Below are 56,153 nucleotides of genomic sequence, written 5' to 3'. Positions count from 1 at the left end.
GTCGTTCACGTGGAACATGCCGGTGTCGATCTGCTTGGCGAAGTTGACGCCGCGCTCGATGTTCCCGGTGTGCACGGCGCCGCTCAGCCCGTACGGGGTGTCGTTGACGAGGCGTACGGCCTCCTCCTCGCCGTCGAACGGGACGAGGAAGACGACCGGCCCGAAGACCTCCTGCCGCAGCAGCGCGGAGTCGGCGGGCAGGCCGGTGAGGACCGAGGGCTCGACGAGGTTGTCCGTGGTCGTGCCGCGCACCAGGGCGGTGGCGCCCTCGGCGAGGGCCTGCTCGACCACGCCCGCGAGCGCGTCCGCCTGCGAGGAGTTGATCACCGGGCCGATGACGGTGGACGGGTCGCCGGGGTCTCCGGCCTTGAGGGACTTCACCTTGGCGACGAACTTCTCGGTGAACTCCTCGGCGACCGACCGGTCGACCAGGACACGGTTGGCGGCCATGCAGACCTGGCCCTGGTGGACGAACCGGCTGAAGACGGCGGCGTCGACCGCGTAGTCGACGTCGGCGTCGTCGAGGACCACCAGCGCGCTGTTGCCGCCCAGTTCGAGGACCGAGCGCTTGAAGTGCGCGGCGCACACGGTGGCCACGTGGCGGCCGACCTTGTCGGAGCCGGTGAAGGAGATCACCTTGGGCACCGGGTGCTCCAGGAAGGCGTCGCCGATCTCCGCGATGTCGGTGACGACGACGTTGAGCAGGCCGCCCGGCAGTCCGGCGTCCTGAAGGATCTTCGCGACCAGGGTGCCGCCGACGATCGGCGTGTTCTGGTGCGGCTTGAGGACGACGCCGTTGCCCAGGGCGAGGGCGGGGGCGACCGACTTCAGGGAGAGCAGGAACGGGAAGTTGAAGGGGCTGATGACGCCGACGACACCGACCGGCACCCGGTAGACGCGGTTCTCCTTGCCGTCGACGGGCGAGGGGATGATCCGGCCCTCGGGGCGCAGCGCCAGGTGGACAGCCTCGCGCAGGAACTCCTTGGCGAGGTGCAGTTCGAAGGCGGCCTTCAGGCGGGTGCCGCCCAGCTCGGCGACGATCGCCTCGCTGATCTCCTCCTCGCGTTCCTCCACCAGGCTCAGCGCCTTCTCGAACACCGCGCGGCGCGCGTACGGGTTCGTCGCGGCCCACTGCTTCTGCGCACGTTCGGCGGCCCGGTAGGCGGCGTCGACCTCGTCGACCGTGGCTATGGTGATCGAGGCCAGCTTCTCGTTGTCGTACGGGTTGAAGTCGATGATGTCCCAGGAGCCGGTGCCCGGACGCCACTCGCCGTCGATGTACTGCCGGGCGAGGTCGGTGAAGTACGACGACATGTGTTCCCTCAATCCCTTAGCTGCCGCAGCCGCCGCGAGCGAGCCGCCTGATTGAGCGTCATCGTACTGATGTTTCAAGAGAGTTGAAGGAGCCCCCGCAGAAGGTCGCGGCTCTCGTCCGGGCCCGGGCTGTCCTGCTGGAGTTCCTTCAGCGCCGTCTCGTACTGGGTGACGTCCTCGTGCTTGTCCAGGTACAGCGCACTGGTGAGCTGTTCCAGGTAGACGACGTCCGAGAGGTCGGACTCGGGGAAGCTGAGGATCGTGAACGCGCCACTCTCACCGGAGTGCCCGCCGAAGCCGAACGGCATGATCTGAAGGCGCACATTGGGGCGTTCGGACATCTCGATCAGATGCTGGAGCTGACCGCGCATCACCTCGCGGTCGCCGTAGGGGCGGCGCAGCGCCGCTTCGTCGAGCACGATGTGGAACTCGGGGGCGCTCTCCGCGACGAGGTGCTTCTGCCGCTCCAGGCGCAGCGCCACCCGCCGCTCGACGTCCGCCTCGCCGGCGCCCTTCATGCCGCGCCGGACCACCGCGCGGGCGTACTCCTCGGTCTGCAGCAGGCCGTGCACGAACTGCACCTCGTAGACCCGGATCAGCGAGGCGGCGCCCTCCAGACCCACATAGGTGGGGAACCAGCTGGGCAGCACGTCGGAGTAACTGTGCCACCAGCCCGCGACGTTGGCCTCCTTGGCGAGGGAGAGCAGGGAGCTGCGCTCCTGCCCGTCCGTGATGCCGTACAGCGTCAGCAGGTCCTCTACGTCCCTCGTCTTGAAGCTCACCCGGCCCAGTTCCATCCGGCTGATCTTCGATTCGGAGGCGCGGATCGAGTAACCCGCCGCCTCCCGCGTGATCCCCCGCGTCTCACGCAGTCGCCTGAGTTGTGATCCGAGCAGCATGCGCCGCACCACCGATCCGGGCTCTCCCGCGCTCACGTTCGCCAGCCTCCCCAACCGTCTTCAGGGGCCGAAGTCTGCCACTAAAACACTCCGAGCAGTACTCGTCCGGTTACGGAAACGGAATCGAGCCAAAAGAAATGCGCAGGATCGCGCACGGACCGCTCCGGAACCGGCCATTGACGGAGGTGAAGCAGGGGCGAAGATGACGGAAAAATTGCCCAACAAGCGGTACGGGCAGGTCCATTTCGGTCACGTGCACGTGCATCTGCCCTTGCATCTGCGGTACTCATCCGAAACCATGGTCCCGCACCACCGCGCCGCATCGCTACGACCGCGAACTCCCGGGAGTGCCTCGCATGGGGACGAATGGATCGACCATGCTCCAGCCGTTACGGCAGGGCCTTCCGCCGCTCGACCCCGCAGCCGTGTCGAACGCCGCCTCCTGCGCCCTGCCGCCCCGCTACGAAGCGGTGCGCGAGGCCCGCAAGTTCACCCGCAGGACCCTCGACGGCTGGGACACGGGCGACCGCTTCGACGACGTCTGCCTGGTGGTCTCCGAACTCGTCACCAACGCCCTGCGGCACGCCCTGCCGGCGGACGCCCCTCGGCACGGGGAGCACAACGGTCCCGTCCGGCTTCATCTGATGCGCTGGACCGAACGGCTGGTGTGCGCGGTGCGCGACCCCAGTCACGACAGCCCGGTGACCCGTGACACGGACGACTGCTCGGCGGAGTCGGGCCGGGGGCTGTTCCTCGTCGACTCCTTCAGCGACAGCTGGGGCTGGCACCCGCTCGCGGGGACGCTCAACGGCAAGGTGGTCTGGGCGCTGTTCCGGCTCTGAGACCTGCGGCGGCGGCCTGCGGCCGATGGCCCGGCGGAGGTCAGCTCGCGATCAGGTGGTCGAACTCGCCGTCCTTGACGCCCAGCAGCATGGCCTCGATCTCGGCGCGCGTGTAGACGAGCGCGGGACCGTCCGGGAAGCGGGAGTTGCGTACCGCCACCGCGCCGTCGGGCAGCCGCGCGAACTCCACGCAGGAACCCTGCGAGTTGCTGTGCCGGCTCTTCTGCCAGGCCGCCTCGTGCAACTGCGTGGCGGCCATGCCGTTGTACACGTCGTGGTCCACAGGTCGCTCCCCGGTGGTGCACTGGCTGATGTGGCCATTGATGCAGTGGTCAACTGATCCGGATCATAACCCCGTTCACGTGCAGATGCATAAGCAAATGCACGTGCACGCGCGGTGTTCCTGCGGTTACAGCTCTGACGACCGCTTTGCCGAGCCCTGCTCTCTTTGACGCCGGGCCTCGGGAAGTCGTTCCCGCATGTGCCCCCGGATTCGAAGAATATGCAACAACATGCGACAACACGGGGCCCGCTCGTGACGAGCGGGCCCCGTGTTGTCGCCGGTGCGCGAGGTGCGGCGGCATGCGGTGTCATGCGGCCGCGTGCCGCGCGGGTCAGCGCGTCCCGTACGACGGGTCAGCGCGCCCCGTGGTAGCTCGCGGCTGTCCCTGGGTTGCCCTGGGCAGCCCGCCCGCGCTGGGCCTACCCGGGCAGGGACCGGGCCTGCTCGGGCCTGCTCGGGCCTGCTCGGGCCGGGCTCGGGCCTGCTCGGGCCGGGCTGCCGGGCTCGGGCTCGGTCGGGCTCGGGCTCGCCTGCTCGGGCTCGGTCGGGCCGGGGCCGGGATCTCGGCGCCGGCGCTCGGCCGTCCGGCTGCCGCAGCGCATCCGCATGGCACCCGCGTTCAATCCGGCGCCGGAACGACATCCGCGGTTTCGGCGCGGAGCCCCACCGGACCGTTCCGTCGCCGCCCTCGGCTTCGGCCGATCCGCCCCTGGGTGTCGGTGGCCGGTGCTAGCGTCCGGTTCACGCGGCTTCGGGCCGGGCCCGGTTCGTGAGGATGCGCGCCCGCAAGGCGCGGCGGTACGGGCGGACCTACGTGGGGGTCGGCAGCTCGGAGCCCACCAGCCGGGTGTGCTCCGCCTGCGGTCGCCGGGACGGGCCCCGAACCCTGCACGTGCGGAAGTGGACTGCACCGCCCCGGCTCGGGGAGCAAGGCGGAGCCTGGGGCTTCCGGAGAGAAGAGAGGCGGTGACGTCGGTGATCGCGGAAAGCACGGCGCGCACGGCGAACGCCACGCGCGCGGTGGTGCCTTCGCCGGGCGAGCCGGGGCCGGACGGGCCCAGTGGTGCGCGGGAACGGCGCGGGCGGGCGGTTCGCCGGTCCGTGCGGACCGCCGCCGTGACCGTCGGGCTGGTGGGTGCGCTGGCGCTCACCGCGTGCACCGACGGCGGTGACTCCGGCGACGGCGGCTCGGGCGCGGGCTCCGGCGGCGGTCCTGGCGGGGGCGACAAGTCCTCGGCCGCGCCCAGCGCGTCCGGGAGCGCGGACACGGGCGGTGGCGGATCACCGTCCGCGGCCGCGGACGAACTGGAGGGAAGCTGGCTGGCCACCACCGACGACCGGGCCGTCGCGCTGATGGTCACCGGTGGCGAGGCCGCCCTCTTCGCCACGGGCGGGACCGTGTGCAGTGGTACCGCCGGCGAGGGCTCCGGCACCCGGACGATCCGCCTGAAGTGCACCGACGGCAGTGACGACCGGGCGACGGGCACCGTCGAGTCGGTCGACGGGACATCGCTCAGGGTGGTGTGGCAGGGCGGCCTCGGCGAGGAGACCTACACCAGGTCGGAGGGCGGCTCGCTGCCACCCGGACTGCCGACGGCCGGCCTCGGCTCCTGAACGGGACGGGAGCACCCGCGCCGCGCCCGGGTGACGTCAGAGGATGCGGGAAGGGCGTCTAGGACAGCGGTCGTCGGCGGTCGACCCGGGCGTGGTCGGCCGCGCGGGTCCCCTCCGTCCAGCCCGCCGCGTCGCCCGCGCCGCGCAGCCGGGTCGTCGTCGTCTCCGGGAACATGCGCTCCAGCCGGTCCGTGACCGCGGCCTCCCGGGAGGCGAGGACCGGCAGGAGGTCCGCGCCCGTCGCCGTACCGGACTCGGCCGTGGCCGCTTCCGACGCCGCCCGGAGCCGCGTGCCCGCGCGGTGGGCGTAGGCGGCGAGGAACGACTGACGGAAGGTCTTGGTCCGCCTGCGCCCGCCGGCGCGCTGCGCGGCCTCCGCCTTGGTCATCGCGGCCTCGGCCTGCACCAGAAGCGAGGTGTGGAGGAGCTCGACCGCCTCCAGATCGGCCTCGAAGCCGACGACGGTGGAGAAACCGAGAGGTTCGTTCCACACGGCCCGGCAGTGGTTCGCGTCGGCCACCGCGTCCAGCAGCACCGCCTTGGCCTGCTCGTACGGCGGCTCCACCCCGATCCGGCGGATGCCCGGGGCGTCGGGCGAGGGAGCGTGGGCCGACAGCAGCGCCTCGTCGAGGCTGTGCCGGGCCATCAGCTCCTGCGCCTTGGCGCTGAGCGCCTCCGCCTCCTCCGGATACCCGGTCGCCTCCGCCTTGGCGAGCAGCGCGCGGATGCGGGCGAGGGTGCGCGACTCCGGCCGGTTCTCCCGGCCCCGGTACGGCGACTCCCCCGCCTCCAGGGGCTCCAGTGCGGGCAGGCGCAGCAGCAGGCGGTACAGCTCCAGTACTGCGGTGGCGTGCGAGAAGCGGTCGGTGCGGGGCGGCGCCTGTTCCGGTACGGCGTCGAGCTGCGCGGTCCAGCGGGGACCGCGCGCACGGTCGTGCGGCGCCTGGGCGCGGATCAGCGCGGCCACCAGCCGTCCGTGCACGTCGTCGTCCAGCTCGCGCCGCACGATCCGTACGAGGTCGGCGGGCTGCCAGCCGCGCCGCCAGGCCGTGGCCACGAAGTCCTCGCCCCGCCGGGCCAGTTCGGCGTCCGCGGCCGGGTCGGCGGCGAGCAGCGAGGCGGCGGTGTCGAGGGCGTCGTCGGCGGTGTCGTACAGGGCGGTCTCGAAGGCACGGTCGACGGTGCTGGGCGTACTCACCCGGCGATGGTGCCATGCCCGTCCGGTGCGTCTCACTCCGCGGAATTCCGCCGGGGCCGCGCCGCCCGGCGCCGAGCGTGGCGCGCATGGTGGACATGACTCTCTACGCGGCGTTCCTGGTCGCCGCCTTCGCGCTGTGCATCACTCCGGGGCCCGGCATGATGTTCATCGTGGCGATGGGCGGGCGGGGCGGCCCCGCGGCGGGTGTGACGGCCGCGTTCGGGGTGGCCTGCGCGATGCCGAGCGCAGCGCCCGGGCGAACCGCTGGCTGAACATCGTCTCCGGAACGGTGTTCGCCGGGCTGGCGGTGCGGTTGGTGGTGGCGTCGCCGAAGTAGCCGTGAAGACCGGAGCAGGACTGTCAACCGTTGAGTGACAGTCCCCGGAGCGCAACCTACGGTTGACACATGTCGACGCATCCGAGCATCACGTCCTCCGTACGACTCGACGAACTCATCACGGCGATCAAGAAGGTGCACGCGGAGCCCCTGGAACAGCTCCAGGACGCCGTCATCGCCGGCGAGCACCTCGGTGAGGTGGCCGACCACCTCATCGGCCACTTCGTGGACCAGGCCCGGCGTTCCGGTGCGTCCTGGACGGACATCGGCAGGAGCATGGGCGTCACCCGGCAGGCGGCGCAGAAGCGCTTCGTGCCCAGGGAGTCGGCCGACCTGGACGCGAGCCAGGGATTCAGCCGCTACACGCCCCGCGCGCGCAACGTGGTGATGTGCGCCCACAACGCCGCCCGGACCGCCGGTAACGCCGAGGGCCTGCCCGAACACCTCGTCCTCGGGTTGGTCACCGAGCACGAGAGCCTCTCCGCCAAGGCGATCGCCGCGCAGGGCGTGACCCTCGACACGGTGCGCGAGGCGGCGACCGCGGCGCTCCCGCCCGCCGTCGCGGAGGTCCCCGAACTGGTGCCCTACGGCCCGGCGGCCAAGAAGGTCCTCGAACTCACCTTCCGCGAGGCCCTGCGCCTGGGCCACAACTACATCGGCACCGAGCACATCCTGCTCGCCCTGCTGGAGCACGAACACGGCGAGGGCGTACTCAGCGGACTCGGCCTCGACAAGGACGCCACCGAGCGCTACGTCGTCGAGGTGCTGGCCGAGTTCATCGGGGCCACCGAGAAGACCGGGGAGGCAGGTCCCGGGCAGCAAGAGGCCTGAGGTCCCGGCACAGCGCGGTTCGGGGGCCGATGTCAGACCCTCCTGCGACACTCGCCGCATGGCCGAGAGGTGGGCGCTCGCGGTGGCCGAGGGCGGTGGCGTGGAGGTCGCCCCCCTCGGCCCCGACGGGCTGCCCGCCGGACCGGTGCGGCGGGAGCCCGGTCTCACCGAAGCCGTGCGCAGCAGGCCGGACGTCGTGCGCTGGGTGTGGCGGTCCACCGCCGAGGTCGGCCCGCGCCTGCTCGCCGCGGGGGTGCGAGTGGAGCGGTGCTACGACGTGGAGGCGGCCGAGACCCTCCTGCTCGGCCACGAGGGGCGGCACGGGGAGCCGCGCTCGGCCGCGGCCGCCCTGGCCCGGCTGCGCGGCGGCCCCGTACCGCCCGATCCGCCGCAGCGCTCCGCCGAGCCGGGCGCGCAGTCCTCGCTGTTCGAACCGCAGGCCGTGCACCTCCCCCTGACCGACCTGCTCGCCGTCTACGCCGAGCAGCGGCACCGCCACGACCGGGCCGCGCACCCCGGCCGCATGCGGCTGCTGACGGCGGCCGAGTCGGCGGGGATGCTGGTGGCCGCCGAGATGAACCGCGCGGGGCTGCCCTGGCGGGCCGACGTGCATCGCGAGGTGCTGCACGACCTGCTGGGCGAGCGTTACGCGGGCGGGGGTGAGCCGCGTCGGCTGGCCGAGCTGGCGGAGGAGGTGTCGGCGGCGTTCGGGCGCCGGGTGCGACCGGACCTGCCCGCGGACGTGGTCAGGGCGTTCGGGCAGGCGGGCGTGAAGGTGGGTTCCACCCGCCGGTGGGAGCTGGAGTCACTGGACCACCCGGCCGTGCAGCCGCTGATCGAGTACAAGAAGCTGTACCGGATCTGGGTCGCCCACGGCTGGTCCTGGCTCCAGGACTGGGTGCGCGACGGACGGTTCCGCCCCGAGTTCCTGGCGGGCGGCACCGTCACCGGACGCTGGGTGACCAACGGTGGGGGCGGACTGCAGATCCCCAAGGTGATCCGGCGGGCCGTCGTCGCCGACCCGGGCTGGCGGCTGGTGGTCGCCGACGCCGACCAGATGGAGCCGCGCGTGCTGGCGGCGATCTCCCGCGACCCCGCTCTGATGGAGGTGGCCGGCCGGGAGGCCGACCTCTACCAGTCCGTCTCCGACCGCGCCTTCTCCGGCGACCGCGCGCAGGCCAAGCTCGCCGTGCTCGGCGCGGTCTACGGCCAGACCTCCGGCGACGGCCTCAAGAACCTCGCCGCGCTCAGACGCCGCTTCCCCGCTGCGGTGGCGTACGTCGACGACGCGGCCCGCGCGGGCGAGGAGGGCCGGCTCGTGCGGACCTGGCTGGGCCGCACCTGCCCGCCCGCGCCCGGTGCGGCCGACGGCACCGAGGAGGCGGGCCTGCCGCAGGACGACCCCGCCGGCACCGCGGACCGCCCGCAGGAGTGGGTGCCGGGCTACGCGTCCACCAACGCCCGCGCGCGGGGCCGCTTCGCCCGCAACTTCGTCGTCCAGGGCAGCGCCGCCGACTGGGCCCTGCTGCTGCTCGCCGGGCTGCGCCGGGCCTGCGCGGACATGGCGGCCGAGCTGGTCTTCTTCCAGCACGACGAGGTGATCGTGCACTGCCCCGAGGAGGAGACCGACACCGTCGTCGCGGCGATCCGGGAGGCGGCGGAGCTGGCGGGACGACTGACGTTCGGCCCGACGCCGGTCCGCTTTCCGTTCACGACCGCGGTGGTGGAGTGCTACGCGGACGCGAAGTGAGGGGCGACGGCCGCACGGGGCGGGCAGGGCCGGCCGGCCCTGCCTCCATGGCCACCCCGAGACCGTCCGGCCGCGCCACCACCATCTGCGGTAGCAGCAAACCGGCACTCGCTGAGAAGACGCACGCGATCAGGAGGAGACACGGGCGAGGTCGCCCGGGGACCAGGATCCGCGGTCCGCACGGCTGGTTCTGCTCGCGACGCCGGCGGCGGCTCCAGGGAATCGTCGGTGACGACGGCCACCGGACTCCGAGTCAGGCACGGCTGAGGTCGGAAAGGAGGGCGGGCAGGAGGCGTTCCTCCATGACCGTGCTGCCCGACGCCTGCATCGCGAGGGCCAGTCGGGGGTCCCAGGGGCTGGCCGCGGGCGGTCCCGCGAGCGGTGTGGACTCACCCTCGTCGAGTGCCGCCGTGTAGTCGGCGGCCGTCATCCGCCAGAGGCGGGCGCCGTAGCGGTCCACGGCGTCCGCGGTGATGCGCAGGCCGGCCCAGTCGAAGTCGGCGCGCCAGTGCAGCCGGGCTCCCGCGCGCACGGCGTCGCCGAGCAGTTTGTGGCAGGCGGCGGACGGGACGCCCTCGGTGCACACGAGGGCCGCGCCGGTGTCCTGGAGTTCGCCGGCGGCGGCGCGCAGTACGGCCGGGTTCTCGCAGACGTGGATGGTGCGGGCGGCGGGGACGACGGGGTCGGTGGCCAGCTGCTGGAGGGTGAGCCGAAAGGGGATGCCGAAGTCCGCGGCGCCGCGCAGCCAGTCGCAGACGACGGTGTCGCCCTCGGCGCCGATGTTGAGGACGAGTACCTGGCTGGCGAGGTCGTCCGCGATGGCGCCGGCGCTCTCCCACAGGGCGCGCCGCCCGGCCCGGTCACGCGGCACGGCGAAACCGCCGCCGGTGCGCTGGGCGAGGGCACGCAGGACGAGCTGTTCGAGCGGCGTGCCGGGAACAAGAGCCTTGGTGTCGCCGGTGGCCCACTCCGCGAGAACCGGCAGCGGCAGGACGGCGGGAGATCGTTCCGGGGGGCCTGCGACACGGTCCCCGTCACCGGGGAGCCTCTCCAGAACGCGCACCGCCGCGTCGAGAAGCGGCGCGTCCCCCCGGCGTACGAGACGGGTGAGGGTGCCGTCGGCGGCGATCCGGTCCAGCCATGCGGCGAACCACCCCCGCCCGGCGAGCCGACTGGAGTGGGCGGACTCCAGGGCCTGTTCGCGGCGTGCTTCCTCACCGGCCCGTTCGGCCGGACGGTCACGCAAGGGGCCGTGGAGCCGGCCGAGGGTCTGGAGGAGACCGGTGCCGTAACGGTCGTACAGATACCCGTCCAGGTCACGCAGGGGTACGGCGAGGCGCTTGGCGGTCTCGGACCGGTAGCGGCCGGTGACGCCGATGACGATACGGCGCTCGGCCTCGCCGGGCCCCGTGAGCCCGATGTCGCCGTCGAGCGCGCCCCCCGTGCGCTCCAGTCTGCGGCGGGCGGCGGCGAGCAGCCGGGCCCATCCCTCGCCGCGCAACTCGTCGTACCCGTGATCTTCACCCCGCTCAGCCGGCAACCGGGGCCTCCTCGGGGGCCGGGACGCGGCGGGTGCCGGGCGAGCCGAGGGCGGCGGTGAGGTCGCCGGTGTCGTCGGCGAGGAGCCGGGCGCCGTCCCAGACGAGCAGCAGCGCGGAGACGGTGTGGTCGACGGCCGTGTGCGCGAGGTCGTAGTGGGCGGCGGCGGACACGGAGGCGTGGGCGGCCCACAGGTCGTAGCCGGTCATGAACAGGTCGAGGTCGAACTGCGCGGCCAGTGACATGAGTTCGCCCCGCCCGGTGTCGTCCACCCCGGCGAAGGCCTCGTCCAGGGCGAGCAGACGCGGGGCGTGCGGATCGGCGGAGTTGAGCATGGCGTGCGCGGCGGCGAACAGCGGCAGGTGCAGCGACACGGACTGCTCACCGCCGGACAGGCGGCTGTGCCGGGCGCGGGTGAGTCGCTCTTCGCTCTTGTCCGGGCGTACGAGCTGGAACGCGAACTGCCGCCGGCGCCGGTAGTCGAGGGTCTCGGCGAGCAGCTCGCGGTAGGGCTGGTCGCGGTGACGGGCGCGGGCGGTCTTGATCTGCGCGGCGAAGTGGACGCGCACCCGGGCCAGCCCCTCCGGGCCGAGGCGGGCGGCGTCCGAGTCGAGGAGGGCGCAGACGGCGCGCTGTTCGTCGTCGAGGTGGTCGGCGAGCAGCCAGCTCACCCCGACCGTCGTCCCCGAGGACATCGTGCGCCGTCGCATGTCGGTGTTCATCCTCCGGATCAGGTCGCGGGCGTCGACCGTGCGGTCGTGGATCTGCTGGGCGAGCCGGGTGAGCAGGGCGTCCTCCAGGATGCGCTGCTCGGACTCGGAGAGCAGTTCGGCCTGGTCACGGCGGTGGGAGGAGATCTTCTGGGCGAAGGCGGCGACCGGCAGCGGACCCTCCTCGTCGGCCACGCGGACGAGGATGACCCCGTCGGAGCCGTCCCATTCGGGCCGGTAGTCCTGTCCGGCCGCGGCAAGCTGCGCCTGGAGGTCGTCCAGGGCCTTGGTGAGCCGGGTGACGGACTGCTTGAGGCTGGTCTCGGTGGGGGCGAGGTCGCGGGTCGCGGAGAGGATCGCCTCGTGTACGGCGGCCACGGCCGGCGGGAGTGCCTCACCGGTCCAGTCGGCCTCCTGGCCGGGCCACGCGAGGCCGGGCGGGCAGCGCAGGATGTCGAGGAGTTCGCGGGCGGCGTACGGGCGCAGGGAGCGCGCGGTGTCCTTCTCCTCCGCCGCGGCGACCGACCGGGCCTCGGCGGCGGCCGTACGGCGGGCCTCGGCCGCGGCGGTGCCCGCGATCGCGCCGTGCTGAGCGGTGCGGGCCGCTTCGACCTCCCCCACCAGGGCGTCGATGCCGTCCTCGGCCTCCTGGACCTGGCGCATCACCTCCTGCGCCTCGGCCCCGACGGCTTCCTGGAGGGCCTCAAGTCCCGCGGCCTCCTCGGCGTGCCGGCGGCGCGCGGCGCGCTCGGTGTCCAGCGCCGCCTCCTCGTCCTCGGCGGCGGCGGTGAGCCGTTCGGCGGCTGCCTGTGAGGCCTCGGTCTGGCGGGCGTGTTCGCGGCGGCGGGCCGCCAGTTCGCGGACCGCGGTCTCGAAGGCGCGGGTGGCGGTCTCGACGGCGTCGACGCGGTCGGTCTCGATGACGTGCTCGGCGCCGGCACGACGCAGGGCGCGCTCGGCGACCGAGCAGGCGGCCACCGACTCGTCGTACGCGGTCCGGGCGGCGTCGGCGGCGTCGCGGGTGGCGCGCAGCCTCGCCGCGGTCCGGTCGAGCCCGCGCAGCGCCTGTGTGATGCCGGTGGTGCGGGGCAGGGCGGCGCGGGCGGCGGCATACGCGTCGAGGGCGGCGTCGGTACGGGCCTGCGCGTGCGCCAACTCTTCGCGCTGAGCGGAGAGTTCGGCCAACGACGTCTCGCAGGCGGCGATCCGGGCGGCGCGCCGACGGGCGCGGGCGGTGGCGCCGACGTACTCGGCGTGCTCCTTGGTGTGGGCACCGACCAGGACCCCGGCCGCGTACCGGCCGTCGGGGCTGATCTGCGGGATGCCCGAGTCGAGGTCTCCGGTGACGGCGACGGAGCGCAGTACGGCGGTGATCCGGGCGGCGGTCGGGATCGCGTCGCCGGTGTCGGGGGCCTCGGGGCGCAGGAGGTCGGCCAGACTCGGTCCGCTCAGCGGGGCGCCGGCACGGAGGTAGCCCTCGCTGTGCCCGGGCGTCACGGGGGTGTCCTCGGCGGTGACAAGGGCGTCGAGGAGGCCCGACGCCTCCAGGGCCGCTTCCAGGTCCGCCTGTTGACGGCCCGTCAGCTTGTCGTCGAAGTCGACGAGCCGCCACAGCGGAACGCCCTCGCCGGGCACCCTCCCCCGGGGGCACCCCCTCTGGGGGACTTCGGCCGGGGGGACCCCCGTCTCGCTCCGCTCCGCGGTGCGGCCGCGGGCCGGGGGCGGGGCGTCGTCGTGTTCGGCGGCGATCCGGTCGCGTTCGGCCTCCGTATCGGCGCGGCGGCGCTCCACGTCGGTGCGCTGGGCGCGCAGGGCGGCGAGGGTGTCGCGCACTTCCTGCACGGCGGGCGCGGTGGCCTCGGCGAAGGCGTCGGCGAGCGTGAACGCCTCGGCCTCGCCGGTGAGTGCGAGGGCCTCGGCGAGTCGGCCGGCCCCCTCCTCGGTCAGCAGTTCACCATGTGTGCCCATCCACTGGCCGAAGGCCGTACGGGCCTGTTCGCGGGCGGCGCGAAGGGCCGACTCGGCGGCGGTCTCCGCGGTTTCGGCCGCGGTGACGGCCTCCTCGGCACGGTCGAGGGACACCCGGGCGAGGTCGCGGGTCTGCTCGGCGCCGCGTGCCGTCTGCTGGGCGGCGCGCACGGCCCGTACGCCCTCGTGGCGGGCGGCGGCGAGGGCGGCGGAGCGTTCGGCGAGGCGGGCGGGTTCGGCGTCGGCCGGGGTCCAGGGCAGGCCGGCGGTGTGCGCGTCGTCGGCGACGACGGCGGCGGCCCGGGAGACTGCGGCGTCGAGTTCGGCGGCGAGCCGCGCGGCGTGTTCGGCCTCGGCGCGGGCGCGGCCGGTGGCGGCGCTGCGGCGTTCGCGTTCGGCGCTCGCCTGCCGGGCGGTCTGCTCACAGGTGCGCACCAGGCGTTCCAGGTCGGCCAGTTGCTCGATGGCCTGGTAGGCGGCGGAGGAGCGCAGTTGGTCGAGCCGGGAGCGCTGGGCGGCGAGCGAGGCGTCGGCGGACTCGGCGCGCGCCTCGGCGAGAGTCTGCCGCTCACGGGCCGACGCCAGGTCCGCGACAGCGGCCCTGAGCGCGGCGGCGCGCTCGGCGGTCTCGGTGCGGCGGGCGGTGAGCCGGTCCGCGGCGGCGCGGGCGTGCACCCGCAGATAGGTGGAGTAGCTCGCGAGGAAGGCACGGGTGGCGTCGTCGGCGGCAGTCAGCCCCTCCAGCGTGCGCTGCACGGACTCCATGTCGTCGAAGGAGCGGGCCGCCTCGGCGATCAGGTCGTCGTCCAGGGGGCGCAGGCCGGCGGTGAGGGTGTCGGAGAGCTTGGCCGGGTCGAGGTTCTTGGCCAGCTGCGGGCGGCGCAACGTGAGGATCAGGGTGAGCAGCTGTTCGTACCGCTCCGGGCCGAGGCCGAACAGGCGCTGGTCGACGGCGGCGCGGTAGTCGGCGGTGGAGGCGATCAGTTCGCGGCCGAGTTCGGCGGCGAGCTGCTTCCTCGTCATCGGCCGGTCGTCGTGGGTGAGGAGCGAGAAGTCCTCGCCGACCCGGCCCTCGGCGACGAAGTGCCAGCGAGCGGGCGCGTCGCGGTGCCGCTGGGCGTGCAGCCCGATGCCGCAGGTGACGGCCCGGCCGGTCTCCCGGTGGGTGAACTCGATCCAGACGTATCCCAGCGCGCTGTCCTGCCCGCGGAAGAGCAGGTTGGACTTCATCGTGCGGTCCTCGGCGGCGAACGGGTTGAGCCGCTTGGGGTCGATACGGCCGTCGAGGACGAACGGGAAGAGGACTTCCAGGGCCTTGGTCTTGCCCGATCCGTTGGGTCCGCGCAACACCAGCCAGCCACCGGCGAAGGAGAACTCCTCGTCCCGGTAGTCCCACAGATTGATGATCCCGGCACGGGTGGGGACGAACCGGCCGGCGGAGGCCGTGAGTGAGGGGGCGACGGGAGTGGGAGCGGGGGTGCTCACGGAGTCGGGTCCTTGGTGGTGTCGTCGACGGACGGGGCGGTCTGGGAGGGCGGCCCGGCCGCTGTACGGGTTCTCACGCGGGCCGTGACCCCCCGGTAGCGGGCGAGCAGCGGAAGCGCGAGGGCTCCGCCGTCGACCCGGACGACCAACGACATGGCGGCCAGCAGGTCGAGGGCCTGGCCGAGCAGCCGGTCCGGGTCGCCGCGCAGATCGGCGGCGAAGCCCGCTCCGTACTCGGCGGTGATCTCCCTGAGCCTGCCCCGGAGCCAGGAATCCGTGACGAAGGGGTAACGGGCCTCCGTCGGCGCATGACCCTCGCCGCCTGGTGCCTCGTACGCCGACCCCTCGTCGGGTTCGGCGAGTTCGGTGATCAGCCCGCGCGACGGCAGGGCCGCGTCGATACGCCGGGCGCGGGCCGCGAGGCGTTCGGCGGCGGTGGGCGCGGGCAGCAGTTCGAGGGCGTGCCGTCCGGACCGCTGCACGGCGGCGCTGATCCGGGCGGCGAGCAGCAGCGCGGCCTGCGCGACCGTACCGCCGCCGGGGAAGCGGAGGTCGGACAGCCTGCCGGAGGTGTCGATGAGCGCCACGCCTTCGGCCCGCCGCTCCACCGTCAGCCCGGTCAGCCGCTCCAGGTCCTCGGCGACGGCGGGGGCCCGCAACTGGCCCAGAAGTTCGGTGTCGGCGTCGGCGTAGTACGCGACCGGGTTCTCCAGTACCAGGCGGCGGGCGCGGCGCGCCTGGTCGCGCCGCTGGGCGGCGCGGCCGGCGGACAGGCCCATCGCGCCGGAGGAGTCCAGCAGCGCGGTGACCGAGGTCAGATGCTGCAGGACGCGGGTCGGGTGGTGGACGGCGAGGAGAATCTCGCGGTCGATGTCGTACAGGGCCTCGGCGCGCTCGGGGTCGCCGGCCCAGGCGGTGGCGGAGCCGTCGGCGAGGGTGAGCGCGCCGCGCTCGGTGAGCCAGGTGACGGCGTCGACGAAGGCGTCCCGGTCGGGTTTGCGCGCGGTGTCCAGGCCGAGTCCGTCGATGCGTACGGCGTCGGCGGCGACCGCGTCGGCCAGTTCCCCGAGCGCCACCTGCGCGCCGTGGCGGCCCAGCGCCGCGAGAGTGAGGACGAGGTAGGCGTAGCGGCGCCGGTCGAAGGGGCGGCCCGCGCGGGTGAGGGCCGGGCGGGTGGCGTCCAGGCCGTCCTGGGCGCGCTGGAGCCGGGCGGTGTCGGCGGTGGTCACGAGCCGGTACCCGAGCACCTCCATCAGATCGGTGCGCAGATGGTCGGCCCAGCGGCGCACGGTCGCCAGCGCCGCCCTGTCCGGGTACCCCGGCGTGACCAGCGGATGCCGCAGGACGAGCCGTACCGCCTTCTGGTAGTCGGCGAGTTCGAGCGGGGAGACGCCCTCGGCGACACGGCTCATACGGTGACCTCGCTCATGCGGTGACCTCCAGGCGCAGCCCGTCGAGATGGAGGCGGCCGCGCACGGTGTCGACGGTGGTGGAACCCTCGGCGGGGGCGAGGGTGAGCCGTACCCCGTGGGCGGCGCCGGAGGCCGCGGTGACCCGGCGGCTGGCGGGGACCCGGGCGGCGAGGGCCACGTCCAGCAGGGCGAGCAGCGCCCGCGTCTCGTGCTGGTCGAGCGTCCGGCCGTACACCCCGTCCGACGCGAGGGCGTTCGCGGCACCGCGCCGCTCGGTCTGTTCCTTGAGCTGCTCGGCGCGGAGCAGCGCCCGCCGGTCGTCGTCGCGGTCGATGCGGCCGGGGCCGTACAGGGCGGGGGTGCGGCCGGACTGGACCAGGGTGCGGGCGAGTTCGACCGGTTCGGCCTCCCACCAGGACGTACGCCCCGGGATCCGCTCGGGGTCGGCGTACGGGACGGCGATGTGGCGGGGCGCGCCGAGCCCGAAGACCGCCTGGAACAAGGCGTGCGCGTCCTCGTCACTCTCACAGGAGGTGAACCACTGGGCGAGGTGGCGCAGTTGGCTCTCCCGGCTCACCCCGCCCCGGCGCGCCTCGGTGACCCGGCGCAGCAGGGCGAGGACGGAGCGGATCGCGGTGACGGTCGCGTCCTGCAGCCGCTCGGTCTCGCTGTGCTCGCGCTCGGCGAACCAGTGGACGATGCCGTCCCACCGGTGCCGCCAGTCGGCCAGCCGCTCGGCGGGGCTGCGGAAGAGCCGTTCGTCGGCTTCGGCCGCGTACTCGATCATGCGGTCCACACCGGTGGCCGCGGCCTTCTCGACCGCTTCGGCGAGAAGCGGGGCGTAGCGGCCGAGCTCGGCGGTGAACTCCCGCATGTGCGCGAGGAGCGTGTCCTTGTGGGCGAGGAACACCTCGGGCCGGGTGTCGTTGGTGCGCGCCAGGTCGCCCAGCATGAGGTAGAAGCGGGCGGCGCGCTGCGCCATCTCGTTCAGCACGGAGTCGAGGCGGCCGAGCTTGCGGTACACCTCCTCGCCGTCGCCCGCGGTGTTGGCCTCGGCCAGCGCGCGCAGGTCGCCGAGGATGTCGGGGAAGACGAGGCGGGAGAGTTGCGCGTCCTCCAGGCTCGCGCCGAGCACGTCCTCCACGGCCCGGTACGCCCGGTATCCGGCCTGGGTGAACTGGTACACGTAGTGGCGGTTGCGGTACTCGGCGAGGTTCGCGGCGCGCGTCCCGTCGTACGACCGGTCCAGCACCTGCCACTCCGCGAGCGCGTCGAGCAACGGCTGAACGCCGGCCGAGCCACCCACGGCACCCGCGGCGGGGTGGTCGACGGCGAGCCGCTCCAGCAGCCCCACCGCGTCGGAAGCGTGCAGCAGCACCTGGTAGTTGGCACGTCCGCGGTCGAAGGCCCGCAGCAGCCACAGGTACTCGTGACGCTTCTCGGCGGCGGCGAAGTGGAACAGCCGCAGCCGGTCGTCGAGGGAGAAAGCGTCGATACCGAACGCGCCCTCGTCGACGGGGTCCGGGGCGTGCGGCTCCGGAGCTGCGGATTCGTCACTCACGGATCTTTCGGCTTCCCTTGCTGCGGCTGATACTCGTCCGGCTGGAGACCATCGGGTCCGCACCAGTGTGCCGTACCCCGACCGGTGCGTGTAAGCCGCTCCCCGGCCCGTGCCACCTGTGCTACCTTGCGCCCGCTTGGCGCCGCTACCGGGCGGTGGCCGCCGTGGAGACCCGCCCCGCGGCCGGCTCGGAGGCGGATCGCCGCGTACGCCCCGGGCCGTCCCGTCCCCAGCCGGTCCCCGCGTGCGAAGACGGCCGCTCCAGTGCGCCCCGCCGACAGATCGGACGGGTCGTCGGGCGGCAGAAGCGGAGTGTTCTCTTCGCCGTCACCGCTGTGCAGGGTGGTGGTCGTACCCTTCCACAGCCGGATCACGGAGCCGGGCGGAGCCGTGGAGATCGACAGCCATGAACAAATGCCGAGGTCACAGCCCCGCAATCCGCAACCTCCACTGGCCGTCAACTCCAGACCCACGCATTGCGAAGCGCAGACCGCACGTGCCCGATCGGCCCGAATCCCAAGGTCAACCAAAACAAGAAACCCCAGGTCACGGCGAGTGAGTCCTGGGGTTTCTATGAGCCGCCTTCGGGATTCGAACCCGAGACCTACGCATTACGAGTGCGTTGCTCTGGCCATCTGAGCTAAGGCGGCGCGCTGAGCACCATGGTGCGATCAGCAACGTCGGTAAGTCTACACAGTTTCCGGGGGTGCTTCGCACCCGCCCCGGAGGCCGGGGCTCCGGGGCTCCGGGGCTGTGGGCCTGTGGGCCTGTGGGCCTGTGGGCCTGTGGGCCTGTGGGCCTGTGGGCCTGTGGGCCTGTGGGCCTGTGGGCCTGTGGGCCTGTGGGGCGAGTGAAGCGGGCGGGCAGGGGGTGGCTATGAGCAGCGCTTGCCGTCGTCCGGGGCGGTGCCGCGCAGCAGGTACGTGTTGATCGCGGAGTCGATGCAGGCGCTGCCGCGGCCGTAGGCGGTGTGGCCGTCGCCCTCGTAGGTGAGGAGGCGGCCGGAGGAGAGCTGGTCGGACAGGGCCTCGGCCCAGCGGTACGGGGTGGCCGGGTCGCGGGTGGTGCCGACCACGACGATCGGGGTGGCACCGGCCGCTTCGATGCGGTGCGGCTCACCCGTGGGCCGCACCGGCCAGTACGCGCAGTTCAGGGAGGACCAGGCGAGGCCCTCGCCGAAGACCGGGGACGCCTTCTCGAAGTCCGGGAGGGCGTCGCGCACCTCGTCCGGGGAGGAGAAGGCGGCGGGCAGGTCGAGGCAGTTCACGGCGGCGTTGGCGAACATCAGGTTGCTGTAGCCGCCGTCGGCCTCGCGTTCGTAGTAGCTGTCGGAGAGGACCATCAGGCCGGCGCCGTCGTTCTCCTTCATCACCGAGGCCAGCGACTCGCGCAGCTGCTGCCAGGCGCCCTCGTCGTACATCGCCGCGATCACGCCGGTGGTGGCGAGGGACTCGGTGAGCTTGCGGCCGTCGGCGTCGCCGGCGGGGACGGGCCTGGCGTCCAGGTCGTCGAAGAAGGACTTGAGGTTCTTGCCGACCTGGTCGGGGGAGGTGCCCTTGTCACCGAGGGGGCAGTCCGGCTGCCGCACGCAGTCCTTCGCGAAGGACCGGAACGCCGTCTCGAAGCCCTCCGTCTGTTCCAGGTTCAGGCGGCGTGCGGGCAGGGAGGGGTCCATCGCGCCGTCCAGGACCAGGCGGCCCACCCGGTCCGGGAACAGCCCCGCGTAGGTCGCGCCGAGGAACGTGCCGTACGAGGCTCCGACGTAGGTCAGCTTCTCGTCGCCCAGCACGGCGCGCAGCACGTCCATGTCGCGGGCCGCCTCGACCGTCGAGACGTGGCGCAGCAGCTTCGGCGCGTCCGCTCCGCAGCCCTCGGCGAACTTCTTGTAGGAGTCGACCAGCTCGTCCGCCTCACTCTCGTCGTCCGGCGTGACGTCGGTCTGCGTGTACGCGTCCATCTCACGGCCGTCGAGGCACTCGACCGGCTCGCTGCGGGCCACGCCCCGGGGGTCGACCGCCACCATGTCGTACTGGGCGCGGACCTCGGCCGGGTAGCCGATGCCCGCGTACTGCTGGAGGTAGCCGATCGCCGAGCCGCCCGGTCCGCCCGGGTTGACCAGCAGCGAGCCGAGCCGCTTGCCCGGGCCGGTGGCCCTCTTGCGGGCCACCGCGAGCCGGACGTCCCCATCGGCCGGCTTCGCGTAGTCGAGCGGGGCCTTCATGGTGGCGCACTGGAAGCCGGGGACGCCGCAGTCGCGCCAGTCGAGCTTCTGCTCGTAGTACGGCGACAGCGCGGAGGGCGTGGCCTTCGGCAGCGCGGCCAGGGATGCCTTCGCCACCTCCGTCGAGCCCGCCGCCTCCGCCGCGGGGGAACCTGCGGACGTCGACGCACCCCCGGCCGAGCAGGCGGTGGCGAGCAGCGCGGCGGCGAGCAGCGCGACTCTCAGACGGGTGCTGCCGGTGCGGGTCCTGCGGTGAGTGCGCCTTGAGTGCATCCAGCGAGGGTAACTCTCCGCGAGGAGGGTGTTGCGGTGCGTGGCGCGCGTGGCCCCGTACGTGTTACGGCGTCAACCGGGCGCTCCTCCGGGGCGCGCGCTCAGCCCGATCTGAGCGCCATCGTCATCGCCTCCACCGCCAGCAGCGGGGGCACGTTGCGGTCGAGGGCCTCCCCGCAGGCGGCGATCGCCTCGATGCGGCGCAGGGTGGACTCGGGCGTGCTGCCGCGCGCTAGGCGCTCCAGGGCGTCCTCCGCGTCGGTGTTGGCGATCGCCACGCGGGAGCCGAGCTGGTAGGCGAGGACGTCGCGGTAGAAGGCGGTGAGTTCGGTCAGGGCGAGGTCGAGGCTGTTGCGCTGCGTACGCGCCTTGCGGCGTTTCTGGTCTGCCTCCAGGTCCTTCATCACGCCCGCCGTGCCGCGCGGCAGGCGCCCGCCCTGGGCCGCGCCCAGAGCGGCTTTCAGTTCCTCGGTCTCCTTGGTGTCCATCTCCTCGGCGAGCTGCTTGGCGTCCTCCGCCGCGGCGTCGACCAGCTCCTGCGCCGCCTTGAGGGCACCGCCGACGTCCTCGACCCGCAGCGGCAGCTTCAGCACGGCGGCCCGGCGGGCGCGAGCGGCCGGGTCCGTGGCCAGGCGGCGGGCCCGGTCGATGTGGCCCTGGGTGGCGCGGGCGGCCGCGGCTGCCACGTCCGGCTCGACGCCCTCGCGCCGGACGAGCATGTCGGCGACGGCCTCGACCGACGGCGTGCTCAGGTTCAGGTGGCGGCAGCGGGAGCGGATCGTGGGCAGGACGTCCTCGACGGACGGGGCGCACAGCAGCCAGACCGTACGCGGGGCGGGCTCCTCCACGGCCTTGAGGACGGCGTTGGCCGACTTCTCGTTCAGCCGCTCGGCCTCCTCGACGAGGATGATCTGCCAGCGGCCGTTCGCCGGTGAGGTGAACGACTTGCGGACGGTGTCCCGCATGTCCTGGGCACGGATCTCGGCGCCCACCGCGACCACCGTGCTGACGTCCGCGTGGGTGCCGATCAGCGCCGTGTGGCATCCGTCGCAGAAGCCGCAGCCGGGGACGCCGCCGAGGGCGCGGTCGGGACTCACGCACTGCAGCGCGGCGGCGAAGGCCCGGGCCGTCTGTGTCACCCCCGAGCCGGGCGGGCCGGTGAACAGCCAGGCGTGCGTCATGCTCGTCGCCTGCGGCAGCGGGCCGGCTGCCGCGGCGGCGGTGACGAAGGCGTCGGCGTCCCGGGCAGCGGCGGCGAGCGGCTCGCTCGCCTTCTCCTGCCCGACGAGGTCGTCCCACACGGTCATGGGTCACGCCGTCCTTCCGTCACAACCGAGCAATCACACCGAGCCGTCGCTCCAGGCCGGCACACCGGCCCGTCGCACCGCAACCGCATCGCATCGCACCGCACCGATCCGCATCGCATCGCGCCGCACCGATCCGCATCGCGCCGCACCGCGCCGCACCGCACCGCACCGTCCATTGTGCGGGGCGGCACCGACAACGCGGGCCGGACCGCCGGACGCGTGCCCCGCGGACCCGCGGTCCTGCGGACCCGCGGTCCCGTTACTCAGCGTCGTCCCCGGCTCCTGCCCCGACGGCCGTCGTCGTCACCTCGTCCTGCGGGGCCGTCGTCGCCCCGGCCGCCCTCGTCCTCGTCATGCGGTCCGAGCAACTCGTCCGCCAGCGTCGGCAGGTCGTCCAGCGGGGTCTCCTCGGCCCAGTCGGAGCGGCGCCTGCGGGGTGGCGCCTGGTCGGGGTCGATCCGGGGCAGCTCGCGCGTGCGGTCCTGAGGTTCCTCGGCAGGGTCGGCACCGGCGCCCCCGCCCTCCTCGCGGAAGTAGCCCGGCGGGACCCGGTCGGCGGGATCGTCCCCGCGTACAGGCGGCAGGGCCGCCGTCTCGTCGGCGGCTCCCGGCCTCACGGGCGGCAGCACCGCCGTCTCGTCGGCGTCCCGCGGCTCCACCGCCGGCAGAACCGCCGTCTCGTCGGACGCGCCGGACGGCGCCGGTGGCACGGGCAGCTCGGTCGTCGCCTCGGACTCGGACCCGCCGGGCGACCGGCCGCCGTCGTCACGCCCGCCCCGGACGTCGTCCCCGGCGTCACCGCGGTCGTCGTCCTGAGCGTCCCCGACCGGCCGCAGTACCCCCGTGTCCTCCGCAGGCCCGCCGGAGGCGTTGGCCGGGGCCACGATCGGGGTCGGCACGGTCACCACGTCGGTGGGGGCCGGGGCGGCCGGCTTCGGACGGGGAGCGTCCGCCGCCGGAGGGGCGGCCGACTTGGGGCCGGCCGCGGCCGCGGCCGCCGCCTCCTCCGCCGCCCGGCGTGCCTCCTCGGCACGCAGCAGGGCCTCCTCGGCCTTGCGCTGCTTCTCCAGACGCCGGGCCTCGGCCTCGGCGCGCAGGCGCTCCTCCTCCTCGGCCTGCTTGCGGCGCCGCTCCTGCTCGGCCCGCAGCCGCGCCTCTTCCTCCGCGCGTGCCTTCTCCTCGGCGAGGACCCGTGCCCGCTCCTCCTCGGCCTTCCGGCGGGCTGCCTCGGCCCGCTGCCGGGCTTCCTCGGCCTGGCGCTCGGCCTCGCGCCGCTGCGCCTCCTCCAGTTCGCGCCGCTTGCGCTCCTCCTCCTCGGCGCGCAGCCGCTCCAGCTGTTCGAGGCGCTCGCGCTCCAGGCGCTCCTCCTCGGCCTTGCGTGCGGCCTCTTCCTCGGCCTTGCGGCGGGCCTCCTCCTCGGCCTTGCGGCGGGCTTCCTCCTGGGCCTCGATCTCGGCCTCGGACAGCGGCAGCACCTGGTCGAGCCGGTGGCGCACGACGGTGGTGACGGCCTCCGGCTCCTGGCCGGCGTCCACGACGAGGTAGCGGCCGGGGTCGGCGGCGGCCAGGGTGAGGAAACCGGAGCGCACGCGCGCGTGGAACTCGGCGGGCTCCGACTCCAGCCGGTCCGGGGCTTCGGTGAACCGCTCGCGGGCGGCCTCCGGCGACACGTCCAGCAGGACGGTCAGGTGCGGTACGAGCCCGTTGGTGGCCCAGCGGTTGATACGGGCGATCTCCGTGGGAGACAGGTCGCGTCCGGCGCCCTGGTAGGCCACCGAGGAGTCGATGTAGCGGTCGGAGATGACCACGGCACCGCGCTCCAGGGCGGGCCGTACCACGGTGTCGACGTGCTCGGCGCGGTCGGCGGCGTACAGCAGCGCCTCCGCGCGGTGCGACAGACCGGCGCTCGAGATGTCCAGCAGGATGGAGCGCAGACGCTTGCCGACCGGGGTCGCGCCGGGCTCGCGGGTGAGCACGACCTCGTGCCCCTTGCCCCGGATCCACTCGGCGAGGGCCTCGGCCTGGGTGGACTTGCCGGCCCCGTCGCCGCCCTCCAGGGCGATGAAGAAGCCGCCCGCCGCGGGCGTCGGCACCGGGTCGTCGCCGCCGAGCAGCGCGTCCCGCAGGTCGTGCCGCAGTGGCACGCCGGAGCGGTCGTCGACCTTGGCCAGCACGAGCGCGGCCAGCGGCAGCAGCAGCGCGCCGAGCAGCATCACGACGAACGCGGCGCCGCCGTGGGCGAAGACGAACTTGCCGCTCTCCAGCCGGTGCGGCCCGATCGCCGCGGCCACCACGGGCGCGACGACCGCGCCGAGCGCCACGCAGATTCGGACGACCGCGTGCAGGTGCTCGGTGACGCGTGCCCGGCGGTGGTCCTCGGTCTCCTGGTCGAGCAGCGCGTGCCCGGTGTTCGCGGCCACGCCGGCGCCGACCCCGGTCAGCGTGAGGAGCAGCAGCACGGTGGTGTCGTCCGGGACGAGCCCGGCGGCGAGCAGGGTGACGCCGACGAAGGCGATCGCCAGGGCGAGCAGCCGCCGGCGGGACAGGGAGGGCAGCAGGGCGGGGGCCGTGCGGATGCCGACGACGACGCCGCCGGTCAGCGCGCCCACCATCAGCCCGTAGAGCACGGGGCCGCCGCCGAGGTCCTTGGCGTGCAGCACCGCCACGGCGACCGTGGCGGCCACCACCGAGGCGACCGCGGCGCAGGCGAACACCAGCAGCGGGAGCACTCCGGTGCGGCCCTTGTCGACGCCGGTGCCGCTCTTGGGCCGACGCATGCCCTCCAGCGGTGACCGCGCGCGCGGGGTGCGCACTCCGGGCAGCTCCAGGAAGGTCAGCACGGACAGGGACGCGGCGAACAGTCCGGCCGCCACGTACGAACCGAGCGCCGCCTGGTGCCCGGCGAACCAGTCGATACCGGCGCCCAGCAGGTTGTTCAGCAGCCCGGCGACGACCAGCGCGGCGCCCGCGAGGGGGATGGCCACGAAGCTCGTGCGCAGCGACAGGCGGCGCAGCGCGTCCATGTGGTCCGGCAGCGGTCGTACCGTCGCGCCCTCCGGGGGCGGTGCGGGCAGCAGCGCCGGGGCCGCGCTCTCGCGGCACACCGTCCAGAAGCGCTCGGCGACGCCGGTGACGAAGACGGTCACCAGGAGGACGGCGAGCGCGTCGTCGGGCGTCCAGTCGGTCCACAGCGGCGCGACGATGAGCAGCGCGGCCCGCAGCCCGTCGGCGCCGACCATGGTCCAGCGCCGGTCGAGCGGACCGTCCCGCGAGGTGAGTGAGGTCAGGGGCCCGAGCAGTACGGCACCGAAGAGAAGCGTCGCCAGGACGCGTACGCCGAAAACGGTCGCCACTGCGAACGCCACGCCCCGGTATCCCCCGCCGAACGAGCCCGCGCCGATCGCGGCCTGCACGACGAGGAGGACCAGCACCAGGAGGGCGAGGATGTCGCCGACACCCCCCACGAGCTGTGCGCTCCACAAGCGCCTCAGCTGCGGACGGCGCAGCAGGGCGCGGACGGCGCGCTCGCGGGAGTCCGCGACCAGGGCGTCGTCCGAGGCGGGGTGAGGGGCCGTTGGCTGCTCGGCTCGCGTCATGCGTTCAGCCTATCGGTCGCCGCCGACAGTCCGGCGTGCCCTGCCGAACGTACGCGCGCCCCGACACCGAAATGATGCCGGGGCGTGCGTTTCGCGAAGAGCGTGCGCGGCCCTCGCCTTCCGTGCTCCGTGCTCCGTGCTCCGTGTCCGGTCCGGCACTGACCGGTGCTCAGTCCTCCGACGCCTTCGACGCGGTGGCCTTCTTGGCGGTCGTCTTCTTCGCGGCGGTCTTGGCCGTGGTCTTCTTGGCGGTCGTCTTCTTCGCGGCGGTCTTGGCCGTGGTCTTCTTGGCGGTCGTCTTCTTCGCGGCGGTCTTCTTCGCCGTCGCCTTCTTGGCCGGGGCCTTCTTGGCGGCGGTCTTCTTCGCCGTCTTCTTGGCGGGCCCCTTGGCGCGCTTCTCGGCGAGCAGCTCGTAGCCCCGTTCGGGCGTGATCTCCTCGACGCTGTCGCCGGAGCGCAGGGTCGCGTTGGTCTCGCCGTCGGTGACGTACGGGCCGAAACGGCCGTCCTTGACCACGACCGGCTTCTCGCTGACCGGGTCGGTGCCCAGCTCCTTCAGCGGCGGCTTGGCCGCGGCCCGGCCACGCTGCTTGGGCTGGGCGTAGATCGCCAGCGCCTCCTCCAGCGTGATCTCGAAGAGCTGCTCCTCGGTCTGGAGGGACCGCGAGTCCGTGCCCTTCTTCAGGTACGGGCCGTAGCGGCCGTTCTGCGCGGTGATCTCGACGCCCTCGGCGTCGGTGCCGACGACACGCGGCAGCGACATGAGCCGCAGCGCGTCGTCCAGGGTGACCGTGTCCAGGGACATCGACTTGAACAGCGACGCGGTGCGCGGCTTGACGGCGTTCTTGCCGGTCTTCGGAGTGCCCTCGGGGAGTACCTCGGTGACGTACGGGCCGTAGCGGCCGTCCTTGGCGACGATGGCGTGGCCGGTGGCCGGGTCGGTGCCCAGTTCGAAGTCGCCGCTCGGCTTGGCGAGCAGTTCCTCCGCCAGCTCCACGGACAGCTCGTCCGGCGCCAGGTCCTCGGGGACGTCGGCGCGCTGGTGGTTCTCGGCGTCCTTCTCGCCGCGCTCGACGTACGGGCCGTAGCGCCCGACGCGCAGCACGATGTCGTCGGCGACCGGGAAGGAGGACACCTCGCGTGCGTCGATCGCGCCGAGGTCGGTCACCAGTTCCTTGAGGCCGCCGAGGTGGTCCCCGTCGCCGTTGCCGGCGTCGGCCGCGCCCGTGGCGAAGCCGCTGTCGGACGCCGTCTCGCCGAAGTAGAAGCGCCGCAGCCACGGCACGGCCTGGGCCTCGCCGCGGGCGATGGCGTCGAGGTCGTCCTCCATCTTGGCGGTGAAGTCGTAGTCGACGAGCCGCCCGAAGTGCTTCTCCAGGAGGTTGACCACGGCGAAGGACAGGAAGGACGGGACGAGCGCCGTGCCCTTCTTGAAGACGTAGCCGCGGTCCAGGATCGTGCCGATGATCGACGCGTACGTCGACGGGCGGCCGATCTCGCGCTCTTCCAGCTCCTTGACCAGCGACGCCTCGGTGTAGCGGGCCGGGGGCTTGGTGGCGTGGCCGTCGACCGTGATCTCCTCGGCCGTCAGCGCGTCGCCCTGGGCGACCTGCGGCAGCCGGCGCTCGCGGTCGTCCAGCTCGGCGTTCGGGTCGTCGGCGCCCTCGACGTAGGCCTTCAGGAAGCCGTGGAAGGTGATCGTCTTGCCGGAGGCGCTGAACTCGACGTCCCGGCCGTCGGAGGCGGCGCCGCCGATCTTCACGGTGACGCTGTTGCCGGTCGCGTCCTTCATCTGGGAGGCGACGGTCCGCTTCCAGATCAGCTCGTAGAGCCTGAACTGGTCGCCGGTCAGTCCGGTCTCGGCGGGCGTGCGGAAGCGGTCGCCGGAGGGGCGGATCGCCTCGTGCGCCTCCTGCGCGTTCTTGACCTTGCCGGCGTACGTGCGCGGCTGGGCGGGCAGGTAGTCGGCGCCGTACAGCTGCGTCACCTGGGCGCGGGCGGCGGTGACCGCCGTGTCGCTCAGGGTCGTGGAGTCCGTACGCATGTAGGTGATGTGGCCGTTCTCGTACAGCTTCTGGGCGACCTGCATGGTCGACTTCGCACCGAAGCCGAGCTTGCGCGAGGCCTCCTGCTGCAGCGTCGTCGTACGGAACGGGGCGTACGGCGAGCGGCGGTACGGCTTGGACTCGACGGAGCGGACGGCGAAGCGCGTGTCCTCCAGGGCGGCGGCGAGCGCGCGGGCGTTCGCCTCGTCGAGGTGGAGGGTGTTCGCGCTCTTGATCCGGCCCAGGGAGTCGAAGTCGCGGCCCTGCGCGACGCGCCGTCCGTCGACCGTCTGGAGGCGGGCGACCAGCGACGACGGGTCGGAGGCGTCCCCCGCGCGGCCGGGCGGGGGTCCCTCCGCCGGAGCGAAGTCGGAGGTGGGGGAGAAGGTGCCCGTCAGGTCCCAGTACTCGGCGGAGCGGAACGCCATGCGCTCGCGTTCCCGCTCGACCACGAGGCGCGTGGCGACGGACTGGACGCGGCCGGCCGACAGCTTCGGCATGACCTTCTTCCAGAGGACCGGCGAGACCTCGTAGCCGTAGAGGCGGTCGAGGATGCGGCGGGTCTCCTGGGCGTCGACGAGCTTCTGGTTGAGCTCGCGCGGGTTGGCGACGGCGGCGCGGATCGCGTCCTTGGTGATCTCGTGGAACACCATGCGCTTGACGGGGATCTTCGGCTTGAGGACTTCCTGCAGGTGCCAGGCGATGGCCTCGCCCTCGCGGTCCTCATCGGTGGCGAGGAAGAGCTCGTCGGAGTCCTTCAGCAGGTCCTTGAGCTTTTTGACCTGGGCCTTCTTGTCGGCGTTGACCACATAGATGGGCTGGAAGTCGTGTTCGACGTCCACACCGAGGCGGCGGACCTCGCCGGTGTACTTCTCGGGCACCTCCGCGGCGCCGCTGGGAAGGTCGCGGATGTGCCCGACGCTCGCCTCGACGACGTAGCCAGGGCCGAGATAGCCCTTGATCGTCTTCGCCTTGGCAGGCGACTCGACGATGACGAGTCGGCGGCCGCCCTTCGCGGTCTCGCTGGTCGGGGACAACTTCGCTCTTCTCTCCGGTCGACGCTGGGCCTCCCCAGGCAGTGCTCCCGGGGTCGGGGGTGCTGCATTTCGGTCGTGACGCTGCGGAGTGTGACGGTACCTCCCGCCCCCGTGTCAAACGGGGAAAGCCCGCAACGGCCACTCGAACGGTAACCCGACGAACCCTGTTCCTGCCGCCCGGAGTGCCCACCTGCCCCGACGCGTGTATCCGGAGTGCGATCCGCCGATTACTCGGGCGGGGATGCGGCCGGGGGCCGGAACCGGCCTCTCACCCGTGCGTCAGGCACCAAGCCCCGAGGGCCAGCGCGACCACGGCGGCGACGCTCGCGACCGTCGCCGATGCGACAGGGCTCACACCGAGCGCGACGGGCCGGCCGTGCCGCACCCGCGTCGTGGTCCACATCAGCAGTCCCGCCCCGAACAGGGTGAACACCGATCCCGCGAAGATCGCCGGTCCGCTCTCCATGGTCCCCGTGCCCCTCTTCTCCCACCCGCTGGTGCCCAGCTTCCGGGAGGCTGTCACGCGCGGGCGGCGGGCAGGCGAACCCCGGGTGAACGGGGAGCCGACGCGTCCACCGCCCGCCGTCGGCCGTGGCTCGTTCCCCGCGGGTCGACGGGGCGGGGCGGCGCGGAAAAAGATGGGGAAGCGTACCCGCGCCCGTCTTCCACGCAGCGCTACGCCGGTTCGCGGCCCGGCGCTACGCCGGTGCGAGACGCGGCCCTACGCCGGTTCGAGGAAGCCCTGCTCCACCAGCAGCCGGATCTGGGCGGGCGTGCGGTCGCGCAGCGCCACCGGGTCCTCGCCCACCAGCTGGGCGATGGCGTCCAGGATGCGGCCCGCGCTCATGGTGCCGTCGCAGACCCCCGCGAAGCCGGCGCCGACCGTGTCGACGCGGGTGGCCCTGCGCATGCCGCGGTTCTGGCGCAGGACGACGTGCTCCGGGTCTTCGGCGCCGGGCAGGCCGACCTGCTCCTGGACCACCTCGCCGGCCAGCGTGAAATGCGCTTCGAGCAGGGCCGCGTCGTCGTGGGCCCGCAGGTAGTCGACGCGGTCGAAGTGGGCGCGCACGGTCTCGCCGAGCGGCTGCTCGATCGGGTGCGGCCATTCCTCGGCGACGACCGAGGGCTCGGTGGCCCCGGTCCGCCGCAGCGTGATCCAGCCGAAGCCGACGGCCCTGACCTCGCGTGCCTCGAACTCGTCCAGCCACGCGTCGTACCGCGCCTGGTAGTCGGCCGGGTCGCCACGGTGGTCGCCCGCGTCCCTGAGCCACAACTCGGCGTACTGGGTGACGTCCTGCACCTCACGCTGCACGATCCAGGCGTCGCAGCCGCGCGGCACCCAGGAGCGCAGCCGGTCCGTCCAGTCCTCCCCCTCCACGTGCTGCCAGTTGGCGAGGAAGTGCGCGAATCCGCCCTCGTTCAGGCGCTCCCCCGTCTGCTGAACGAGCGAGCGGCACAGATCGTCCCCGCCCATCCCGCCGTCGCGGTAGGTGAGGCGGGCGCCGGGCGAGATCACGAACGGCGGGTTGGAGACGATGAGGTCGTACGTCTCGTCCTCGGCGACCGGCTCGTAGAGGGAGCCCTCGCGCAGGTCGGCGGCCGGGGCTTTGGACAGGGCGAGGGTGAGCGCGGCGATGTGCAGCGCGCGCGGGTTGACGTCGGTCGCCGTCACGCGCGTGGCGTGCGCGGCGGCGTGCAGTGCCTGGATGCCGGAGCCGGTGCCGAGGTCGAGGGCGTCGGAGACGGGCGTGCGGACGGTGAGGCCCGCGAGGGTCGTGGAAGCGCCGCCGACGCCGAGGACGACACCCTCGGCGTGGCTGCCGATGCCTCCGGAGCCACCGACCGCGCAGCCGAGGTCGGAGACGATGAACCAGTCCTCGCCGCCGGGGCCGCCGTAGGGCCGGACGTCCACGGTGGCCGCCACCTCGTCGTCGCCCGCGCGGACGAGCCACCCGCTCTCCAGGCAGGCGTCGACGGGCAGAACGTCCTCCACGCGCGCGTGGCGGACGGGTTGCTGCAGCAGGAACAGCCGGACGAGCAGTTCGAGCGGCGTGTCGCCGCGGGTGGCCCGGAGCGCGGGCACGGTCTCGCTGCGCGACAGGGCCGCGTAGGCGGGGGCGCCGAGCAGCTCCAGCAGTCCGTCGGCGGTGAAGGACGCCCCGAGCAGGGCGTCCCGCAGCCGGGCGGTGACGTCGGGGCGGTCGGCGCGGGGCAGGGGGGACAGGCTGGCGTTACTCACGCCCCCATTGTGGCCCCGCGTCCTCCGACCCGCCCCGCGTCCGCGTGGGGGAGGTCAGCCCGCGGCGGCCGACGGCGTCGCGGAGGCCGACTTGCAGCTCTCCTGCCTCGCCATCGCCTTGCCGACGTCGCCCTCCTCGAGGGTCTTCAGCGCGTCGCTGCCGCTCTTGCTGAGCTTGTTCAGCTCGGTGGCGATGTCCTTGAGGCCGTCGGCGAACTTGGCCTGGTCCTTGGTGTTGAGGTCCTCCACCTGCTTGCGCAGGGACGCGTACGAGGAGGAGAGGCCGTTCAGCTCGGTGACCGCGTCCTTCTGCTTCTTCTCGCCGTCGTCGACGTCCGGAGCGCCGGCCTTCCGTACGGTGGCGGCCATCGCCTTGTAGGCGTCGGACATGTCCTGGAACGCCTTCGCGTCGGTCTTCTGGACCTCTGCCGGCGTGCTGTTGTCGGAGGTCTCGTTCTGGATCGCCGCGTTGGCCGCCTCGATCTTCTTGGCCTGCGGCTGCACTCCCTCGCAGACCTCCTTCGCCCAGGAGTCCAGCTTCTCGTTGTCGTCGCTGCTGCTGCATCCCGTCAGCGCCAGTACCAGTACCGCACCGCCGGACAGTGCGGCCGCGAGCTTCTTGTTCACCGGATTGGTCCCTTCCATGGCTCTCGGCCCCGGAACATACACGCCGGATGGGGGACATCCACCGGACGAACATCCATTAAGACCGTATTGAAGCCATTTGCACCAAGAGAGAGAAGGCTCACGGTGTCGGGTGCGCGCACGCGCGCGGCGGGGGGGGGGGGGGGGCGCGCCCCCCCCCCCCCCCCCCCCCCCGCCGCTTGAGCTGTGCCTCTAACGAGGCCGAACGGTGGTTGCGGAGGTGGGCCTACGAAACCACCGCCGGGTCGGCCGACTTGGGCTCCTGATCCGAGTTGTCCTCGTCGCCCATGGCGATCCCGCGCCGTTTGGAGACGTAGACCGCCGCCGCGATGACGACGAACGCGACGACGGCGACCAGTACCCGCACGCCGATGCTCTTGTCGGCCCCGTAGGAGAACTTGATGACCGCCGGAGCGATGAGCAGCGCCACCAGGTTCATGACCTTCAGCAGCGGGTTGATCGCCGGGCCTGCGGTGTCCTTGAAGGGATCACCGACCGTGTCACCGATGACGGTCGCGGCGTGGGCCTCGCTGCCCTTGCCGCCGTGGTGGCCGTCCTCGACCAGTTTCTTGGCGTTGTCCCAGGCGCCACCGGAGTTGGCCAGGAACACCGCCATCAGCGTGCCCGCGCCGATCGCACCCGCGAGGAACGCGCCGAGTGCGCCCACGCCGAGCGTGAACCCGATGAAGATGGGCGCCAACACGGCGAGCAGCCCGGGCGTGGCGAGTTCCCGCAGGGCGTCCCTGGTGCAGATGTCGACGACCTTGCCGTACTCGGGTTTCTCGCTGTAGTCCATGATTCCGGGCCGCTCCCGGAACTGCCGCCGCACCTCGAAGACCACCGCGCCCGCCGACCGCGACACCGCGTTGATCGCCAGCCCCGAGAAGAGGAAGACGACCGCCGCGCCGGCGATGAGCCCGACGAGGTTGTTGGGCTGCGAGATGTCCATCATCAGGGTCATCGGCGCGCCGTCGCCGCTGAGGCTCTCGCCCACGTCCGCCGCGCCGGTGGTGATGGCGTCGCGGTACGACCCGAAGAGGGCCGCCGCCGCGAGGACGGCGGTGGCGATGGCGATGCCCTTCGTGATGGCCTTGGTGGTGTTGCCGACGGCGTCCAGGTCGGTGAGCACCTGGGCACCGGCGCCCTCGACGTCGCCGGACATCTCGGCGATGCCCTGCGCGTTGTCGGAGACCGGCCCGAAGGTGTCCATGGCGACGATCACGCCGACCGTGGTGAGCAGGCCGGTGCCGGCCAGTGCCACCGCGAACAGCGCCAGCATGATCGACGTACCGCCGAGCAGGAAGGCCCCGTAGACGCCGAGGCCGATCAACAGGGCGGTGTAGACGGCGGATTCCAGGCCGAGCGAGATACCGGCGAGGACGACGGTGGCGGGGCCGGTGAGCGAGGTCCTGCCGATGTCCTTGACGGGCCGTCGGGTGGTCTCGGTGAAGTAGCCGGTGAGCTGCTGGATCAGGGCGGCGAGCACGATGCCGATCGCCACCGCGACGAGCGCGAGGACGCGCGGGTCGCCGTCCCGGCCGGCGATCGCCGCGTCGGTGACGCCGTCCAGCTCCGAGTACTTCCCGGGCAGGTAGACGAAGACGGCGACCGCCACCAGCACCAGCGAGATCACCGCGGAGATGAAGAATCCCCGGTTGATCGCGCTCATACCGCTGCGGTCGGAGCGCCGGGGCGCCACCGCGAAGATGCCGATCATGGCGGTGAGCACGCCGATCGCCGGGACCAGCAGCGGGAACGCCAGTCCGGAGTCGCCGAAGGCCACCTTGCCGAGGATCAGCGCGGCCACCAGGGTGACGGCGTACGACTCGAAGAGGTCGGCGGCCATGCCCGCGCAGTCGCCGACGTTGTCGCCCACGTTGTCGGCGATGGTCGCGGCATTGCGCGGATCGTCCTCCGGAATGCCCTGTTCGACCTTGCCGACCAGGTCGGCGCCGACGTCGGCGGCCTTGGTGAAGATGCCGCCGCCGACTCGCATGAACATCGCGATCAGCGCGGCACCGAGGCCGAAGCCCTCCAGGACCTTCGGCGCGTCGGCCGCGTACACCAGCACCACGCAGCAGGCGCCCAGCAGACCCAGCCCCACCGTGAACATGCCGACCACGCCGCCCGTGCGAAACGCGATCTTCGTCGCTTTGTGCGAGACGAGAGTGAGATCCTTTTCCGGTTCGCCGGGGGCCGGAGTCGCTTCCCGCGCCGCCGCGGCGACGCGCACATTGCTGCGTACGGCCAGCCACATGCCGATATAGCCGGTGGTCGCCGAGAACGCCGCGCCGATCAGGAAGAAGATCGAACGTCCGGCACGTTGATTCCAGTCGTCCGCGGGCAGCAGCATGAGCAGAAAGAACACGACGACGGCGAATACGCCGAGCGTGCGCAGCTGCCTGGCCAGATAGGCGTTCGCGCCTTCCTGGACGGCCGCCGCGATCTTCTTCATGCTGTCGGTTCCCTCGCCCGCCGCGAGCACCTGGCGTACCAGGACTCCCGCGAGCGCCAGCGCGGCCAGCGCGACGACCGCGATGACCGCGACCAGGACACGGTTTCCGTCGGTCAGCACGGCGGCTGCGAGGGTCGATGGATCGCCCAACTGATGGGGGCCCAACTGATGAGAGGTGGAAAGCTCCGCCATTCGTCCTCCTTGACGCTTGGGCTGAGCTCAAGATGTGGACGGGATTGTAGGTACCGGAACCTGATCAAAACAGTGCACGACAAAAGGAATTGACCTGTCAACCGCAAGGGGGCCAGAAGTAGTAATGCTCCTCCCGCATTAATGCCGTGATCCGTTCGGTGATCAATTTCCGGACGATTGATTGTGAATGAATTCACTTGAAGGCCCGCACGACACCAAGGTATGTCCGAACATGGCAGAGGGCCCCACCAGGTGGGGCCCTCTGGGTGATACGGGGGGTCAGACCGGCGGCAGTAGCGCCGGCGCGGTCGGCCAGGTCATGCGGATCAGCCCGCCGTCCTCGCCTGCCGTGACCTCCACGTCGTCGACGAGTCCACTGATGACCGCGAGGCCCATCTCGTCCTCCTCGGCCTCCAGATCGTCTGCCACGTCGCCCGAGGTCTTGGCCCCGGGGACCGCATGGGGCGCCTCGTCACCGACCTCGATGGAGAACTGCTTCTCCTCCTCGATCAGCGACACCTTGACCGGCGCCGTGATGCCGACGTGCTGATGCAGGCCCACAGCCCGGGTGCAGGCCTCGCCGACGGCGAGCCTGACCTCGTCGAGGACGGCCTCGTCCACTCCGGCCCTGCGCGCCACCGCGGCCGCCACCAGACGGGCGGTGCGGACGTGCTCGGGCAGCGCGCTGAAACGGAGTTCGACGGTGGCCATGCATCCCCCTCGGAACTGCGGGCGTGCTTTCGAGAGTCCGGGCCGCCGACAGCCCGGACCCCCCTCGCTCTGCTTGCTGCCCCGGGCCGCACGGGCCCGGGGCCGGTCGTCAGTCGGTGGCCGCCACCGCTTCCTCGACCGAGGTGTGAATGGGGAACACCTTGGTGAGGCCGGTGATACGGAAGATCTTGAGAATGCGCTCCTGGTTGCAGACCAGGCGCAGCGAGCCCTCATGGGCACGCACCCGCTTCAGTCCGCCGACCAGCACGCCGAGCCCTGTGGAGTCGAGGAAGTCCACGCCCTCCATGTCTACGACGAGGTGGAAACTCCCGTCGTTCACGAGCTCGACCAGCTGCTCACGCAGCTTGGGCGCGGTGTATACGTCAATTTCGCCACCGACCTCGACGACCGTACGATCGCCGACGGTACGAGTCGACAGGGACAGGTCCACGGATCCTCCAGCACCTTGCTATCGAGCGGTCGCCCTTCGGGACACCTCGGCTTGAAGCCCCCAGGACGGTTCGCCAGCCGCGATGGCATTCAATCACTTACCGGCAGGCGTGCACGACGCCTTGGTCCCATTGTCCGTCATGCCAGTGACAGACTCGGTGCCGATGGCCAAGAATCACCGACCCGATCGCCCCCCGGCGGAGCCCGGCTCCCGGCCGGGACCGGGCATGCTCCTGGACCGGCTCGCCGCGGGACCGAGCCGGGCTGCGCGCATCACTCATACGGAGCACTTGCCCCCGCGTGCGGGCCGTCATGCCGTCTGGCCGGACCGGATTCGCCCGGAGGTCGTCGCCGCGGTGCGGGCCGCGGGTGTCGAGCACCCCTGGGTCCACCAGGCACGCGCGGCCGAGCACGCCCTGGACGGCGACTCGGTGGTCGTCGCCACGGGGACCGCGTCCGGCAAGTCCCTGGCCTATCTGGTGCCGGTCCTGTCGACCCTCGTGGACGGCTCCGAGGCGCCGAACGGGCGGGGCGCCACCGCCCTCTACCTGGCCCCCACCAAGGCGCTGGCGGCCGACCAGTGCCGGTCCGTGAAAGAACTTTCACAACCTCTCGGCACCTCTGTCCGGGCCGCGGTCTACGACGGCGACACGCCGTTCGAGGAACGTGAGTGGATCCGCCAGTACGGCACCTACGTCCTGACCAACCCGGACATGCTGCACCGCGGCATCCTCCCCTCCCATCCCCGCTGGTCGTCCTTCCTGAAGGCGCTGAAGTACGTCGTCATCGACGAGTGCCACACCTATCGCGGCGTCTTCGGCTCCCACGTCGCCCAGGTGCTGCGGAGACTGCGCAGACTGTGCGCGCGCTACGGCGCGTCGCCCGTGTTCCTGCTCGCCTCAGCCACCGCAGCCGAGCCCTCGGTGGCTGCCCGCCGGCTCACCGGACTCCCGGTGGTCGAGGTCGCCGACGACGCGTCACCGCGCGGTGAACTGGTGTTCGCCCTCTGGGAACCGCCACTGACCGAACTGGAGGGCGAGAAGGGCGCACCGGTCCGCCGCACGGCCACCGCCGAAGCGGCCGACCTGCTCACCGACCTCACCGTGCAGGGCATGCGTTCGATCACCTTCGTGCGCTCCCGGCGCGGCGCCGAGCTGATCTCGGTGATCGCCCAGGAACGTCTGGCCGAGGTCGACCGCTCACTGGTCCGGCGCGTGGCTGCCTACCGCGGCGGCTACCTCCCCGAGGAGCGCCGCGCCCTGGAACGCGCCCTGCACTCCGGTGACCTCCTCGGCCTCGCGGCGACGAACGCCCTCGAACTGGGTCTCGACATCTCCGGCCTGGACGCCGTGGTGATCGCCGGCTACCCGGGCACGCGGGCCTCCTTGTGGCAGCAGGCGGGCCGGGCGGGCCGGGCCGGGCAGGGGGCGCTGGCCGTGCTGGTGGCCCGTGACGACCCGCTGGACACCTTCCTCGTGCACCACCCGGAGGCGCTGTTCGACCAGCCGGTCGAATCAACGGTCCTCGACCCCGACAACCCGTACGTCCTCGCTCCCCACCTCTGCGCGGCCGCGGCCGAGCTGCCCCTGACGGAAGAGGACCTGCAGCTCTTCGGTCCCGCCTGCGAGGAGCTCCTGCCCCAGCTGGAGGCGGCGAAGCTGCTGCGCCGACGGACCCGGGCCTGGCACTGGACACGCCGTGAGCGGGCCGCCGACCTCACGGACATCCGCGGGGAGGGCGGACGTCCTGTCCAGGTCGTCGAGGCCGGTACCGGCCGACTGCTGGGCACCGTGGACGCCGGTGCCGCCCACACGACCGTCCACGACGGCGCCGTGCACCTCCACCAGGGGCGCACCTACCTCGTCCGCTCCCTCGACCTGGAGGACTCCGTCGCGCTGGTCGAGCAGGCCACCCCCGCCTACTCGACGGTGGCCCGTGACACCACGGCGATCTCGGTCCTGGAGACCGACGTCGAGGTCCCCTGGGGCGACGGGCGCCTTTGCTACGGCTCCGTCGAGGTCACCAACCAAGTGGTCTCCTTCCTGCGCCGGCGCCTGATCACCGGCGAGGTCCTGGGCGAGACGAAGCTCGACCTCCCTCCCCGGACGCTGCGCACCCGCGCGGTGTGGTGGACGGTCACCGAGGACCAGCTGGACGCTGCCCGGATCAACCCGGAGATCCTCGGCGGGGCCCTGCACGCCGCCGAACACGCCTCGATCGGCATGCTGCCCCTGTTCGCGACCTGCGACCGCTGGGACATCGGCGGCGTGTCCGTCCCCCTGCACCCGGACACGCTGCTGCCGACCGTCTTCGTGTACGACGGGCACCCCGGCGGTGCGGGCTTCGCCGAGCGCGCCTTCCACACGGCCCGCGCCTGGCTCACGGCCACCCGGGAGGCCATCGCCTCCTGCGAGTGCGACGCCGGCTGCCCGTCCTGCATCCAGTCCCCCAAGTGCGGCAACGGCAACGATCCGCTGCACAAACGGGGGGCGGTACGGCTCCTCACGGTGCTCCTGCGAGGGGCGGCGGAAGCGGGATAGTGGACGTGGACGGCGGGGGCGGCGCCGGCGACGGGCCCATGTGAGCCGTCGGGCCGACGAGGGCCATAGGGCCGACGCGGGCCGTGAGGCCGACGCGGGCCCCGGGCAATGTGAGTGACGCGCCCATGTGAGCCGTCGGGCCGACGGGGGCCATAGGACCGACGCGGGCCGTGGACGCGCGCCCAGGCACTGCAGGTGGCGCAGGCAGGTCCGGGCCCGCCCTCGCCCGGACCTCCGACGTGAACGGCCCGCTGCCCGATGCCGCCGTCACGTCCGAGACCTGCCCGGTGAGCACGCACCGCACCAACCGCGCTCCCTGGGCTCGCGCGACCCGGTGCGCCCTGTCGCACGCCGCCGTGCCGCCCCGCGCCCAGTGGTCCGCCGCCGCGAGCGCCGCCAGGTCGGCGCCGCCGGCCGCGCGATGCCGGGCCACGACCGCCTGCCCCAGGGCCAGCACGATGCCGAACACCAGACACAGGACGGCGATGGCGGCAACGCTCCACACGGTCGCCGACCCTTGGTCGGAGGCGCGGGCGGAACCGCGGACGAAGGTGCGGGCGGAACGGGAGGCGGGACCGGGGGCGGAGGCGGGCCCAGGGCCGTCTGCAGCACCGGGACCGGCATCCGCGCCGGCGCTCCGGTCGGTTGCCCACCGGGACGATGCGCCGCCCCTTCCGGCGCCACCCCTCCCGGCCACGCCCGCCACGGCCATGCCCGCCACGGCTGCGCCCTTCACGGCCCGAACCCTCACGGCTCCGCCCCCGCGGGCTCCGCACCGACCGCACGCTCCATCGAGGCCACGGCCTCCTCCCGTACCTCGAAAGGCAGCCCGTGCAGCGCCGGCGGGTCGGCCACCACGACCACACGGACCAGGTCCGCCTCCCGGGTGACCGTGACCCGCGCCCCGCGCGGTGCGGCCTCGCGGGCGACCTCCACGACCGCGTCGGCCGGGTCCTGTCGCGCCGCCGCACGAGCGCCCGTCCGCGCCGCGTCCACGCACTGGATCTGCGCGGCCACCACGAGCAGCCCCCACACCAACGCCATCGTGAACACCACCAGCACCGGGAGCACCACCGCTGTCTCCGCCGTAACGAACCCTTCGTCCGGTCGTCCGCGCGATCCTTCGCGCGAGTAGCGTCCGTGCGCACCGCGGGCCCTCGCCTCCGCCCTCGCCGCCCGCTCACATCCGCGCATCGAGTGCCCGCTTCACGATGCCCTGCAGCTCCGCGCTGACCGCGCCGCTCGTCACGACCTTGTAGAGGACCACGGCGAAGGCCACCGCCGCGACGATCCCCATCGCGTACTCGTCAATTTTCTATGCATCCTTTACAATTGATCATGTAAAGGAAAACACGAAACATGCTCGACACCCTGAAAGGACAACTCGCATTCGGTTATCTGCGCATCAGCGATGACCGAGAAGGCAAAGAACTTGGCGTACAACGCCAAGAAGAAGATATCCGCGCACTAGCGACACAGCTCGGCGTGACTCTTGTTCGCATCTATTGCGACAACGACATCTCCGCCAGCACCAACACCACTGAGTATCGGCCGGACTACGAAGATATGATGGGCCAGCTTGAAGCTGGCCCCGTCCGGATCGTGCTGGCCTACACAAAGAGCCGACTCACGCGCAAGCCCGAAGAGAACGAGTGGCAAATCAAGCTCGCTCGCCAGCACGGCGCGCAGTACTTCTATGTGCGCGGGCAGGGCCTAGACCTCCGAATCTCGGCTAATCGGAAAATGGACCGCATCCAAAACGCGCTGGATGCAGGCATGGCCGAAGACATCCAAGAACTCGCGCTACGCAAGAAGCTCCAGAACGCACGCGAGGGTAAATGGGATGGCGGGCGCCGCACTTACGGGTACGGCAAGGTCGTAGGCCACGATCCCATCAAGAACAAGGAAATATTCGACCCGTATCAGGTGCGGGACGAAGAAGTGGCCGTGCTTCAGGAAGGCAAGCGGCGCACACTGGCCGGGGACGCCCAGTTCACCATCATGCGTGACTGGAAAGCGCGCAGCATCAAGACGTCTACCGGCTGCGACTGGACGGTCGGTCGCTTCAAACGCACGATGCTCAACGAAAGCTACGTGCAGTTTGACCCAACAGGCCACCCGACAGATTGCCCGTGCTTGAAGAACCCCGAAATGGGCGGCACACGCATCCATCTCGAAGAGCGTCACCGCGCGAAGTGGCCATTCATCTTCACTCGCCCCGAGCACGACGCCATGAAGGTCATGTTCAATGGGCGGGAAAAGTACTGGGTAAATAAGGGTGGATCTGTTAAGGGGCGCACCTACTTGCTCAGCGGTATCACTGAGTGCGGCGGAGCGTGGCGCGACACAGAAAAGAGGGGACAATACTGCGGCGGCCAAATGTACGGCCAAGGCAAGACGTACCCGCTCTCAGATGGAACAACCAAGTACCAACGCCGCTATGCGTGCAAGAAATGGGCCAAAGATGGAAGCCGCCTCGGTTGTTGCTCTGTATTTCGCATCGCTGACGCGGTCGAGGCGTACGTCAGCGAGCAAGTGCTGTACCGCTTCGACTCACCGGACATCGCACGGGCGCTTGTGCCGGAAGACAACAACCTGCGCATGGCGGAGCTGATCCAAGAACTCTCCGAGCTCCAGGCACGCCGCGAAGTACTGGCGGCTGAGTACGCAGCGGGCGAGCATGAAAAAGACGACTACAACGTCATGCTCAAGACCGTCAAGGAGCGGTTTGCCGCTGCTGAAAGCGAGAAAAAGCAACTTCTCTCCGCCAAGGCCAAAAGCCTGGCGGTTCCAACCGACGGCGGTCTACGCGCAATTTGGGAAACCGCCAGCATGGAATGGCGCGCTAGCGTCGTTCAACTGGTCATCGAGAAGGTTGTGATTCACCCGGGGCGGCCGGGAGGTCGGAAGTGGAAGGCTTCTGACGGAACAGCCTATAACTTCGACCCTGACTTGATTGAGGTCGTCTGGCTTCACTGACCAACAGTTGAAGTTTGGCGATTGCGGCGGGGTGCTCGACCTTCTCGGGCACTCCGCTTTTTACTGTCGATAGTCGTAGGCGTTCTAAATCCTCGGTACTCATAGTTTGATTCTCCCCCTTTAATTATACGCTCGCCGGCTCACAGAAAACCGGTTGTTGTTCATTCCACCCTCGTCAAGATGATCACGTTATGCGTAAATGGATGACGGTCCCAAAAAGGTGACCATCATCGAGTCAGTGGAGCAGAAATGGCAGTCGTGCCGATGAAGATGTCCGACCTGAGCGGTGAGCTCGGGAAGGACCAGGACTTCGCAACTGTGGTGGTGCGTCAGCACCCCAAGTTGGACCAGCCGAAGGCCCTGGACGTGATGACCACCGAGGTCGAGCAGTTCAAGGCCATCGGGGACCTGGTCATGTTGGAGATCACCATGCCGGACGGCACCAAGCAGGACGTTGCCATGCGTCTGGCCGACTTCAACAAGCTCGCGCCGAACATGGACGAGGTCCTCAAGAACGCGCGTGGCACGCGCGGTCGCGTTCCTGGAACCCGAGTCGGCAACGGCAACGGGTGATCCCGTAAGCTCCGCCTCTCGCTAACGCTCCCAGCGGTTGATGGCGGAAACACCCCTGTCCCGGCAGCCAGCCGGGGCGGGGGCTTTTTTATTTATAGGGACGCTCAATAGGCGTTGCTTTTTCACCATATGCAGCAGATCAAACCGAACGCACGCGGTCAGGCGGCCTACGCCGCACTCCTGACCGACGCCATCAACGAGTAAGTGAGCTAGCTTTTAACTTATTGAGTCGCAATTCCCTAAGACCCCCAAGCGAAAACTCACTCAATCAACATAAAGACGAGCCCGTCAAGGTAGTTGCAGATCCACCATTTTATTGAATGCCCTGCAGGCGGATTTTTGCCACCTAGGCAACAAGTAGCAAACGTGCGTCAAGGCCCGTCGCTGCCCAAGCGCATCACAGAACGCTAGACAAGGGGGTGATGTTATGGCGTACATAACCGCCACCCCTGTTGCCTATTTGCAAAGGTCGCAAAACAAACATTGTGCGACGTTAGAGATATGTAAAGCGCCCTACCGCTCCAGCTCAACGTCAAAGAACTTCATCACCGACGCGGCGAGCATGAGCCCGTAAACTGCATTGATCCGCGAGTACTGCGTGCGCGAGACGCCGTGCGCGCTGGCATGCCTGGCGAACATGCGCGGAATCGGGTCGCCCTTGTGGACCCAAAATTCTGCGTACGCGTACCAGACCGGCGCGAACGTCAGCGCTTCCCGCACGCTGTAGTCGTTGAGGTCAAACTTGGCCTTGCCCTTCTTGTTGGACGTGCGCTTTACCCGGTCGTCCTTCTCGAAGTGCGCATGCATGAGGCTGTCGAGCAGGTTGGCCGCAAGCGCCTGCGCAGGGTTGGTGTGGCCGTCCCTCAGCGCCGACACGCAGTCCAGGGCGAAGTCACGGGCTTCCAGTAGGCCAGGGTGATCAACGCTGCGCACGACGGCTTCGCAGTCGTTCACGATCCCCCGCCACCGCCGCCCGACGATGCGGCGCCGTTCTATGGCGTCCAGCGCGTCCAGGAGGGCGCGTACGACCTTCGGGCCCGGCACCCACATGAGTGGGATGCCCTCTTCAAGAAGCAACTCCTTCAGCTCGTTGAGCTTCGGTTCTGCGTCCCGCAGGTTCTCGGGGTAGATCCGATCCTTCAGCGACCCGATCGAGGCGAAGAGGTCCCGCCACTGCTCCCGCAGGCGCTCGTGCAGTGGCTCCATCGCCTCACGGAACCTGTCGCTGAGACCTGACGACTCAAAGATCTGCCGGGCGAACGCCTGGCCGATGCGCTCTGTCGGAATGACCGCCTCGGCCAACTGCTTCATCAACTCGGCGTTCTGCGTGCGGTAGAAGTCCGCCATCGGCTGTATCGCCCCGACCAAGCCGGACAGATCAATCTTCTCCGGCTCCCCGCCCTCATCCGGCTCAAACTCGTCATTCATGGCGTCATGCTGCCACTGCTCTGCCCGCTGGTCGACGGGTTACTTCTTCTTGTACTGCCTGCCGTAGGTCTTGGTGACGTACATCTCCAGGGCGTCATCAAGGATCACCCAGAACTTGCGCTTCTCGATGTACGCGAGGTCGCGCAGTTGCTCGTGCCGCGATGGTCGCATCTGGGTGCCGCGTGCCTGCGGCGCTTCGTCGCCGTCCACGATCGTCAGGTTCAACGGCCGCTCGCCGGCGTCTGGTTGGTCCGGCGCTTCTTCAGCGGCTGGCCGCTCGGTTGGTCGCGCCGGTTCCGCGGTGGGTGCTGGCGTCGTTGGACGAGCCGGTACTACCGGCACCGCCGGCGTGGGCTTGGGTGCTTCGGGATCAACCTGCGGGATAGCTACCCGTGGTGTCGTCGTCCTCCGCTCGGTGAGCTGCTTCTTGAAGTTCTTAGCCATTGGTGAGTATCTCCGCGACCCGCTCGTATCCTTTCGCGGCTGGGCTCTCAGGGTCATAGAGCACGACCGGTTGGTTCAGTTGCTCGGCTTCATCGACGGCTGTCGACTCCACGATGAGCTGAGGGATCACGAGATCCTTGTACGCCTCCCCTATCCCCTCGAACACTGCCGTTGAGGCGTTGGTGCGCTTGACGCGCGTGACCAAGATGCCTCGTAGTCGGAGGGTTGGGTTGTAGGTGGCAACGGCTCGCTCGTACGCCTCGATGGTGCGAGCCAACCCGTCTTCGCTGTACGCGCTCGCGGCGGCTGGGATCACCAGCTCGTCAGCAGCGGCCAAAGCGTTGATGGTCATGTAGTTCAGGCTGGGCGGGGTGTCCATGACGATGTAGTCAAAGCGGGCGTCGAGGTCCGCCAGGATGCCTTTTAGCGCCTCGATCGGATCAGGCGCTGTTGGGTCGGTCCGTTGAAGCGCCATACCTGTCTCCGTGCGCGACAAGTCTGGATGCCCCGCTATCAGGTGGAGGCCGTCTACGTCGGTCCCGAGCACGGCCGACACCGGGTCGAGCTCCGGATTAACGAACAGGTCATTCAGCGTCACCGCTACGGCGGTCGGGTCTACCCCTAACCCCTTGGTGGCGTTGGCTTGTTCGTCAAGGTCTACAAGCAGCGTCGAACGTCCTGCTTGGGCCAGGGCTGCCGCCAGGTTCTTAGCGGTAGTGGTCTTCCCTACCCCGCCTTTATGGATGGCGATAGCTATCTTTTTTGCCATTATTCATTTGTTCTCCTGTCATCAAATTAACACAAGTGCATAAGTGCAAGCAATAGTGCACTAGCTTTATCGCATACAATAACGTGCACTTTATTTCGCGTGCACATTATTGTGCACAATAAATATTGAAATATCGTGCACGAATGCCTATACTGAAAAGGTAAACAAGGAAACACGCATGAACAAGAACTCTGCCACCATCAACTACGGGTTCGTTGGCCAGCTCTCCAAAGTCTTCGTGACAGAACGGCTTGGCCTAGACCCACAACAACACCAACTCACCGCCGAGGGCACATGGATACGCCTTGCCGCCCGACTTATGGCGACGCCAGCACCAACGTACGTTCGGCACGCCAACGTGAAACACAAGGGAGGGAAGCGATGAGCACACAGGCAACCGAGGTGCACAAAACCACTAGTAGGGAAGTGGGCAGGCCCACAACCCCATTAGTCCGCAAGTACACCACCCACCTGCCGCCAGAGATGGTGAAGTGGATCAAAATCGAAGCCGTCGAGAGAGAAGTCAAGGACTATCAGATCGTCGAGGAGGCCATCAGAGCGCTTCAATTCAAAGCAGCACTCAGCCGGTAGCCGGCCCGCCGCGGGTCAGTCCTCGATAAGATGCCGTTTGAACGTCCCTTTCACGGACGCGATGACGGCTTCTTTATTTTTGGCATTACTATTCGCCACGCTACAGGCAAGGTCGTATAGATCATCTTGGCGCATGTCAAGCCAACGGCCGTTTTTTTGTACGAGCAGGGAAGAAAGCACGATAGCCATGCGCTTATTGCCGTTGGCGAAGGGATGATTCTTGATGACCAGATAGAACAAGACGGCTGCCCGGTGAGCGAGTGTCCAATAAACGTAACGGCCGTTGAAGTGCGTGAAGGGGTGCTCTAAGCAGCTCTCAAGCCTGCCCGGCGTCCGGACATCAAAATCCGTCGGTTCGTCGTAGTCGAGAAGGTCCTTCACGCGCAGGGCCGCATAACGCGCCTCTGCGACGGTGACCTTTTTCATGTCAGTGCGAGCCGTAGCAGTGTTTTACGGTATCGCTTCACCGTACGCTTCACAGCGCGGTCAATATCGGCTTTCTGCCGAGGGGTAGGCGTGTCGTTGATGGCATAGTTCTTTTGCATAGCTTGAATCCAAATAGTCTTTACTATTTATGAGTATAAATGAGGTTGCCGATTTTGAACAGGGTCACCATTGTAAATTGAACTCTTACGCTTTATACTAGAGGCAAGTCATGCACTCATTCATCTAAGCAACGAATGGGTTGTGGCTATCGGTTTTGGGGGTACCACTCATATCCATGGGAAAGACCACAGAAAATTGGGGAAACTTATTGCAATTTCTGTCGGGATTGTTTACTATGGAAGTAGCTTAGATGAATGAGTAGCGAAGGCCCCCAAGCGGGGCCTTTTCTCTTGCCCTCGCATCGGTTGGACCGAGCCAGCAAACAAACCATAACCAGCCCCATAAACGGGGTGGCTTCAATGCGCCCTTGCGCTGGGGTAGGAGGAACACCAACATGCAATCAATCGGAACCACGCTCGCAGAGCGGCAGTTCTATAGAAGAAACGACGGCGTCAACGCCCTTTCTTCTATAGAAGAGGGGGAGATCCCACAGGCCGTAGATGACCTGATCGACAACAAGATGTACCGCAATAAGTTCAAATCGCTCATCCGTCGGGGCCACTTACAAGACCTGCTCGACCTCGTGGAGGTTGCCCAGACAAAAGAGCGGCCATCGCGTTGGTTCGCCACCGTCACGGCTAAGAAGTGTTGGGAACGCACTCTCGACTTCCTGAAGAAACTGCGCGAAGTGCAACGCGTCGTGAAAGAGGTGAGTCAACGCCTTCGCGTCCCCTCTAAAGACGTGGGTGCCGTCTTCAAGGCAGCGTGGCGCCACAAACAAGGTGCCATCCGCTTTGCCGTCACTGCGGCCGAAACCGGAAAACGACACCCCTTCGGCCTGTTCTGCAAACTGGCCTTGAACCCGAAGACAACCACGCTTACGGCATAGCCCTAGGACGTCGTGACAGCCGCTCTAAGGCGTTCCAGTAAAGAAGACGACGCCAAAGCCAAGGTCGCCTAACCCGGAACCCACCTTAGAAGCCCTGTCATAGCCTCGCTTTGCGCAAGCACCGGCACACCCAACCCACGCCGATCAGCCGCAAGAAGGCACGGACCAACCACGCGCCGGCCTCGCCCGCTAGGATGGGTTGATTCAAAGCGTTCTAGCGGCAAGTATCTAGTGGGTAACCCTTGCATTCCCCCAAACAGCAAAGTCGATCCCACATACGTCGGGCCCTTTTGAGTAGATAGCGCGCAACTTCACTCGGGCAACACCTACCACGCTGATTGATACATTTCGGTGATGGTTGACGCCGAAAGTGAAGCTCTCCTTCAGAGCGTCGTCCAGATATACTTCGAACGCCATAGTGAAGTCTGAATCGGAATCGTCACTCAGGCCGACGGTAGCCTTAAGGGTCTTCCATTTCCGTCCTAGTTGATATTCAAGGACTTCCGGATCGGCACCCGAGCCGCACGGCTTCGAGACTTGCGCGGCCACGCTGTTCGAATACGCCGTCCCGTCTACGGAATACGAGCCGGTCTTAGCTTCACCGTCAATGTCGTTAATCCCGGACAGGTACTGCTCTCGGGGCTTATACGTGCTGGTTGGTGTGGGGCTAAGTTCCTCGGTTTCATCGGTCGCGCGTGGAGAAGATGACGTTACAGACGGTGCCGCTGCTTGTGGAGATTCACTATCGTCAGGATTCGCAAACCCTAGAATCCATGTGAGAATTGCGCCAATGATCGTAACAGCGACAGCAACTTTGAACGCGTCGCTCTTCCACCACGGCTCTTGAACCTTCTGGCTCATTGCCCGTCCCCTCATCACCTAGACGCCCAAAGTGTAAGATGACCCCGGAGCGTATGCTCCGGGGTCGGTGAATAGTGACCAGCTCGTGACATACGACCAGTCAACGACGCTTCGACACCACATTCATCACCGCAAGGCCCGCGAGTCCGCAGAGGACCCCCACTGCGATGAATGAGAAGCCGTGGCGTGTGATATCTGCGATGACACAGACCACGCCGATTACGTAGATGACGAGGACCGTCAGGGCGCCGTCTTCATTCATGACGTTCTCCTTCAACAGAGAACACCTAATCCGTAGGTGGACGGGTTCAACCTGATGAAGGCGAACGGCATGAAGCGAATTAGTGAATTCGCTATTCTATTTCAACATTTATTGGCATTTCCGTCAATAGTACTTTGACGCGTTGCCCGGTGCGCATCATCACAACTAATCTAGTTCACGTCGGATTCTCCCGCCAGGTCGGGCTTATTTAGAGGTAAACAACCATCATCTACCCGGTGCGTAAAACAGTTCCCCTAGACCAGACTGACTCAAGCCGCTCCGCGGGCGGTTGTTGCAGCTGGCGATCAGTCCGGCCGCCGCGCGGCCACTGTCTTGATGACGTTTCGCCGCTCCCCGATGTGCTCTAGAAGCCGCAGCGTCACGTCTTCGTCGTTGCCCTCGCTCTGAGCGTCGACTACCGCCGCAATGACTCGCTGCACCAGCAGCAGTTCTTCGAGTCGCGCCTGAACGACGAGTTCGGTCGTTTCTTCGTGCGGAAGATAGCTCGCCTCCATATACGCAATCAGCGCGTCGGTCACGCGTGCATCTTCGTCGCCACCAAAAGAGGCGCCGCGCGCCTCCTTGATGATGCGCTCTATTTCGTTGCGGCCATTCCGTTCGTCCGTCATGTGTCGTCTCCTTGCTGCGTATGCATCGGTAGGAAGATAAGGGCTGCGGCCCCGCATTGCGAATGTCCCAGGTAGCCGGAACGCGTCGTACATCGCACGTTCTACAGCGCCAACAGATGCGGTATAAGCTCCGCGAGCAAGAACACACGCACCATCTCTTGTTGGTCCTCGGGAATGCGCCGAATGAACCGCAGCAGTTCTGCTTGCCGTTCAGGCCGCTTCACAACGAACACCACGTACGGGAAGTACTCGGCTTCATCGGCCTGGGCCGCACGCCAGTAGCCGTCAAGTTTTTCCCTGATCTGCCGTTCCCACTCGCTGCCCGTGTCTATTTCCAGGTAGTACTGACTCCGCCGCTCTTGAGCCGGGTATTCGACGGCAACAAACAGATCGGCACGCACCGTTTGGACGGGCCGTTCTACTTCCCATTCGGTGATCCGTAGGAGGCCGGCTGCCTCCGCTCGTCGCAGCGCGGTAAAGGTGTCGGCAATCATCAAGGCGTGGTCGTTCATCCGGGCGGACTGCCGCCCCTCGACACCGAGAAGTGAACGGCCATACCTTCCGAGCCGGTACACGAACGGCCCTGCGCCACCTTTATCGCCGCTAGCTCGGCGGCCGACGACAGTAAGGAACTGGCGTTGCACCAGCCGCTTCAGAACCTTGTCCGGCACGGTGTGCGAGCGGTCGCTAAAAAGCTCTTCGGTTATATGAGTCGAGGAGAGCTGAATAAAGGTGCCGACCAGCTTGAGCAGGATGAGGTCACGAGTCGAAAGTTCCATGCGGGTGGTCTCCTTGGTAGTTAGGTACTTAATGGGGAGGGGGAAACCCCGAGGCCAGCGGCCGCCAGGGGTAGGCGTACGCCTACGGCTGGCCGATGCCTGGCCTACGGGGTTTGCCTACCTGGGTCCGCCGAATTTCGGCGTTTTCTTTTTTGCCGTGGGGCGAGCGCCGCGCCGCGCGCTGATCTCGGCTTCCACGTCTTCGAGCGGGCGGCTGTACTTCTGGCGGGATAGCAGCCGCGCTTGGTCGGCAAGGCCCGTTGGTTCACCGGGCGGCAGGGTCACCCCTGTAATCGGGGCACTCACGCCGTCGACCGTGGCGAGCCGCATGATGACCTCGAAGCGCTGCTGGTTGATGAAGTCGTCCTCGGTCACACTGCGGCCGAATTGACGCGCGAAGTAGCGTCCCTCGTCGGCGCTGGTTTGGAAGACGATTTTTGAGCGCGCGTTGTTCTGCGTGGCGTCTTGCAGCTCACGACTCAACTGGCCGACGAACTGATGCGCCACGGTCATCGCAAGCCCCATGCTGCGTGCTTGGGCGAACATATCGTTCGGGGAGATCGGCAAGTTCAAGTAGTCCTGGAACTCATCGAGGTACAGCATGGTCGGGTTAGTCGGGTCGGTTGCACCCGCCTGTACCATGCTCCAAAGTCCATTGAGTACCAAGCTGCTGAACAGTCCGGCTGTGTCCTTTCCTTCTGTCGCACGGCCAGTGTTGACGAGCAGGATCTTCTTTTCGCTGAGCACCTGTCGCAGATCAATGGTGCTGTTGCTCTGCCCGATTATGTTGCGAAGTGAACGACGGTTGGTCAGTTGCCACGTCCGATCCGTGAGCGGCTTAAAGTACATGTCGCGTTGGTTGCGGGGCAGGTTGGTTATTTCCTGCCACCACCCGGCAAGCTCGTCGATGTGTGAAACGCCCCGGATCAACTCATCGGCAAAGACTTCTTGCCCGGCACGCGGCACGCTGAGCGGCCCGATATCCGCGAATGTCATCGGTCCTGGTGCGTTCTTGCTCATCATGAGCGTCAGGATCAGGTGGTAGAACCCTTGCCGCACGCGGACGCCTCGCGCATCCTGCGGGTACAGGTGATCAAAAAGCCGCTGGATATCAGCGGCTACGGCGTACGGATTCCCCTGGAGGATATTGAAACCAACCGGGTATTCCGTGTCGGTTACGTCCACCAGGACCACATCGTGAAGCCGGTGCTTCGGCACCCGAGTAAGGACACGGTGAAACAGGTCGCCTTTGCTCTCGATGAGCACGACACCCCGGTTGGCTGCCATGTCTTGCACGATCAGGTTTTCCAGCAGCGCGGTCTTACCTGAGCCGGTCGGTCCCACCACTTGAAGGTGTTGCGCCGACTCGACCGGATCGAGCGCGATAAGGCGCGGGTCAGTCGGGAAGTTGGATCGTGCGAGGACGCGGCCCTTACTCAGGACGGCACCGCTTGCAGGAAGATGACGGGTGCGGCTTCGCGCTACCCCTGCGATGTACGACTGACCTACGGGCCAGCCCATAAGTCCCACCAACTCAGTGGCGGCGACTTGGGCCGGAAAGATGGCCGGTTCATGCGCGTGACTGATGCGCTCAACGGCTCGCCCCTGAGACACAAGAGTTCGCGGTTTCAAGCGGTTGTGTGCCGTCCCGATGCTTCGCAACGTGTGACGCAGCGGCGAGAGCAGGCGCTGAGCGTGCTGATTGTCGGCGGCTTTCACCGCCAGGCGGAGCACGCCGAGGAAGTTCGGTTCGCTCAGTTTGGTGCGACGCTCGGCGATCTCGTCGCGGTCGGCGGAAACCTGCCCGACCAACAGACTGCGGAGAGGCTTGAAGTCGGCGGCCTTCATGTCACCGCCGGCCTGCGCCGGTAGGCGCTCCTGGACTGCCGGTGTCACTACCCACTGGATGAGCACTTCTTCTTTGGCGCCGAGCGGCTGGAGGTTTGTCAGCAAGCTGGTGGACAGCGGTTCAACGTCACCTCTGTCGATGCCGAGACCGCGCGCTAGGTTGTGCTGCTTCCACTCCACCGCGGTTGTCCATTGGTGCGCCGGTTCTTCTGTCTCGGGAGTGGCCGTCATGCCCGGGACGAGTGACCGAAGTTGGGGGACGACGTAGCTCTCCAGCTCCTTGGGGACGTGGAGCCGGTGTTTGACGCCCCGGTTGTTCGCCCACACCTCGAAGACGAGAGATGGCCCAGGACCCATGCGAGCCGGCCCCGAGCGTGAGATGCCGCTCATCTTCGAGAGCCACGTCAGCACTTGGTCGGCGGGAAGGTCGGCCGGGAAGGAGAGTCGATAGGCCACGCGACCACTACCAGGGTTCTGCATCATTGCTCGCCTCACAAAAATGACGCTCGGGAGAAGCGTCAGAACGGCTGCGATCAGTGAGAAGATTGCAAAACCCATGCCGATCTATTTTCTCATGTCGGCATGGGTTTTGCCGTTGTGGCTTTTTCACCAGCGCCACATGCGGTAGTAGATGAAGCCGAGCACCAGCACGACGGCCGTCCCGCTCACGATGAACGGCAACAGGGGTTCGATCGTCCACCACAGCACGCGGACGACGAACGCGAACAGCAGCAGGGTCAGCAGGATGGTGCGAGCCTTCTTCATGACGTCCTCCGTGGAGTCGACGGCCTCGTAATTGCGATCTTGTCGGCGTAAAATTGGAAGCAGATATGACGAGGGAGCAACAGCAGATTTGGGAGCGTGAGAAGCGAACCGTCCGGCGCCTACAGGACGGAGCGGGAAGAGGCGTCGATCCAGGGATAACCGAGACGGTGGCGATCCTGCGGCTTCTCGGCCTGCACACCGTCAGCTCGTGCGCTGGACACCTCGACCGTGGCGTTGGGCCGTGGGTTGGCCTCAAATCGCCGCGCGCTGCTGCTGACCGTGAGCGGATGAGCCACGCGGCCGACAGCTCACCCGAGAAGCGGCGCGCACTGCGCCTGGCGCTGAGGCACAATGCTGCCGAGCTTCAAACACTGGTCGGTTTGCTCGACCGCTTCTACGCCGAACGGGCCGTCTCCTCGGCCCAAAGACTCATCGTTCAAGGCTTCGGGGTGGTGGGCTACAACCTGAGCTCCCAGTCGGCCGACCTGCTGCGGGTAGTTCCGCGGAATCAACGCCGTGCACTGCTGGCCGGCCAACGGGGGGAGCTACGCGCCTTCACTGACTTCTTGAAGGCCGAGTTCTTCGGAACGAAGGACGACGCCCCCTCCCCGGCAACGTCGCCCGCGCCGGGGAGGGAGTAGGTCACCTACTTTTCTTCGTCCTTGTCCTTGTCGGTGACGAAGCCGTCACCGCCGCACGTGGGGCAGTCGTCCAGTCCCTCGTCGTTGTCAGCTTCGACAAGGCGGAAGCCGTCGCACTCCGGGCAGACCTTGTTCGCCATGTTCATCACCTCCTCGACGACGTCGTTGGCTGATGGCTCTCACCGCCGTCGGAAATCGCGCGGGTCGTAACCCCACTCGTCGGCGACGTCCTGGGCGATGTCGCGGTCAGCCGCGCGGCGGTGCATCTCCGCCTCGATCTGGCGCCGCCGCTGGTTGTAGCGGATCTTGTCGCCGAACTTCTTGTCCAAGAAGTGCAGGAGCCAAAGCCCCCCGCCGAAGAACACGCACAGGTAGATGAAGCCGAGCCACGCCATGACGCTTACCTCCTTGTGTTGTGGTGCCTGGTCGATCGGTTGCGGCTTTCTCGGACGACGGCGCGCATCTTGGCCAATGCCTCGTACTTGCGGACGTGGAGCGCGTAGAAGGGGTCGTTCCTCCGGCGCTGCTGCTCATGCTCGTCCCGGCGATCTGAGAGCCAATTCCAGAGGAGTGGCCCACCGATGCACACCACGGCGAGCAGCAGCGTGAAGAGCTGGTCGCTTGTCATGACGCGACAGTCCTAAAATCCACGCCCGCGTCCGAAGTCGCGGATGTCTCGCGCCGTCTGGCGGGTGAACTCCTGCACGATCGGGATCAGCAGGGAAGCCAAGAACTGGTCGCCTCCCGCCAACTCCTGCGCTGTGCGGCCGACGTCGGCCACGTCGTGCATGGCGTCGTCGGTCAGCCGCCTGCGGATCATGGCCTTGACCTCTTCTTCACGCCCCTCCGCCATGAGGGTGCGCAGGTTCATCTCCGACCGCTCGGCGATGATGTCGCCGACCGTCCTCTGTTCGCGTCGTCCGAGTCGCCCCCGGCTCCTACGCTCCAGCTCGCCACTCATAGGTCGCGTCCTCCTTGATTGCTGTCGCGGGCCGGCTGGTCCGCAACTTCAAGGTGCGCGGGCTGAAGCGTTGAATCACTGAAATCACGCTGCAAGGAGTGGTCGTGCAGTACTGCAAGGCATACTGAACAGGGGTGTGACCAGGCGGAGGGGGCGTAGGCGGTGGGCTTCCAAGAGGACGTCGCCAAGGGGCTGAGAGCCGTCCGTGCATCGAGGTCGGGCTTGAGCCCTGAGACGATGGCGGCTCAACCGGTACTCATGGCCTTCCTTGGTACCGACGATCCTCGTGACGCGGCCGACCGTCTTGGTGCGCTCGTCAACGAGCTGTGCGCGGCGGACGAGAAGCGTCACTGCGAGGACGCGCCTGCACTTCGAGCGGCGATGGCCATTGGCAGGCCTCCACTAAAGAACGTCACGGCACGCAGGAAAGCGGCGGCCGGTGAGTTGTTCCACGGTTCCGAGCGCTCCCAGTTCAATGCCGAAAGCCGAGCACTCACGCGGCTCAGCTTTGAGATCATGGATCGTTATGGCCAAGCGAACGTGCCGGATGAAGCTGACAACACCGGGGCGGCTCCTGCATCTAAGAGGCAGTCGCATGCAGATGTCAGTCTGCGGGGGCTCGTCAAGAAGAGGATTTACGACCTACTTTTGCGCTCTGAGCACACTGCTTGGATAGTGCCGGGCCATATGCACTCCAAGGAGTTCGTGATCCTCATATTTACGATCCCTGCTTGCTTCTTTTCGGGCGCCATGCTGGCTCTGTGGATGCACTGGATCATTTACCACTAAGCAAGACGGGTATTGAAAAGGTAGCGTTGACTACATGCCGCTTGGCGTCAAGTTAATACCACACGAGCGTTAATTATTGATTTTTAACGCAGAATATGTTAAAAATAGTACTAGTCGCATTCCGCGATAGCACCTCGTGCTTCAGCTCTTCGGATGCAGCACCCCGCCCACTTAATCCAAGCCGGTGGCGTGCAGTATCCGAATCGAGAAAGAGGCACACTAAATGGACGCGAATAGCTGCCCTACTGCCGCACAGATCGCCCTCGCTCACGCGTGGGGGATCACGACTGACGGCCTGACGGCTCGCGAGTTGTCCAGCAAGCTCCACGCCACAGCCGTGACGCGTGGAATGGAGGCTCTCACTTCCAACCCCGCGCTCTGCGAGGGCAAGACCATCAAGTACGCCGAGGCATGCTTCGTGGTGGCGGCCATCCACCGCAACCCCCGCAACCCGAGTGTCAGTCTGAGGCCGGTCAACGGTGGCCGCACCAAGGTCGTGAGGGCCGCAAGTCTGCTGGACGCGCAAGAGGTGAAGCAGGACACCATCCAGCCGACGCCGGAACATCCGGCCGTCATCGCTCTGCGTGAGACCATCATGAGCATGCGCAACGAGGGAATCTGGCGAACACTGCCGGATGAGCTGGAAGCGTTCGCCAACGAGGGCGCCGCCGTCCTCGCCGACTGACCCGACCGCCAGGCCGGGCAACACCACCCCGCACCACAACGAAGAACACCCCGTGTCCGTTGTGGACGCGGGGTGTTCTTCGTTGGTTGGGTCAGAGCTTCTGGAGTCCGTTGAGCAACTTGACCAGAAGATCGGGGTCCGCCTCGGGAAGCAGGACGTTCAACGGCTCCTTGGGTTCCCGTTGCGGAAGACTGGGAAGTTGCGCGTCCATCGCCAACTCTGCCCACACCACCTTGCCGCCGGACTGCGGGAAGAAGTGGCCGACGTGGAGCGCCAGGGCCTCCACGATGAACAACCCCCTTCCGCCCTCGGCCCACTCCTCCGCGCCGGCCTTCGCTTGAACGGGCGGTTCTTCGGAGTTGTCCCACACCTGGATAGTCACGGAGTGACCGTGGCCGTAGATGCCGACATGAAGGAGCTGCACCCCTTCGAGCTGTGTCCACGTTGGGTTCGGCGTTACCACGCCCGTGGCCTTGACGGCGTTGGTTACCAACTCCGAGGCGACCAACTGAGCGTTGTCGACGAGGTGAGGAGCGTCCCACTGCCGCAGTGTGTGCGCGGTGAAGATGCGCGAGCAACTGACGGCTGTCATCGTCGCCGCTAGGCGGATGTGCGCAACGAGCGTGCTCATGATGTCCCCTCATTCAGCACCATCTCGAACCACACGCTCTTACCGATGACCCGAGGCGTCACGCCCCACCGATCAGCGAGGGTGGCGACGACGATCAGCCCGCGCCCCAACTCACGTGGCTCGCCGTCGAGAGAAACCGGCCGCATCAAGCGCGGCTGGCCGGTGGCTGCGTCGCGGACATCTACGCGCAGCCGATCACCAAGCAGGCGATAGGTCACATGTACCTGACTGCCGCGCCCTGTAGTGCCGTGGACCACTGCGTTCGTGACCAGCTCGGAGATGAGCAAACCCAAGTCGTCCGCCAGCTCGGGGTGTTGCCACTTGTCGGCTAACGCCCTGGCATCAGCGCGTGCGGCCCGGATGGCAGGACGTTGCCGCCGGTACCGCACCTGTTCCGTCTTCTGGACAGTCACCTTGCCCCCTTAGATCGGATTCGGGCGGCTATGAGGTGATCGGAAGTGCGTAACCCCACGGTCACAGCTAGCCACGGTAGGTACTGTGCATCTTGGAGTACCCAAAGTGTCAAGTCCCTACTTTGGGGAGTGAGTACAGGCTGTTGCCGCTACCGTGCGCGGGCGGCACACTTGACCTGCACGAAGGAGCAGAGGAGGGGGCGCTACCGTGCCCATCAACAGCAATCCGACGATCCGTCAGCGCCGTTTGGCCAGACGGCTTCGCGAGCTGCGGACGGCTGCCGGGTTGACGCATGCCGACGCCGCCAAGGCGCTTGGATCGGCCGAATCAAAAATCGGCCGCATCGAGAACGCCCAGTCCGGCATCCGCCTTCCGGACCTTCGCGCCTTGATGGATGCCTACAACGTCACCGACCCCGCCGAACGCACAGAGATCGAAGCCCTGTCGCGTGAGGCCAAGCAAAAGGGATGGTGGTCGCGCTACACCAACGCGGTCGACTCGGCGTATGCCGCGTACGTCGCAGTGGAGTGGGATGCGGCAGAGTTGTACAACGTCGAAACCAACTTGGTTCCGGGGCTTCTGCAAACGCCGGAATACACCCGAGCACTCATTGAGCTACAGGTACCAGACGCCACCAGTGAGCACGTCGAAACGCAGATCAACATGCGTCGCGACCGTCGGAAGGTGCTGACGCGAGACACGCCGTTGCAGCTCTGGGTGATCATCGCGGAAGGCGTCTTGCATCACCGCGTCGGCTCACTTGAGGTCATGAAAGCCCAGCTCGAAGCGCTGGTGGAGGACAGCAGGCGCTCGAACGTCCAACTCCAGGTGCTTCCACAGGAAGACCCCATGAACGCCTGTCTCTTCGGGCCATTCGTCATCATGAGCTTCCCGGCATCAAGCGAGACGGACATCATTTACACCGAGTCGCCGACAAGTACGCTCTACTACGAGGAACCGGCTGACGTGGACACCTACACCACATTGTTTCGTCGCTTGAACATGGCCGCAGCGAACGTCAGCAACTCACGGGCGCTCATCTTGGACGCCATAAAGGAAATGGAATAGACGGTGAAGCCTTACATCGAGCGCGCTTCGGCTGCCGGACTGGAGTGGATGAAGAGGTTGTCTCACGTGGTGAGTTTCGCGAGCTTCTTGTAGCAGGTGAGGGCTGCGGCCAGGCCGAGGAAGGCGAGGAAGTGACTGCCCTTGCGC

At 68.7% G+C, this 56,153-nt stretch carries 50 protein-coding genes, 1 tRNA gene and 2 pseudogenes (1 of these 53 running past the window's edge); 16 read left to right on the top strand and 37 right to left on the bottom strand.

The genetic code is table 11. From position 1 onward, the window contains the following. Together ACGFYH_RS23245 and ACGFYH_RS23240 are read right to left on the bottom strand one after the other, a co-directional pair. Positions 1-1,314, bottom strand: partial view of an aldehyde dehydrogenase family protein gene (locus ACGFYH_RS23245; protein WP_393805075.1) — the 5' portion only. It extends 147 nt beyond the left edge of the window; 1,314 of the gene's 1,461 nt are visible here — the first part of the coding sequence; the start codon lies at positions 1,312-1,314; the stop codon falls past the left edge of the window. Positions 1,315-1,388: 74 nt separating this feature from the next. Further along, the gene (locus ACGFYH_RS23240; protein ID WP_393805146.1) at positions 1,389-2,213 is read right to left on the bottom strand and encodes a helix-turn-helix domain-containing protein; all 825 of its coding nucleotides are present in this window, start codon (positions 2,211-2,213) and stop codon (positions 1,389-1,391) included. Between the two features lie 377 nt (positions 2,214-2,590). On the opposite strand from ACGFYH_RS23240, the gene ACGFYH_RS23235 reads away from it, so the two are divergent. Next, entirely contained in the window at positions 2,591-3,055 is a 465-nt protein-coding gene (locus tag ACGFYH_RS23235) for an ATP-binding protein (protein ID WP_393805074.1), read from the top strand. Between the two features lie 40 nt (positions 3,056-3,095). On the opposite strand, the gene ACGFYH_RS23230 is transcribed toward ACGFYH_RS23235, so the two are convergent. Then, on the bottom strand, positions 3,096-3,338 hold the full coding sequence (locus ACGFYH_RS23230) for a DUF397 domain-containing protein (RefSeq protein ID WP_393805073.1): 243 nt from the start codon (positions 3,336-3,338) through the stop codon (positions 3,096-3,098). Between the two features lie 775 nt (positions 3,339-4,113). On the opposite strand from ACGFYH_RS23230, the gene ACGFYH_RS23225 reads away from it, so the two are divergent. Then, the gene (locus ACGFYH_RS23225; RefSeq protein WP_393805072.1) at positions 4,114-4,308 is read left to right on the top strand and encodes a zinc ribbon domain-containing protein; all 195 of its coding nucleotides are present in this window, start codon (positions 4,114-4,116) and stop codon (positions 4,306-4,308) included. A 131-nt stretch (positions 4,309-4,439) separates the two neighbouring features. Beyond that, a complete protein-coding gene (locus tag ACGFYH_RS23220) occupies positions 4,440-4,952 on the top strand; it encodes a hypothetical protein (protein WP_393805071.1) in 513 nt (170 codons plus the stop codon). Between the two features lie 58 nt (positions 4,953-5,010). On the opposite strand, the gene ACGFYH_RS23215 is transcribed toward ACGFYH_RS23220, so the two are convergent. Continuing rightward, positions 5,011-6,150, bottom strand: coding sequence for a DUF2786 domain-containing protein (locus ACGFYH_RS23215; protein ID WP_393805070.1), 1,140 nt, complete (start codon positions 6,148-6,150; stop codon positions 5,011-5,013). Positions 6,151-6,236: 86 nt separating this feature from the next. Here ACGFYH_RS23215 and ACGFYH_RS23210 point away from each other — a divergent pair. The 3 genes and pseudogenes from ACGFYH_RS23210 to ACGFYH_RS23200 all read left to right on the top strand — a co-directional run. Next, positions 6,237-6,389, top strand: a pseudogene (locus ACGFYH_RS23210) (LysE family translocator); the annotation flags it as partial. Positions 6,390-6,556: 167 nt separating this feature from the next. After that, positions 6,557-7,318: a Clp protease N-terminal domain-containing protein gene (locus ACGFYH_RS23205; protein WP_393805069.1), complete on the top strand. Its 762-nt coding sequence runs from the start codon at positions 6,557-6,559 to the stop codon at positions 7,316-7,318. 58 nt (positions 7,319-7,376) lie between these two features. Then, positions 7,377-9,068, top strand: a complete 1,692-nt coding sequence (locus ACGFYH_RS23200; protein WP_393805068.1) for a bifunctional 3'-5' exonuclease/DNA polymerase — start codon at positions 7,377-7,379, stop codon at positions 9,066-9,068. A 253-nt stretch (positions 9,069-9,321) separates the two neighbouring features. On the opposite strand, the gene ACGFYH_RS23195 is transcribed toward ACGFYH_RS23200, so the two are convergent. The 15 genes from ACGFYH_RS23195 to bldG form a co-directional block, all read right to left on the bottom strand. After that, a complete protein-coding gene (locus tag ACGFYH_RS23195; protein WP_393805067.1) occupies positions 9,322-10,608 on the bottom strand; it encodes a TIGR02679 family protein in 1,287 nt (428 codons plus the stop codon). After that, entirely contained in the window at positions 10,598-14,770 is a 4,173-nt protein-coding gene (locus ACGFYH_RS23190) for a TIGR02680 family protein (protein WP_393805066.1), read from the bottom strand. Before ACGFYH_RS23190 ends, ACGFYH_RS23195 begins: the two co-directional genes overlap by 11 nt. Continuing rightward, positions 14,767-16,182, bottom strand: a complete 1,416-nt coding sequence (locus ACGFYH_RS23185; protein ID WP_393805065.1) for a TIGR02678 family protein — start codon at positions 16,180-16,182, stop codon at positions 14,767-14,769. The genes ACGFYH_RS23190 and ACGFYH_RS23185 overlap by 4 nt, the downstream gene beginning before the upstream one ends. Before the next feature lie 13 nt (positions 16,183-16,195). Next, positions 16,196-17,743 (bottom strand): TIGR02677 family protein, encoded by a 1,548-nt coding sequence (locus ACGFYH_RS23180; RefSeq protein ID WP_393805064.1) that lies wholly within the window; start codon positions 17,741-17,743, stop codon positions 16,196-16,198. Positions 17,744-18,319: 576 nt separating this feature from the next. Further along, positions 18,320-18,393, bottom strand: a tRNA-Thr gene (locus tag ACGFYH_RS23175). Positions 18,394-18,617: 224 nt separating this feature from the next. Continuing rightward, the gene (locus ACGFYH_RS23170; protein WP_393805063.1) at positions 18,618-20,237 is read right to left on the bottom strand and encodes an alpha/beta hydrolase; all 1,620 of its coding nucleotides are present in this window, start codon (positions 20,235-20,237) and stop codon (positions 18,618-18,620) included. Positions 20,238-20,338: 101 nt separating this feature from the next. Continuing rightward, entirely contained in the window at positions 20,339-21,544 is a 1,206-nt protein-coding gene (locus ACGFYH_RS23165; protein WP_393805062.1) for a DNA polymerase III subunit delta', read from the bottom strand. A 263-nt stretch (positions 21,545-21,807) separates the two neighbouring features. Beyond that, complete coding sequence (gene tmk, locus ACGFYH_RS23160; protein ID WP_393805061.1) at positions 21,808-25,140, bottom strand: dTMP kinase; 3,333 nt, start codon at positions 25,138-25,140, stop codon at positions 21,808-21,810. Positions 25,141-25,309: 169 nt separating this feature from the next. Next, positions 25,310-28,222, bottom strand: coding sequence for a type I DNA topoisomerase (topA, locus tag ACGFYH_RS23155; protein ID WP_393805060.1), 2,913 nt, complete (start codon positions 28,220-28,222; stop codon positions 25,310-25,312). A 268-nt stretch (positions 28,223-28,490) separates the two neighbouring features. Continuing rightward, the gene (locus ACGFYH_RS23150) at positions 28,491-28,688 is read right to left on the bottom strand and encodes a hypothetical protein (protein WP_393805059.1); all 198 of its coding nucleotides are present in this window, start codon (positions 28,686-28,688) and stop codon (positions 28,491-28,493) included. A 255-nt stretch (positions 28,689-28,943) separates the two neighbouring features. Further along, on the bottom strand, positions 28,944-30,461 hold the full coding sequence (locus ACGFYH_RS23145) for a methyltransferase (protein ID WP_393805058.1): 1,518 nt from the start codon (positions 30,459-30,461) through the stop codon (positions 28,944-28,946). 54 nt (positions 30,462-30,515) lie between these two features. Beyond that, positions 30,516-31,106: a small secreted protein gene (locus tag ACGFYH_RS23140; RefSeq protein WP_393805057.1), complete on the bottom strand. Its 591-nt coding sequence runs from the start codon at positions 31,104-31,106 to the stop codon at positions 30,516-30,518. Positions 31,107-31,332: 226 nt separating this feature from the next. Next, entirely contained in the window at positions 31,333-33,753 is a 2,421-nt protein-coding gene (locus ACGFYH_RS23135; RefSeq protein WP_393805056.1) for a sodium-translocating pyrophosphatase, read from the bottom strand. Between the two features lie 279 nt (positions 33,754-34,032). Then, positions 34,033-34,464, bottom strand: a complete 432-nt coding sequence (locus tag ACGFYH_RS23130; RefSeq protein ID WP_393805055.1) for an ATP-binding protein — start codon at positions 34,462-34,464, stop codon at positions 34,033-34,035. A 109-nt stretch (positions 34,465-34,573) separates the two neighbouring features. Beyond that, a complete protein-coding gene (gene bldG, locus ACGFYH_RS23125) occupies positions 34,574-34,915 on the bottom strand; it encodes an anti-sigma factor antagonist BldG (protein WP_003975386.1) in 342 nt (113 codons plus the stop codon). Between the two features lie 82 nt (positions 34,916-34,997). Between bldG and ACGFYH_RS23120 the strand changes: the two genes are divergently transcribed. Beyond that, a complete protein-coding gene (locus ACGFYH_RS23120) occupies positions 34,998-37,454 on the top strand; it encodes a DEAD/DEAH box helicase (RefSeq protein WP_393805054.1) in 2,457 nt (818 codons plus the stop codon). A gap of 184 nt (positions 37,455-37,638) precedes the next feature. Here the strand turns inward: ACGFYH_RS23120 and ACGFYH_RS23115 are convergent. The 3 genes and pseudogenes from ACGFYH_RS23115 to ACGFYH_RS23105 form a co-directional block, all read right to left on the bottom strand. Then, positions 37,639-37,986 (bottom strand): annotated as a pseudogene (locus ACGFYH_RS23115) (Rv3654c family TadE-like protein); the annotation flags it as partial. Between the two features lie 215 nt (positions 37,987-38,201). Next, entirely contained in the window at positions 38,202-38,648 is a 447-nt protein-coding gene (locus tag ACGFYH_RS23110) for a TadE family type IV pilus minor pilin (RefSeq protein ID WP_393805053.1), read from the bottom strand. Beyond that, positions 38,635-38,766, bottom strand: coding sequence for a DUF4244 domain-containing protein (locus ACGFYH_RS23105; RefSeq protein WP_393805145.1), 132 nt, complete (start codon positions 38,764-38,766; stop codon positions 38,635-38,637). The genes ACGFYH_RS23110 and ACGFYH_RS23105 overlap by 14 nt, the downstream gene beginning before the upstream one ends. Before the next feature lie 47 nt (positions 38,767-38,813). On the opposite strand from ACGFYH_RS23105, the gene ACGFYH_RS23100 reads away from it, so the two are divergent. Together ACGFYH_RS23100 and ACGFYH_RS23095 are read left to right on the top strand one after the other, a co-directional pair. Continuing rightward, positions 38,814-40,433 carry a recombinase family protein gene (locus tag ACGFYH_RS23100; RefSeq protein ID WP_393805052.1) on the top strand — a complete coding sequence of 540 codons (1,620 nt, stop codon included), beginning with the start codon at positions 38,814-38,816 and terminating at the stop codon, positions 40,431-40,433. Between the two features lie 249 nt (positions 40,434-40,682). Then, positions 40,683-41,006 carry a hypothetical protein gene (locus tag ACGFYH_RS23095; protein ID WP_393805051.1) on the top strand — a complete coding sequence of 108 codons (324 nt, stop codon included), beginning with the start codon at positions 40,683-40,685 and terminating at the stop codon, positions 41,004-41,006. A gap of 513 nt (positions 41,007-41,519) precedes the next feature. Here the strand turns inward: ACGFYH_RS23095 and ACGFYH_RS23090 are convergent. The 3 genes from ACGFYH_RS23090 to ACGFYH_RS23080 form a co-directional block, all read right to left on the bottom strand. Continuing rightward, entirely contained in the window at positions 41,520-42,434 is a 915-nt protein-coding gene (locus ACGFYH_RS23090; protein WP_393805050.1) for a hypothetical protein, read from the bottom strand. A 39-nt stretch (positions 42,435-42,473) separates the two neighbouring features. Then, positions 42,474-42,644: a hypothetical protein gene (locus ACGFYH_RS23085; protein ID WP_393805049.1), complete on the bottom strand. Its 171-nt coding sequence runs from the start codon at positions 42,642-42,644 to the stop codon at positions 42,474-42,476. A gap of 226 nt (positions 42,645-42,870) precedes the next feature. Next, positions 42,871-43,647 (bottom strand): ParA family protein, encoded by a 777-nt coding sequence (locus ACGFYH_RS23080; RefSeq protein WP_393805048.1) that lies wholly within the window; start codon positions 43,645-43,647, stop codon positions 42,871-42,873. 178 nt (positions 43,648-43,825) lie between these two features. Here ACGFYH_RS23080 and ACGFYH_RS23075 point away from each other — a divergent pair, with 178 nt between their 5' ends. Then, complete coding sequence (locus ACGFYH_RS23075) at positions 43,826-44,032, top strand: hypothetical protein (protein WP_393805047.1); 207 nt, start codon at positions 43,826-43,828, stop codon at positions 44,030-44,032. Further along, the gene (locus ACGFYH_RS23070; RefSeq protein ID WP_393805046.1) at positions 44,029-44,238 is read left to right on the top strand and encodes a hypothetical protein; all 210 of its coding nucleotides are present in this window, start codon (positions 44,029-44,031) and stop codon (positions 44,236-44,238) included. Before ACGFYH_RS23075 ends, ACGFYH_RS23070 begins: the two co-directional genes overlap by 4 nt. A 15-nt stretch (positions 44,239-44,253) precedes the next feature. On the opposite strand, the gene ACGFYH_RS23065 is transcribed toward ACGFYH_RS23070, so the two are convergent. Next, complete coding sequence (locus tag ACGFYH_RS23065; protein ID WP_393805045.1) at positions 44,254-44,664, bottom strand: type II toxin-antitoxin system death-on-curing family toxin; 411 nt, start codon at positions 44,662-44,664, stop codon at positions 44,254-44,256. A gap of 514 nt (positions 44,665-45,178) precedes the next feature. Here ACGFYH_RS23065 and ACGFYH_RS23060 point away from each other — a divergent pair. Beyond that, entirely contained in the window at positions 45,179-45,673 is a 495-nt protein-coding gene (locus ACGFYH_RS23060) for a hypothetical protein (protein WP_393805044.1), read from the top strand. A gap of 228 nt (positions 45,674-45,901) precedes the next feature. Here ACGFYH_RS23060 and ACGFYH_RS23055 read toward each other — a convergent pair whose 3' ends face one another. From ACGFYH_RS23055 to ACGFYH_RS23030, 6 genes are all read right to left on the bottom strand, one after another. Further along, the gene (locus ACGFYH_RS23055) at positions 45,902-46,534 is read right to left on the bottom strand and encodes an NPCBM/NEW2 domain-containing protein (RefSeq protein WP_393805043.1); all 633 of its coding nucleotides are present in this window, start codon (positions 46,532-46,534) and stop codon (positions 45,902-45,904) included. 100 nt (positions 46,535-46,634) lie between these two features. Next, positions 46,635-46,796: a hypothetical protein gene (locus ACGFYH_RS23050; RefSeq protein WP_393805042.1), complete on the bottom strand. Its 162-nt coding sequence runs from the start codon at positions 46,794-46,796 to the stop codon at positions 46,635-46,637. Between the two features lie 305 nt (positions 46,797-47,101). Next, positions 47,102-47,425 carry a hypothetical protein gene (locus tag ACGFYH_RS23045; RefSeq protein ID WP_393805041.1) on the bottom strand — a complete coding sequence of 108 codons (324 nt, stop codon included), beginning with the start codon at positions 47,423-47,425 and terminating at the stop codon, positions 47,102-47,104. Between the two features lie 101 nt (positions 47,426-47,526). Then, positions 47,527-48,204, bottom strand: a complete 678-nt coding sequence (locus ACGFYH_RS23040) for a replication-relaxation family protein (RefSeq protein WP_393805040.1) — start codon at positions 48,202-48,204, stop codon at positions 47,527-47,529. A gap of 117 nt (positions 48,205-48,321) precedes the next feature. Beyond that, positions 48,322-50,610 (bottom strand): type IV secretory system conjugative DNA transfer family protein, encoded by a 2,289-nt coding sequence (locus tag ACGFYH_RS23035; RefSeq protein ID WP_393805039.1) that lies wholly within the window; start codon positions 50,608-50,610, stop codon positions 48,322-48,324. Between the two features lie 48 nt (positions 50,611-50,658). Then, positions 50,659-50,817 (bottom strand): hypothetical protein, encoded by a 159-nt coding sequence (locus tag ACGFYH_RS23030; RefSeq protein WP_393805038.1) that lies wholly within the window; start codon positions 50,815-50,817, stop codon positions 50,659-50,661. A 167-nt stretch (positions 50,818-50,984) separates the two neighbouring features. Here ACGFYH_RS23030 and ACGFYH_RS23025 point away from each other — a divergent pair, with 167 nt between their 5' ends. After that, entirely contained in the window at positions 50,985-51,458 is a 474-nt protein-coding gene (locus ACGFYH_RS23025) for a hypothetical protein (RefSeq protein ID WP_393805037.1), read from the top strand. 5 nt (positions 51,459-51,463) lie between these two features. Here ACGFYH_RS23025 and ACGFYH_RS23020 read toward each other — a convergent pair whose 3' ends face one another. The 3 genes from ACGFYH_RS23020 to ACGFYH_RS23010 form a co-directional block, all read right to left on the bottom strand. After that, positions 51,464-51,598, bottom strand: coding sequence for a hypothetical protein (locus ACGFYH_RS23020; RefSeq protein WP_393805036.1), 135 nt, complete (start codon positions 51,596-51,598; stop codon positions 51,464-51,466). Between the two features lie 39 nt (positions 51,599-51,637). After that, complete coding sequence (locus tag ACGFYH_RS23015; protein ID WP_393805035.1) at positions 51,638-51,853, bottom strand: hypothetical protein; 216 nt, start codon at positions 51,851-51,853, stop codon at positions 51,638-51,640. A 245-nt stretch (positions 51,854-52,098) separates the two neighbouring features. Then, positions 52,099-52,419, bottom strand: a complete 321-nt coding sequence (locus ACGFYH_RS23010; protein ID WP_393805034.1) for a hypothetical protein — start codon at positions 52,417-52,419, stop codon at positions 52,099-52,101. Between the two features lie 222 nt (positions 52,420-52,641). On the opposite strand from ACGFYH_RS23010, the gene ACGFYH_RS23005 reads away from it, so the two are divergent. Continuing rightward, a complete protein-coding gene (locus tag ACGFYH_RS23005; protein WP_393805033.1) occupies positions 52,642-53,208 on the top strand; it encodes a hypothetical protein in 567 nt (188 codons plus the stop codon). A gap of 337 nt (positions 53,209-53,545) precedes the next feature. Further along, a complete protein-coding gene (locus tag ACGFYH_RS23000) occupies positions 53,546-53,893 on the top strand; it encodes a hypothetical protein (RefSeq protein ID WP_393805032.1) in 348 nt (115 codons plus the stop codon). 91 nt (positions 53,894-53,984) lie between these two features. On the opposite strand, the gene ACGFYH_RS22995 is transcribed toward ACGFYH_RS23000, so the two are convergent. Further along, a complete protein-coding gene (locus ACGFYH_RS22995; RefSeq protein WP_393805031.1) occupies positions 53,985-54,524 on the bottom strand; it encodes an ATP-binding protein in 540 nt (179 codons plus the stop codon). Continuing rightward, a complete protein-coding gene (locus ACGFYH_RS22990) occupies positions 54,521-54,937 on the bottom strand; it encodes an ATP-binding protein (RefSeq protein ID WP_393805030.1) in 417 nt (138 codons plus the stop codon). The genes ACGFYH_RS22995 and ACGFYH_RS22990 overlap by 4 nt, the downstream gene beginning before the upstream one ends. A gap of 208 nt (positions 54,938-55,145) precedes the next feature. Between ACGFYH_RS22990 and ACGFYH_RS22985 the strand changes: the two genes are divergently transcribed. Then, complete coding sequence (locus tag ACGFYH_RS22985; RefSeq protein WP_393805029.1) at positions 55,146-56,006, top strand: helix-turn-helix domain-containing protein; 861 nt, start codon at positions 55,146-55,148, stop codon at positions 56,004-56,006. Positions 56,007-56,153: the final 147 nt, after the last annotated feature.

Source organism: Streptomyces sp. NPDC048392 (assembly GCF_043200575.1).
Lineage (GTDB): Bacteria > Actinomycetota > Actinomycetes > Streptomycetales > Streptomycetaceae > Streptomyces.
Note: the sequence above shows the minus strand (reverse complement) of the source record. Positions and strands in the feature narration are given on the sequence as shown.

Coding starts and splice junctions, on each gene's coding strand:
- ACGFYH_RS23240 (WP_393805146.1), bottom strand. CDS start 2,213: ATGCTGCTCGGATCACAACTCAGGCGACTGCGTGAGACGCGGGGGATC.
- ACGFYH_RS23235 (WP_393805074.1), top strand. CDS start 2,591: ATGCTCCAGCCGTTACGGCAGGGCCTTCCGCCGCTCGACCCCGCAGCC.
- ACGFYH_RS23225 (WP_393805072.1), top strand. CDS start 4,114: ATGCGCGCCCGCAAGGCGCGGCGGTACGGGCGGACCTACGTGGGGGTC.
- ACGFYH_RS23205 (WP_393805069.1), top strand. CDS start 6,557: ATGTCGACGCATCCGAGCATCACGTCCTCCGTACGACTCGACGAACTC.
- ACGFYH_RS23200 (WP_393805068.1), top strand. CDS start 7,377: ATGGCCGAGAGGTGGGCGCTCGCGGTGGCCGAGGGCGGTGGCGTGGAG.
- ACGFYH_RS23185 (WP_393805065.1), bottom strand. CDS start 16,182: ATGAGCCGTGTCGCCGAGGGCGTCTCCCCGCTCGAACTCGCCGACTAC.
- ACGFYH_RS23170 (WP_393805063.1), bottom strand. CDS start 20,237: ATGCACTCAAGGCGCACTCACCGCAGGACCCGCACCGGCAGCACCCGT.
- ACGFYH_RS23165 (WP_393805062.1), bottom strand. CDS start 21,544: ATGACCGTGTGGGACGACCTCGTCGGGCAGGAGAAGGCGAGCGAGCCG.
- tmk (WP_393805061.1), bottom strand. CDS start 25,140: ATGACGCGAGCCGAGCAGCCAACGGCCCCTCACCCCGCCTCGGACGAC.
- ACGFYH_RS23150 (WP_393805059.1), bottom strand. CDS start 28,688: ATGGAGAGCGGACCGGCGATCTTCGCGGGATCGGTGTTCACCCTGTTC.
- ACGFYH_RS23140 (WP_393805057.1), bottom strand. CDS start 31,106: ATGGAAGGGACCAATCCGGTGAACAAGAAGCTCGCGGCCGCACTGTCC.
- ACGFYH_RS23135 (WP_393805056.1), bottom strand. CDS start 33,753: ATGGCGGAGCTTTCCACCTCTCATCAGTTGGGCCCCCATCAGTTGGGC.
- ACGFYH_RS23130 (WP_393805055.1), bottom strand. CDS start 34,464: ATGGCCACCGTCGAACTCCGTTTCAGCGCGCTGCCCGAGCACGTCCGC.
- ACGFYH_RS23120 (WP_393805054.1), top strand. CDS start 34,998: ATGGCATTCAATCACTTACCGGCAGGCGTGCACGACGCCTTGGTCCCA.
- ACGFYH_RS23110 (WP_393805053.1), bottom strand. CDS start 38,648: ATGCGCGGATGTGAGCGGGCGGCGAGGGCGGAGGCGAGGGCCCGCGGT.
- ACGFYH_RS23100 (WP_393805052.1), top strand. CDS start 38,814: ATGCTCGACACCCTGAAAGGACAACTCGCATTCGGTTATCTGCGCATC.
- ACGFYH_RS23095 (WP_393805051.1), top strand. CDS start 40,683: ATGGCAGTCGTGCCGATGAAGATGTCCGACCTGAGCGGTGAGCTCGGG.
- ACGFYH_RS23090 (WP_393805050.1), bottom strand. CDS start 42,434: ATGAATGACGAGTTTGAGCCGGATGAGGGCGGGGAGCCGGAGAAGATT.
- ACGFYH_RS23080 (WP_393805048.1), bottom strand. CDS start 43,647: ATGGCAAAAAAGATAGCTATCGCCATCCATAAAGGCGGGGTAGGGAAG.
- ACGFYH_RS23075 (WP_393805047.1), top strand. CDS start 43,826: ATGAACAAGAACTCTGCCACCATCAACTACGGGTTCGTTGGCCAGCTC.
- ACGFYH_RS23070 (WP_393805046.1), top strand. CDS start 44,029: ATGAGCACACAGGCAACCGAGGTGCACAAAACCACTAGTAGGGAAGTG.
- ACGFYH_RS23065 (WP_393805045.1), bottom strand. CDS start 44,664: ATGAAAAAGGTCACCGTCGCAGAGGCGCGTTATGCGGCCCTGCGCGTG.
- ACGFYH_RS23060 (WP_393805044.1), top strand. CDS start 45,179: ATGCAATCAATCGGAACCACGCTCGCAGAGCGGCAGTTCTATAGAAGA.
- ACGFYH_RS23055 (WP_393805043.1), bottom strand. CDS start 46,534: ATGAGCCAGAAGGTTCAAGAGCCGTGGTGGAAGAGCGACGCGTTCAAA.
- ACGFYH_RS23050 (WP_393805042.1), bottom strand. CDS start 46,796: ATGAATGAAGACGGCGCCCTGACGGTCCTCGTCATCTACGTAATCGGC.
- ACGFYH_RS23045 (WP_393805041.1), bottom strand. CDS start 47,425: ATGACGGACGAACGGAATGGCCGCAACGAAATAGAGCGCATCATCAAG.
- ACGFYH_RS23040 (WP_393805040.1), bottom strand. CDS start 48,204: ATGGAACTTTCGACTCGTGACCTCATCCTGCTCAAGCTGGTCGGCACC.
- ACGFYH_RS23035 (WP_393805039.1), bottom strand. CDS start 50,610: ATGGGTTTTGCAATCTTCTCACTGATCGCAGCCGTTCTGACGCTTCTC.
- ACGFYH_RS23030 (WP_393805038.1), bottom strand. CDS start 50,817: ATGAAGAAGGCTCGCACCATCCTGCTGACCCTGCTGCTGTTCGCGTTC.
- ACGFYH_RS23020 (WP_393805036.1), bottom strand. CDS start 51,598: ATGGCGAACAAGGTCTGCCCGGAGTGCGACGGCTTCCGCCTTGTCGAA.
- ACGFYH_RS23015 (WP_393805035.1), bottom strand. CDS start 51,853: ATGGCGTGGCTCGGCTTCATCTACCTGTGCGTGTTCTTCGGCGGGGGG.
- ACGFYH_RS23010 (WP_393805034.1), bottom strand. CDS start 52,419: ATGAGTGGCGAGCTGGAGCGTAGGAGCCGGGGGCGACTCGGACGACGC.
- ACGFYH_RS22995 (WP_393805031.1), bottom strand. CDS start 54,524: ATGAGCACGCTCGTTGCGCACATCCGCCTAGCGGCGACGATGACAGCC.